We start from the raw sequence: 53,500 nt of genomic DNA, 5'->3' as shown, positions 1-53,500 counted from the left end.
GCCGTCGGCACAACGGAAGGGGCATGATATGGCTAAGCAGTCATCCAAAGCGCCGGCATCCAAGGCACCGGCAAAGAAAGCACCAGTAAAAGCAGCGGCGGCAAAGGCCGCAACTGCTGTGAAGAAAGCAGCACCCGCTGCCAAAGCGAAGGCCGCCGCGCCTAAGGCAAAAGCAGCGCCGGCGAAAAAGCCGGCCGCCAAGGCGGCAGCAAAACCAGCCGTGAAGAAAGCAGCACCTGCCAAGGCAAAAGCAGCACCGGCCAAGGCCAAGGCTGCACCGGCAAAGAAGGCGGCACCGGCCAAGAAGCCGGCTGCAAAGGCCGCTGCGAAACCCGCTGCGAAGAAGGCAGCACCGGCAAAGGCCGCCGCTGCAAAATCTTCCGCAGCAGTGAAGAAAGCAGCGCCCGCGGCCAAGCCGAAGGCAGCGCCCGCAAAGGCGAAGGCCAAGAAGTAGTCGCCGCTCTCCGATCGCCGGGGACAGTACTCAAGACAGCCAGGGCGGGATGCCGGACAGGCGCCTCGCTTGCTAGCTGACGGTCGGGCAGGACGAGAAAGAGGCGGGAGGAAGATGTCTTTTCGCAGCTCCCAGGACTTCGCCACGCGGCGAAGTCCGGTGGGATTTTCGTGGCTGCCAAAGACCAACCTTCGGTGCAAGGCCGAGTTGGTAGCTGATCGGATTTGGATTGTCCGACCTGCTCGCTTCTGCCGCCGCACCTCCGGCTCATCGCATCCAGATTGAAGTCGAGACAATGGCTGCGCGCTGGCGGCGCGGTTTTCCGCCTCTGGCCGTTGATGAAGCCAGCATGATCGGTCGTCAACAGTGCCCACGCACGAGCCCCAATCGGAATCGATTTTCGGTGAGGGTCATGCGCGAAGTCACAATGCTACCGCGTCCTCTTGCGCGTCCAACAGGACATATGGAGCTGTAGCCGGTAAACAGGAATCGACAATGCCCAGACTGCTCTACGCGTCTACTTCTCCCTACAGTTCCAAGGTGCGCATGGCAGCACTTCATGCCGGCATTGCGGTCGATCTCGTGCCGATAAAGACCGAGGAAAAGCCGGCCGCGCTGATCGGCGCCAATCCGCTCGGCAAGATCCCGGTGCTGGTGCTCGACGACGGCCGCTCGGTCCACGACAGCCGCGCCATCACCCAGCATCTCAACCGGATGTCCAAGAACGCATTGTTTCCGCGCAATCCCGACAAGCGCCTCGAGGCGGAGGTGCTGGAGGCGTTGGCCGACGGCATCTGCGACTGCGCGCTGTCGATGGTCTATGAGCGGCGCACGCGGCCCGAAGAGATGGTCTACCAGCCTTGGCTCGAGCGCCAGTGGAGCAAGATTTCGGCCGCGCTCGATCTGCTCAACGCCAACCCGCCGAAGCTGCCGAAGAAAATCACTGTCGGCCAGATCGCGCTGCGCGCTTGCCTCGGCTATCTCTCGCTGCGCTTCGCCGGAAAATGGGAAAAGGGCCGCGGCCGGCTGACGCGCTGGGCGGCACGCTTCGACGAGAAATTCCCGGAGCTGAAGCCCGGCATCCCGGCTTGAGGGCGGGGATGGCGAAGCTACCGATCTTCCCCTAATGCATGTCGCGCAAAAGTGTGCAGCGGTTTTGTGATAACGACATGCATAAAACAGGAACCTAAAGCGCGTCGCATGCCGCCGGTCGAACGCGACGCGCTTTAGCGGATTCCTGGCGGGAGGCGCAACGGCCAATTTCGACATGCTGGGAGTGAGCCGGGCCGGCGAGGCTGGAAGGTTGGTCTTGGGGGCATTTTGGTCGACAGACGTTCCGCCCAGTCTTATCGTCGCTTTCTCAAACGTAAGCCGGTGGGGGAGGGCGATTTGATACAGCGCTTGTTTGCCCTGATCATTTGTCTATCCGCGTGCACTGGCATTGGCCTTGAACTCAGCACCTTGATCAAGGGCGGTGCATCGATGCTTGGCTCGCTGTGGGTGTTGGTGGGATATTTCACGATCCTGACCAACGGTCTTGTCGCCATTGTATTCGCAGCCATAGCGCTCCTCGGGGAGCGTTTCGACCATCCAACGCTGGTGGCGTGGACGGCTGCCGTGATGGCCCTGGTCGGGGTGATTTTCGCGGTGTTGCTCCAAGGGCTGCGCACTTTGGCTGGCGCGACCGCCGAAGCAAACTTTCTGCTCCACCAACTCAATCCTGTCCTTGTCTTATTGTTCTGGCTTCTATTCACGCGAAAGGGGAGGCTCTCGTGGCGCGATCCGCTTCTATGGGCGCTCTATCCCCTGGCCTATCTCGCTTATGCCCTGGCTCGTGGTGTCGCTGAAGGGAAATACGCTTACCCGTTCATAGATGTGTCCGCCAATGGCTGGGTCGCAGTCATGTCGAATGGCGCCACTATCGCCCTCGGTTTCATCGCAGCAGCCGAAGTTCTGGTCCTGGTCGACCGGATGCTGGCTCAACGCTGACCTCGAGATCACGCGTGCCCATGCCGACAGGATGGGCACCGGGCACAAAAAAAGCCGGGCGCGAGGCCCGGCTTTTTCGTGTCGTGGCTTGGACGACTTAGAACTTCATACCGACGCCGAAAGTGACGCGATTGTCGGTCGACTTGACCTTGCCGATACCGTCGAAGTTCTTGTCGCCGAAATCGGTGTAGCGGTACTCGACACGGCCGAACACATTGTCGGTAATCTTGATGTCGGTGCCGACGCCGGCCGTCCAGCCGAGCATGGTGTTGGTGTCGCTGAAGCCGGCGGCTTCCACCTTCTGGTTCTTCAGCGCGCCACCGGCGGTGCCGTAGAGCAGGATTTCCGGGGTAACAGCGTAGCCGAGGCGAGCGCGCAGCGAGCCTTCGACGCCGCCCTTGGCCTCGATGCCGGCATCGTCGCCCTTGACGCCGTTATAGCCGATATCGGCTTCGGCACCGTAGACGAAGTTCTCCTGCTGCCAGTTGTAGCCGCCGAAGACGCCGCCGACGAAGCCCTTGGTATCGATGTCGACACCAACGGTTTTGGCATCGGCATGGCCGGCGAAGCCGTAGCCGACGCTCACACCGGCATAGGGGCCGGCCCAGGATGCGACCGGAAGTTCGGCGATCGGGGCAGGTGCCGGCGGCTCTTCCTGAACCACGTCCGCGGCATAGGCGGTTCCGCCGAGGGCGAACAGCCCAAACGCCACCGCGAGCGGTCGCGCAAATTTAAGATTGGCTTGCATTGTTCTTTACTCCTTAAGCCACAGGACACAGGCTTGTTTTTTCATGAGCGCCCTCAACCCGTCCGGGGGGTGAAACGGATCCGGCGTTCAACGGTTCCAAATGTCGTGTCGAAATGCGGCTGAAGCGAACCTGAACTTGGGTCATTCCCTGGCACGAATGAGGCAGAACCTTGACGTTGCATCTTCGCAACAGCGAGATGTCAGCAGGTTCGCCGTGCTGCACTGCACACGGCTTGGTGCAAGGGCTCCCGCGCCCTATATTGCGGTCGGGCTGGCCCGGATTCCGGTCGAGCCAGAATGCCGACCGGGCCACTTTGCCACAATCCTGCCCCAGGTGGAAATGGGATTTAACACTTGGCAGGCCATATTTTGCCGGCCCGGTCCCGGCAGGTCGGAATCGGCATCAGATTGAGGATTGACAGATGAGCAAGGTCGCCGCGACGGCACTGGTGACAGGCGGGGCGAAGCGGATCGGCAGGGCGATCGTCGAGGATCTTGCTGCGCACGGTTTTGCCGTCGCCATTCACTGTAATCGCTCGCTGGCCGAGGCGGAGGCACTGGCGGCCGGGATCAACAGTGGTCATTTTGGTCGAGACGGCAGGGCCGCTGTGGTTGCTGCCGACCTGACCGACATGGACGCCGTCGGCAACCTTGTCGGCCGCGCGGCGGCGGCGCTCGGACCGGTGTCGCTGCTGGTCAACAACGCCTCGCTGTTCGAGCACGACAGTGTTGACGATTTCGACTGGCCGGCCTGGGATCGCCATTTCGCCGTGCATGTCAAGGCGCCGGCTCTGTTGGCGCAGACTTTCGCCCGGGCCTTGCCGCAGAGCAGTGAGGGGTTGATCGTCAACATGATCGACCAGCGCGTCTGGCGGCCGACGCCGCGTTATTTCTCCTATGCGCTGTCGAAGTCGACCTTGTGGGCAGCGACCGAGATGATGGCGCAGGCGCTGGGTCCCCGCATCCGCGTCAACGCCATCGGTCCGGGCCCGACCTTGAAGAACACGCGCCAGCACGACAGCGATTTCGACGCGCAGATTGCCGGCCTGATCCTGAAGCGCGGCCCGGAATTGCCCGAATTCGGTGACACCATCCGTTACCTCTGGGCGGCACGCTCGGTCACCGGCCAGATGATCGCGCTTGACGGCGGCCAGCATCTTGCATGGCAGACGCCCGATGTGACAGGCATGACGGAATGAGCCCCATGGACCAGAAACAAAAAACGCGCGGCGGCGCCGACGACCTGCCGCCCGAAATCGACCTCGAGGACGAGGCAGCCGAGGAGGTCGTCGAGCCTGCAGCCGCTGGTCCGGACGTCACCTTCACCGCCATCGACTGGACGCCGCATGCCGGCGATGCCGACGGCATGGTCGGCGCCGAGGTGATCCAGACGCTGGTCAAGCGGCTGCCCAACGCGCCCGGCGTCTACCGCATGATGAATGCCGCCGGCGACGTGCTCTATGTCGGCAAGGCACGCAGCCTGAAGAAGCGGGTCACCAACTACGCGCAAGGTCGGTTCCACACCAGCCGCATCGGCCGCATGGTGCGCGAGACGTCGACGATGGAGTTCGTCGTCACCCGCACCGAGATCGAAGCGCTGCTGCTTGAAGCCAACCTCATCAAGCGCTTGCGGCCGCGCTTCAACGTGCTGATGCGCGACGACAAGTCGTTTCCCTATATCCTGTTGACCGGCGACCATGTCTCGCCCGGCATCTACAAGCATCGCGGCGCGCGCTCGCGCAAGGGCGACTATTTCGGCCCCTTTGCCTCAGCCGGCGCCGTCGGCCGCACCATCAATTCGCTGCAGCGCGCCTTCCTGCTCAGGAGCTGCACCAACTCCTTCTACGAGAACCGCACCCGGCCTTGCCTTTTGTTCCAGATCAAGCGCTGTGCCGGCCCGTGCACCGGCGAGATCTCGCATGGCGACTATGCAAGGCTTGTCGCCGAGGCGAAGGATTTTCTCTCCGGCCGCAGCCAGAAGGTGAAGACGGAGATCTCCGCCGCCATGCAGCAGGCTTCGGAGAACCTCGATTTCGAACGCGCCGCCATCTATCGCGACCGGCTGGCGGCGCTGTCGCATGTGCAGAGCCATCAAGGTATCAATCCGCAGACCGTCGACGAGGCCGATGTCTTCGCCATTCATCAGGAGGGCGGCCAGGTCTGCATCCAGGTGTTCTTCTTCCGCACCGGCCAGAACTGGGGCAACCGCGCCTATTTTCCCAAGGCCGATCCGGCGCTCGAAGCTGGCGAGGTGCTGGGTTCGTTCCTGGCGCAGTTCTACGACGACAAGCCGACGCCACGCACCATCCTGTTGTCGTATGGCGTCGAGGACCAGGAATTGCTGGCGGAGGCCCTCTCCACCCGCGCCGGCCGCAAGGTGTCGATCTCGGTGCCGCAGCGCGGCGAGAAGAAGGACCTGACCGACAACGCGCTGCAGAACGCGCGCGAAGCGCTCGGCCGGCGGCTCGCCGAGACCTCGACCCAGGCGCGGCTGCTCACCGGCTTTGCCGAGACCTTCGGCCTGGAAAAGCCGCCGGTGCGCATCGAGGTCTATGATAACTCGCACATCATGGGCACCAACGCCGTCGGCGCGATGGTCGTCGCCGGGCCGGAAGGGTTTGTGAAGAACCAGTATCGAAAGTTCAACATCCGCTCGACCGAGATCACGCCGGGCGACGATTTCGGCATGATGCGCGAGGTGATGCAGCGGCGCTTCTCGCGGCTGTTGAAGGAACATGGCGATGCCCCGCAAACCGAGAGCGCGGACGAGGCGGGCGCTACCGGACCGGGCGACGATGTCGAGGACGCCGGCGGCTTTCCGGCCTGGCCCGACGTCATCCTCATCGACGGCGGCCAAGGCCAGATGACGGCGGTGCGCAAGATCCTGTCCGATCTCGGCATCGAGAACCGCGTCGTGGCCATCGGCATCGCCAAGGGTCAGGACCGTGACGCCGGCCGCGAACGCTTCTTCGTCAAGGGCAGGGACTCATTCTCGCTGCCCGTTCGCGATCCGGTGCTCTATTTCGTCCAGCGGCTGCGCGACGAGGTCCATCGCTTCGCAATCGGTTCGCACCGCGCCCGCCGCAAGAAGGAGATGGTCAAGAGCACGCTCGACGAGATCAGCGGCATCGGACCCGGCCGCAAGCGCGCGCTGCTGATGCATTTTGGTACGGCCAAGGCCGTCAGCCGCGCCGCCGTCGAGGACCTGGTCAAGATCGACGGCATTTCCGAGCAGGTGGCGAAATTGGTCTACAATCATTTTCACGAGAAATGAAAATGCCTTGGCGCATTGATCGCCGGATGCTTTCATATCTGCCATAACTACCGGATATTTCTGGCAGATTCGTTTTGTAGGGGCGGTCAGCGCGCGTTTCATATCGGGGGTGATCATAGTGCGTCGAGGTCGCCAAACCCGTCACACCGCGCTGTGTGTCAGGGCAGGGGGTAGGTGATCGGTATGCGGTCGCGATCATTCGCCCGGTTCCTGGGGTTTGTGCCACCACCATTTGATGAAGCGAGCAATCGCGATCAGACCGGCGACGACGCCAAATAGGCTCGCGGTCAGGGTGAGCACCTGCCCGAGGTCGAGAGTAACTATCATGGGGGCGTTCCTTTCAAGACAGATCTCGCCATTGAGAAAAGTTCTAAAAGGAACTGCTAAGATAGACGCAGGCAGGCGGCGCGATGTCAACGGGCAAAATGCCGTGATACCCGAGACGTTTGGGGAACAAGTGGCACGAACAGGAATAGAGTGGAACCAACGTGCATTGAGTGGAACGAACTTACGCGAAACGGGGCGATCACATCTGCGTTACTTACACCATACCGAGATGACCGCGCGCCCTCGCGTACGCCGTTCATTTGTTCGCGAAATGATTCCGTCCCATGCGGCACCCGGGTTTGTAGCATTCGGATTGAGGGACATTGGCGCTTTATCCCTGCAACATTTGCCACAGGGTAGAAGGCGATCATTGAGACTGTCGATCGGTTGACGCGCGACTAGGTGACCGGCGATTAGTTGCCGATCATCTTCTTCCAGCCACTGGCTAGGCGCGCTTTGTCGTACGCGGCTGCTTCAACGGTGATTTTTTCATCCTCTAGCGCAACTTGTCGGAGAGCGTCCACGAGATCGTTGTAGTTTTTAAGGGCATTCTGGTCAGGAAATAGGATTTGGCCACTCTCATTTATGGAAATCTCTCCCATATCCAAGAGAAGCTTTGTCGCTGACGCGGCGATCTCAAACATGCGCTGGTAATTCGTAGCCCTACGCTCCACGAAATTGCGCTCTGCGGCCCGTTCTTGGGACAACCCTCCAAGAAATGGATCTCGTGACCCTTCAGGCAAACGGCTTGCTATAACGACAATTTTCGTGCGCTCGTCGGCCAGCAATGCATCGACCGCGGGCATAACAAGCCGGACTTGTACCAGCTTGGCGTTGGCCGCTTGATACGAGGCCAATAGTACACTGCGGTCCTTGACCTTCGCAGTTTCTAGAAACCCATCAAGGGTGTGGTCATCAAATTGAGTGAAAAGTTGTCCAACACTATTGTTCGTCTGGTCAGTTACCTCTCGGCTGTCGCGACCTACAGACCCTATCACAGTCTGCGATGTGCTTAACGCCTTCTCAAAGTTCTCCGCGCCCCCCGCCTGAATGTCGCGTTGGAAGCGCTTTACGTCGATATAGCCGCTTATCCTTGCTTGGTTTGATAGAACCAGAACTGCAGCAGTCATCAAAGAATATCGTGGCGAAAATTAGTGCGCGCGGACTTTATGAGGGCGTAGTAAACTAGGCTAAGCATCAGAAAGATACCGACTGCCTCGCCGGCGACATAGGCAAACCCGCCGGCGATAGACCCGGTCGTGAAATAACTTACTGCCGCTACGGTTGCGACAAGAACAGCAAGCCCCAGCAAATCAAAACGTTTCATCTCGCTCCCCCAACAGGACATCAGTCGTTGTTGGAGGCTCTCCTGTCAATCTTCATGCGCCATCATTGGTACTGGAACCACTATTCCTCGCGGATAGCTCGCAAGGTCGCATGGGGTAGCTTGTCTTCGCGTTTGAGGGTTTTGACCCGGCCGACAAGGTCCGGCTTGATCCATTCGGCCTCGTTCTTGTCGGCGCCCTTTGGTGGTGTGCCTTTGCCGGCTTGAACACGTTGCCAAAGGCGTTCGCGCATAGCCTTGGTCAGGGCGAAGTTTGCCGAACCGACATAGCGCCGTTCCGTATCGCGCGTGGCCATCAATGCTAAAGGTGCCGAACCGGGTTTACGTTTGAACGTCGCCTGGTGAGATGGTATTGCTCGCGATCGTGCAAGCTTGAGGACCGCAAAATGCTACATGTTGAGCGGTTGATTGCCGCAGGGTACGTTGAGAAGCGTCTTCCTGTCCCCATGTTTTAGGGGGTTGCGTCCTGCATTACGCGGTTCGCTGCGGGGACAGGCGATTCGCGACATCGGAGCATGTGGTTGCAACGTTGCGCGGTTTGTCCCGAATAATTATTTCACGAGAGCTAAGCCCCTATTGCCGATATTTCGGCTGGCTAATCGATTCTGGCCTGTTGACCCCCCACATTCGCTTCTGATTTGACTAAGCAGGCAGAAAGAGTTCCCAAAACATGTCCCAGCGCGCGTTCAACCTGCCCAACATGCTCACTTACGCCCGCATCCTGGCGGTGCCGCTGGTGGTGCTGTGCTTCTTCCTGGAAGGCCATCTGAAATCGAGCGACTTCGCGCGCTGGTCGGCGCTCATCATTTTCCTGCTCGCCTCGATCACCGATTACTTCGACGGCTATCTGGCGCGCGCCTGGCAGCAGACCTCCAACATCGGCAAGATGCTCGACCCGATCGCCGACAAGCTGCTGGTCGCCACTTGCCTGCTGCTGCTTGCCGCCGACACCGACCGCCATGCCGGCATCGCCGGCTGGTCGCTATGGGCGGCGATCATCATTCTGTGCCGCGAGATCCTGGTCTCGGGCCTGCGCGAATATCTGGCGGCCTTGAAGGTCTCGGTGCCGGTGACGCAGCTCGCCAAATGGAAGACCACCATCCAGATGATCGCCATCGCCTTCCTGCTTGCAGGTCCCGCCGGCGACAAGATCTTCCCGCTGACCACCCAGACCGGGCTGGTGCTGCTGTGGATCGCAGCCCTGGTGACGCTCTACACCGGCTACGACTATTTCCGCGCCGGCCTCAAGCACATCATGGATGAATAAAATGTCGACGAAGCTCATCTATTTCGCCTGGGTGCGCGAGCGGATCGGCAGACCGGAGGAAGAGGTCGAACTGCCGGCCGGCATCGAAACGGTCGCCGACCTGTTGCGCTGGCTGAAATCGCGCGGCGAGGAGTACGAGAACGCGCTGCAATATCCTGACGTGATCCGCGTCGCCATCAACCAGGAACATGTCGAGCACCACGAGAAGATTGCCGGCGCGCGCGAGATCGCGCTGTTCCCGCCGATGACCGGTGGCTGAACCATGTCCGCGGTGGTGCCTGTCGTGCGCATCCAGGCGGAGGATTTTGACGTCGCCGCCGAGATCGCCAGGCTGACCAGGGGTCGCAACGACATCGGCGCTGTGGTGACCTTCTCCGGCCTCTGCCGCGACGAGCAAGGCAGGCTCTCCGCGCTCGAGCTCGAACATTATCCCGGCATGGCGGAAGCCGAGATATCCCGCATCGCCTGCGAGGCAATCGAGCGCTGGCCGCTGCAGGGGCTCACCGTCATCCATCGCCACGGCAAGATCGCGCCGGGCGAAAACATCGTGCTGGTAGTGGCCGCTTCCGCCCACCGGCAGGCGGCGTTCGACGCCGCGAATTTCCTGATGGATTATTTGAAATCACGGGCGCCGTTCTGGAAAAAGGAACACCATAGCGACGGTTCCGAGGGCAACTGGGTCGACGCCAAGGATGCCGACGACAAGGCGGCGGACCGTTGGAAGCGCCCGCCGTCCAAATAAATCCCTGGGACAGCCATGCCCATACGCCGCCGGCCATTCATTGACCGCAATCCTGCGAAACCCTTTGCCGGAAGGGGAGCAGGATCATGCTGGACAGGATCGCCGAGTTCTTCATCTTCGGACTGGTGCCGCTAGCCGTCGGCATACTTGCCGTTCCGGATCGTTCCGTGGCTGCCGAAAGGTCCCTCAAGGGCGAGGTGATGTATCGCGAGCGCATCGCGCTGCCGCCCAATGCCGTGCTTTCCGTGCAGCTTGCCGACGTGTCGCTGGCCGATGCGCCGGCCGCAATCATCGGTGAGCGCAAGGTGGTGCCGGCCGGCCAGGTGCCGATCAAGTTCGAGATCAGCTTCGATCCGCAGGTGATCCGGCCTGATATGACCTACGCTCTGCAGGCGCGCATCACTGTCGACGACCGGCTGCTGTTCGTCACCGACACGCGCCACCAGGTCGATCCGCTCAGCGACGCGCTACAGACCATCACGCTGAAAATGGCGGCGCCGAGCGATGAGCCGGCGGCAGCCTCCGTGTTCGGCCAAAGCTGGCTGGTCGAATATATCGATGGCATCGGCGTGATTGCCGAGCCGCGGGCGACATTCCGGATCAGCGAAGCCGGCAAGGCCGGCGGCAGCGGCCCTTGCAACGTCTACTTCGCCACCGCCAGGGTAGACGGCTCGACGATCGCCATCAGCGACATCGGCTCGACCTTCAAGGCCTGCGCGCCTCAGGTCATGGCCGAGGAAAAGGCGCTGTTCGAGGCGCTAGCCAAGGCAGCGTCGTACCATATCGACGCCGGCAAGCTCATCATCGCCGACAAGGATGACCGCGTCATCCTGCGGTTCAATGCTGCGAGTTGAGACTTGTCGATATTCAGGTGAGGCCTGCACCGGCTCGGCCTGCCCTGATTCTCAACAGGCCTTGGACCGTTCCGAAACGATCACACCTGTGGTGGCGGCGCAGACGTCAGGCCGAAGCGGCGCATCAAAGGCTGGCTCGCCGGAAGAGATAGCGACGGTCGTGGCCTTCCTTGCTTCCGATGACGCCTCGTTCGTCTCCGGCCACGGCCTGCTCGCCGATGGCGGCTATTCGGTCGCCTGATCGGCCGCATGTCGATCACGTTGTGTTTCAGCCGGAATAAACCGGACAGAGCGCGCGTTACGTCCTCATACGATGGCGGGTAAGGCAAAAGGGATGTTTGTCCCTTCGTTGATGCCGCCAGAATGGCTGCGGCCCGTTCTGGCCTTAACTCAAAGGAGTCCAGACATGAAAACGCACGCGCTTATCCTTGCCGCCACCGGTGCATCGCTCCTTGCCTTCACCGGCCTTGCCAAGGCGGACGACCATCTGTTCGATGCCCTTCAACATGGTCTCAGTCCTGACAGCCAGCCTTTCCAGACCAACAAGGCTGGTCATAGCGGCGATCTCGCGCCCGGGCAGGGCAGCCCGTTCACCGGTCACGATACACAGACGCCGGCCACCGACACGGAAGCGGCGAACGAACATGCGAACGTGAAGGAACGCCAGGCGAAATAGACTGGCAGAACCCGCCGCTAGGGGGCGGCGGGCGAGATCTATCGGGCGACGACCGCATACACCAGGCATTCTCAATTTGTCGCGAGTTTGAATACCGCGCCATAGTGATAGGGCGGCACATCAACCAGCTCGGCGAGCTTGAACCCGCTTGCTTCCACAGCCGCGGTGGTCTGTTCGGGTGACAGCCTCAGCTCGGTCTTCGGTCCGCGCGGCTCGCCCAGAACCGTGGTCTGCTCGCGCGGCTTCTGGTGCCAGTTGACGATGGCAAAACGACCGGCCCTGCCAAGCGTCGCCCGCACGGCGCGGGCAAGGCGCGGCCGGTCCGGAACGCCATGGAAAGCGTTGGCCATGAAGACGAAGTCGACGGGCCGGGGCACCAGCCCGGCAAGCTCATAGGCGTCGCCCGCCACAAACTCGCAATTGCTCGCGCCTCCGTCGGCCAGCCGCCGCCGGGCGACTTCGAGCAGATCGGCATCGATGTCGATGGCGATGACCTGACGAACGACCCTGGCCATTGGCAGCGTGAACCAGCCGTCGCCGCAGCAGAGATCGACCACATCCATGCCGGGCTTCATTCCCACCGCCGTCAACACCCCGGCAGGGTCGGGCCACAACGCCTCCCACCAGCCGCCGGTCGGCATCTCGGTGCCCTGAAACAAGCCGGGAATGGTGCTGGTCATGGCCTGGTCGGCTCCGTTGTCGCGACCGCGTTTGATCCGTGCCCTCGAGCTTAACGCACCCATGACCCGTCGAGGAGCCTGAAGCTGAAAATGTCTGCTAACGAAAAAGGCCGGCGTTGCGCCGGCCTTTTTGATGGGGTTTAGGATGCCGGCTCAGCCGACGATTTCGGTGTCCGAGAACCAGTATTTGATCTCCTGCGCGGCGGTTTCCGGCGCATCGGAACCATGCACGGAATTCTCGCCGATCGACAGCGCATGCAGCTTGCGGATGGTGCCTTCGGCGGCGCTCGCCGGATTGGTGGCGCCCATCACTTCGCGGTTCTTGGCGATGGCATTCTCGCCTTCCAGCACCTGCACGATGGTCGGGCCCGACGACATCGACTCGACCAGCTCGCCGAAGAACGGACGCTCCTTGTGGACGGCATAGAAACCTTCCGCCTCGCGGCGGCTCATCCACACCCGGCGCGAAGCGACCACGCGCAGACCGGCATCTTCCAGTATCTTGGTAATGGCGCCGGTGAGATTGCGGCGGGTCGCGTCCGGCTTGATCATGGAAAAGGTGCGTTCGAGCGCCATGGGATCGTCCTTGTGATGGAGAGTGGAATTGAGGGTGGCGGGCTCTATACAAGCCGCCCGCCGGCTTGCCAAGGGGAGGTGGGCGCACAGCGCGTCGCCGTCAGCCAGACCCAATGTGTCATAGCTCTATCTCGATCGTCAGGTTGGCCGTGTCGCCAGCCCTAAGGCCTTCGCGGACCCGCACCGCCGTCTTGATCGGCAAGAGCAGGCTGCCGGATTTCTTGTCGGGAAACAGCGATGTCCGCCATCTGGTCTGGCCGATGACGGCTTCCACGCCAAGCGAGCCCCAGGGCCTTGCCATCCCCACCATCGCCGTCTTGATCCAGGCTCCAGGTTCCAGCGGCAGCGTCACGAAATGCCAGCCGCCCTTTCCCGGATAGACCCAGATCTCGGCCTGCACCTCGCAGCGAAACATTCTATGCCCTTCCTCAGGTCAAGGCCGTCACGACTGGCTTTGCCTTGGTCTCTCGTCGGCGATGCTGACGATCGGCGAAACCTCCATGACATCCATTCTGCCCTGCAGGGGAGGAGTCATTCTCCCCTGCAAAGAGAATGGCTTCCCTGCAAAGAGAATGGCTTTCCTGCAACGAGAATGGCAGCGGGCCGTTGCACTACCGTTTTATCACGATCGAAGCGCGCCGGACTTCCCAGCCTTGCCGTTCCAGTTCCGGCACGCTGTGTTCCTCGCTTGGATAGCCGACGCAGAAATAGCCGATCAGCGTCCACTCCGGCGGTGCGTCCAGGATCGTCACCATCTCGGCCGGATCGAGGATCGAGACCCAGCCCATGCCTATTCCTTCGGCGCGCGCCGCCAGCCACATCGTGTGAACCGCCATGACAGCGGAATAGTCTATGGTGGCTGGCATGGTCAGGCGGCCGAGCCCATGCCCTTGCTCGGTTGTGCGGTCGGCGAAAACCGCAAGCTGGCAGGGCGCCTCATTCAGGCCGGCAAGCTTCAGGCGCCCATAGAGCGCGGCGCGTTCACCGCAAAAATTTGCGAGTGCCTCCGCGTTGCAGCGCTCGAAGCATGCCCTAACGGCGGCGCGGCATGCTTCGCTCTCGACGATAACGAAGCGCCAGGGCTGGCTCAGCCCGACAGACGGCGCGGCGCTGGCAAGCTCGAGCAGCCGCTCCAGCGCCCCTTCGGGGAGCAGCGTCGGCTTGAACCGCCTGACGTCGCGTCGCCACAGGAAAAGATTGGCGAGCCCGGCGCGAAAGTCGGCCGGGAACTCTGGGCTTGCGGTCATGGCGCGCTGCCTCTGTTGTGATTGTCCGGTTCGCCGGACTTTCATCTTGTTTGCTTCGATCCGGGCAGTGATGAGGCGCTTCGAGCGACACGTCGTCTACCCGCATTGTCGCATTTCGCCGGGGCGGCAATTCTAATGCATGTCGCGCAAAAGTGTGCAGCGGTTTTGCGCTAACGACATGCATCAAAACAAGAACCTAAAGCGCATCGCATGAGGCCGGTCGAACGCGACGCGCTTTAGCCGAGGCCCGGCGACATTGCCGCCATCTGCGCCGTTGGACCTTGATCGGCAAACAAAACCCGCCTCGGCAAGCCGGGCGGGTCGTTGGAGCCAATTAGCACCATACCCAGATTAGTAGCATAGCTGCCGGCACAAAGCAAGAACAAAATGTGGCGCCGCTGTAAAACTGCCGATTTCAACTCTCAAGCGAGGCGAGCGCCGCCGGCGCGACGGTGCGGCCGAGGCCGCCATGCAGATCGAGGCATCGTTCGAACCATTGCGCCACGACGTCGCTATCGTCGAGCAGCCGGTAGGGCGTGGCGATGCGCGCCCATTGCAGCGCGCCGAAAACGATGTAGTCGGCAAATAGCGGCGACGGGCCGCCGATGAAGGGCTGATAGCCAAGCATCGAGCGGAGCGGCTCCAGCGAGGCCCGGAAGCTGGCGAGCCCAGCGTCGCGGGTGGTGTATACCGCCTCCAGGCGCTTGCCGAAGCGCTGCTCGCGGTTCTGCCGGAAATAGGCGGCGTTCGCCTCGTCCTGCATGGCGTGCAGGTCCAATATCGCAGCGGTGGTGACGTAGGGATGGATGGTCAGCTGCGACCAGCGTTCGATGAAGCGCGCCGTCGCCTTGCCGCCGTCGCCGGAAAACAATGTCGGCCGCTCGGGATAGGCCTCCTCGAGATAGAGCGCGATAGCGAAGGAATCGGCGACCACCGTCTCGCCGTCGCGGATCACCGGAACGAGCTTCGAGACGCCGCCTTCCACCTTCGGCACTTCGAGAAAACGGGTCGGCACGCTGGTGATGTCGAGCCCTTTGTGGGCCAGCGCAATCGCCGCCTTCCAGCAATGTGGGCTGAATGGGCGGGCGGCGTCGCGTCCGACAAGGTCGTAGAGCAGAATGGTCATTGGCGGCAGCGTCCTTGCAGTCTAACTATGCCCGAAACAGACCCACGCGAAACAGGGTCTCGCAGGTCGAGAGAAGAATGAAACAGCATTTCAGGATGTTTGCGGCCTACAATCAATGGGCCAATGGCCGCATCTACGATGCCGCCGCCGATCTCGACGAGGAAGAGTTCGACCGCAATATCGGCGTCTTCTTCGCATCGATGATGGGAACGCTCAACCACCTCCTGGCAGCCGACCGTATCTGGATGAAACGCTTCACCGGCGAGGGCGACGCGCCGGCAAGGCTCGACACGATCCTGCATCGCGCCTTGCCCGGCTTGCGGCTGGCGCGCGAGGCCGAGGACAAACGGATCATCGACTGGGTCGACGGCCTGAGCGACAAGGCGCTGTCGGGCCGCTTCTCCTACATGACCGTCTCGGATATGCGCACCGTCTCGCAGCGGCTGGCGCCGGCGCTCGACCACTTCTTCAACCACCAGACCCACCACCGCGGCCAGGCGCATGCGATCCTGACCATTCTGGGCAAGCCGAGCCTCGGACTGGACCTGACGATGTTCCAGCGCAGCGAGGAGGGCAGGGCATTCGCCTGAACCTGGGGCGGCTGGGGAAGCGGTGGATAGGGGACGATCTGCCGAGATTGCAAAACGCGCCAAAACATTTTATGGAGCGCACGGTCGTGAGGGCGGCCGCTTCAGCAGCATTCAGCAGCAACAGCGAGAATTGGCACGCATGCCCAATGAACCCTTGCGCCTTGTGGCGTTCTTCGCCGTGGTCCTGGCGCTTCTCAACTCCGGTTATTATTTCCACCAGGGCGACATTGTCGCGACCATCTATTTCATGATCGGCGCCATTCTTGTGACTGCGGTGACCCGGATGAGCATCAGAAGGCAGCTGATTTAGGATCTGCCGACCTAAAACCACCGACAACGGACCGCATCTCCGGCCGGCCATGATGACGAAGAGGTTGCGTCAGGCGGCGTAGCCGCCGAGGCCCCGGACGACCGGCTTGACCGAGACTGCCGGCTGGGCGGCCGGCCAGAGGATGCCGGCCGTCACGGCGAAGGTGATCAGGGCGTCGCGTGCCGCTTCGGCCGAGATCTCGCCGGCGCGTGCCGCCTCGCAGGCCTTTACCGCGGCGCCATAGCTCAGCCGCCGGCGCGAAGGCGGGAACTCGGTCAGGAACTCGTGCATCTCGGAGAACGAAGCGATCGTCCGCTTGTAGCCGGCGCCAACGGTTAGGGCGACCGGTGTGGAAAACGTCCTGTCGTGCATTCTGGCCTCTCGAATGGGCGGAGGTCACGGCGGACGCCGTTCTCCGGTCTGGGGGTCGGGCAGAAACGCGGATCACGGCGCGAGGTTCCATGTTGCCGTGATTTGTTTTTTTCGCTCGCCCGGGTGAGCAGCGCGCCGAGGCGGGTGCCTATTTCCACATGCCGCGCATGCGGGCGCCGAGGTCGACGCGCACCTGCGGCTGGCGGCGCGGATCGTCCCTGGCCTGGACGCTGGCCCACGCCACCTGCTCGAAGGCACCAAGGATCGGGCGCGGGATGAAGCGCGTGCGCGAGGCATAGACATGGCGGTCGCCGCGCGCCGCCTGGCCGTGGACGAAAAAACGCTGCGGCATCACCAAATGCAGGCTATCCTTGGCCCGCGTCATGGCCACGTAGAGCAGCCGCCGCTCCTCGTCGACGTCCTCCTTGCTGCCGACCCCTAGGTCGATCGGGATGCAGCCGTCGACGGTGTTGAGCACGAAGACGTTCTTCCACTCCTGGCCCTTGGCCGAATGGATGGTCGACAGGATCAGATAATCCTCGTCGCGGTGCGGAGGTCCGGCTTCGTCGCTGGTCGCGTCCGGCGGATCGAGCGTCAGCTCGGTGAGGAAGCGCTCGCGCGATCCATAGCCGGAGGCGATCTGCTCGAGCTGCAGGAGATCGGCCCGGCGCGTCGTCGCATCCTCGTGGATGCGTTCCAGATGCGGCTCGTACCAGAGCCTGACCTGCTCGATGTCGGCCGGCCATTTCTTTGCGCCGGCGCGCAGGCCGCAATAGAGCGCGACAAAGCCCGGCCAGTCGTCGGCGGCCCGCTGCGGCGGCCGGTAGCGCGCAAGCCCCATCGTCTCGTCGAGCGACGTCGCCATGGTCTCGACGATCGCATTGGCGGCCGAAGGGCCGATGCCGGGCAGAAGTTGCAGCACGCGAAAGCCGGCGACGCGGTCGCGCGGGTTTTCGGCAAAGCGCAGCACGGCCAGCACGTCCTTGACGTGGGCGGCATCGAGGAATTTCAGCCCGCCGAATTTGACGAAGGGGATGTTGCGGCGCGTCAGTTCGATCTCCAGCGGGCCGCTATGGTGCGAGGCGCGAAACAGCACGGCCTGCGCTTTGAGAACGGTACCGGCCTCGCGCTCGGTGAGTATCGCCTGGCAGACATAGCTCGCCTGCTCGATCTCGTCGCGCACGCTCACCAGCTTCGGCTTTTCCGCCGATTTGCGCTCCGACCAGAGATTTTTGGTGAAACGTTCCGACGCTTCGCCGATCACCGCATTGGCCGCCGCCAGGATCGTCTCGGTCGAGCGGTAGTTGCGCTCCAGCATGACGACCTCGGCCGGCTGCGCGAACTGCTTGGGAAAATCCAGGATATTGCGCACTTCCGCGGCGCGGAACGAATAGATCGACTGCGCGTCGTCGCCGACCACCGTCAGCCCCGATCCGTCGGGCTTGAGGGCCGTCAGGATCGAGGCCTGCAGCCGGTTGGTGTCCTGGTATTCATCGACCAGCACATGGTCGAAACGTGCACCCAGATGCGCGGCGATTTCCGGCTCGCCGGCCATCTGCGCCCAGTAGAGCAGCAGATCGTCGTAATCGAGCACGTTCTGCGCCTGCTTGGCCTCGACATATCTGGCGAATAATTGTTTCAGCTGTTCGGCCCAGCCGGCGCACCACGGGAACACCGAACCCAGCACCTCGCCGAGCGGCGCCTGTGCATTGACGGCACGCGAATAGATCGCAAGGCAGGTGCCCTTGGTCGGGAAGCGGGCTTCGGTCTTCGAAAACCCAAGCTCGTGGCGGGCGAGGTTCATCAGGTCGGCGGAATCCTCGCGGTCATGGATGGTGAAGGCGGGATCGAGACCGATCTCCAGCGCATAATCACGCAGCAGCCTGGCGCCGATACCGTGGAACGTGCCGGCCCAGCTCAGCGCATCGGTGATGACGGAAGCATCGCGGCCCAGCACCTCGCCGGCGATGCGCTCGACCCGCTTGGCCATTTCCGCCGCGGCACGGCGCGAAAATGTCATCAAAAGGATGCGGCGCGGATCGGCACCCCTAACGATCAGATGCGCGACCCGGTGCGCCAGCGTGTTGGTCTTGCCGGAGCCGGCGCCGGCAATCACCAGCAATGGCCCCGCGATCTTGCCGTCGCCGTGTTCGACGGCAAGCCGCTGCTCGGCGTTGAGCTTTGCCAGATAGGCCGGCTGGAAGGACGAATCACGGGCGGCGAGGTTCATCGCCCATCAAGCATCGTTTCCGCTTTGTTCGCAACGGTTTGCGGAGCCGGAATGGGGCTCGTGAACGAAGAAGCCTTGCGGGCAGGCCCGTTGACTAACGCCCGGGCTCGACGCCCATCCTTGCCGATTGCCGCCGCAGCGCCTCGCGATCGTCTTCTGGTGGCGGCAGCAGCAGCGGATCGAAATCGTCGGGCACCTCGTCGATCACTTTCTTGGCGACGCGATAGGCAACATAGACGATTGCCCCGGCGATAAGCAGACGGATCATGGCTTCCTCCATTGATTCTGGAGCAACCGGAGACGCGGCATTTTGTTCCCCGACTGCTCGGCGAATGCGGGAACGACACCGATCGCGCAACCAAATCGCCGACGCCTCGTTGTCGGGCGAGAGGAGACTGCGATGAAAAAGCGCTCAATCCTGCTGCTTGTGGCAGCGCTGACCGTTGCGGGTTGCGACAACAACATCCAGCCGACCAAGGCCCCTGGCGATACGGTCGAGCAGAATCCGCAGGTCGACAAGAATCCGGTGCCGAAGTCGACGACCGGCGGCGATCAGCCCGGCACGCCGCCGAAACAATGACCGCTTCAAATGGCGTCGGCGCCGGTCAAAAAAGGGTGGCCGGCGCCGCTTGGGAGGAAGCTGATGACGCCGGCCAGGCGGAGATCAGGCCCGCCGCACATCCAAGAATAGCCGAGTCTTTCCGCAGCGTCATGGTCCGATAGCGTACAAACGGCACGCCCTGTGGACAAACCTGCCGCCACGCCGGCGTTTGTTCATCACATGGTTTGTCTATCCCATGGAACAAACCCGGCTGCTGCGTGTTTGGGTGTCGATCGGACGCTCCCAAGGCCGCCGTTCACGAAAGAACCCGCTTTCCTTGTCCCCCCTCAGGATAGCGGGTTCTTTTTGCGTTTTGCGGGAAGTCGCGGTGCGCGGGGGTCGACGTCACCTGCTTGCCGGTTTTCGCGCCTTATGCGGCGAACCGGGGCTCAAGCCCTTGCGAAGCATGGTTGTCCCGTGCAAAAGCGCGGCCATGCTGATCATCAACGACCTTTCGCTCCGCATGGCCGGACGCCTGCTTCTCGACCATGCCTCGCTGACCTTGCCGGCCGGCAGCAAGGCTGGCCTTGTCGGCCGCAACGGCACCGGCAAGACGACCTTGTTCAAGGCGATCACCGGCGACCTCGCCTCCGAGACCGGCTCGATCAGTCTGCCCAAGAACACACGCATCGGCCAGGTCGCTCAGGAAGCGCCGGGCACCGAGGAGCCGCTGATCGAGATCGTGCTCAAGGCCGACCTTGAACGGAGTGCGCTGCTCGAAGAGGAAAAGACGGCGACCGATCCGCACCGCATCGCCGATATCCATATGCGGCTGGCCGATATCGATGCGCACTCGGCCGAGTCACGCGCCGCCACCATTCTCGCCGGCCTCGGCTTCGACGACGCCGCACAACGGCGCCCGGCCTCGTCCTTCTCCGGCGGCTGGCGCATGCGCGTCGCGCTGGCCGCGGTGCTGTTTGCCGAGCCCGATCTGCTGCTGCTCGACGAGCCGACCAATTATCTTGATCTCGAAGGCACGCTGTGGCTGGAAAACTACGTGTCGAAATACCCGCACACTGTGCTGCTGATTTCGCACGACCGCGACCTGCTCAACCGAGCCGTCAATTCGATCGTCCATCTCGACCAGAAGAAGCTGACGTTCTGGCGCGGCGGCTACGATCAGTTCGAGCGCCAATATACCGAGCAGCGCGAATTGCAGGAGAAGGGCCGCGTGAAGCAGGAAGCCGCGCGCAAGCACATGGAATCCTTCGTCGAGCGCTTCCGCGCCAAGGCGTCGAAGGCGAGGCAGGCGCAGTCGCGCATCAAGGCGCTGGAGAAGATGAAGCCGATCGCCGCGATTGTGAACGACACGGTTCGGCCGTTCTCCTTTCCGGAGCCGGTGAAGACGGTGGCCTCGCCGATCATCGCGCTGAACAACGTCAATGTCGGCTATACCGAGGGTGCGCCGATCCTGAAGAAGATGACGCTGCGCGTCGATGCCGACGACCGCATCGCGCTGCTCGGCGCCAACGGCAACGGCAAGTCGACCTTCGCCAAGCTGTTGGCCGGCCGGCTGAAGCCGGAGACCGGCGGCATGACCGTGGCGCCCGGGCTGAAGGTGGCAATCTTCGCCCAGCACCAGCTCGACGACCTCAGGCCCGACGAAAACGCCTATGAGCATGTCCGCCGGCTGATGCCGGACGCGCCGGAATCCAAGGTGCGCGGCCGCGTCGCGCAGTTCGGCCTGACCACCGAAAAGATGAACACCGCCGCCAAAGACCTGTCCGGCGGCGAAAAGGCGCGGCTCCTGATGGGCCTGTCGGCCTTCGAGGGGCCGAACCTGTTCATCCTCGACGAGCCGACCAACCATCTCGACATCGACAGCCGTGAATCGCTGATCCATGCGCTGAACGATTTTCCCGGCGCCGTCATCCTGATCTCGCACGACCGCCATCTGCTCGAGGCGACCGCCGACCGGCTGTGGCTGGTCAAGGAGGGCGCGGTTAACCCGTATGACGGCGACCTCGAGGACTACAAGACGCTGGTCACCGGCGTCTCCGGCGACCGCCGCGGCAAGCGCGAGGCGGACAAAGCCTCGAAGGCCGACCGCCGCCGCGATGCAGCCGCGCGCCGCGCCGCTTTCGAGCCGCTGGCCAAGGAAATCCGCGCCACCGAAGCGCTGATGGACCGCCTCCGCAAGCGCATCGACCTGATCGAGGACGAACTCGCCAATCCGGCCGTCTACGAAAAGGACCCCTCGACCGCGACAAGGCTGGCCAAGGAACGCTCACAACTCGCGCAACAGCTGGCCGGCCACGAGGAGAAATGGCTGTCGATGTCGGCGGAGTACGAGGAAGGCACGGCGGAGTAGGACGATGTCGGCAAAACTGTGGATCGAAGCTGCCAAGGTTTTGGCCGTCAATTCCGGAGCTGTCGTAAAATGTCCTGAGTGTGGAGACGGCAATCTGCTGGTCATCGACGCCGGAGCCGGATCATCGCATGTCGAGCGCCACATACATTGCCCGAAATGCGGTGCCTACAACGCCTTGTTCAAGCGCATTGATGGCGTGTAACTGGCCCTACACGCCGCTATCACAACCGGCTAGTTTGCTCCCATGAATCAGCACGCCAAGCTCAAAATCGGCCATTCGGCCTGTCCGCATGATTGTCCCTCAACCTGCGCGCTCGAGGTCGAGTTGCTTGACGCCAGGCGTATCGGCCGCGTCCATGGCGCCAAGGCCAACAGCTACACGGCCGGCGTCATCTGCGCCAAGGTCGCCCGCTACGCCGACCGCGTCCATCATCCCGACCGCCTGCTGAAACCGCTGGTCCGGGCGGGCGCCAAGGGCGAGGGCGCCTGGAAGGAAGCGAGCTGGGAGGCCGCACTCGACCTTGTCGCCGAAAAGTTCATCGCGGCGGAGGCAAAATTCGGCTCGGAGACGGTCTGGCCCTATTACTATGCCGGCACGATGGGTCTGGTGCAGCGCGACGGCATCGAGCGGCTCAGGCATGCCAAGAAATACTCCGGCTTCTTCAGTTCGATCTGCACCAATCTGGCCTGGACCGGCTGGATGATGGGGGCAGGCGCACTGCGCGGCCCCGATCCGCGCGAGATGGCGAAGTCCGATTGCGTGGTGATCTGGGGCACCAACGCCGTGGTCACGCAGGTCAACGTCATGACCCACGCCATCAAGGCGCGCAAGGAACGCGGCGCCAAGATCGTCGTCATCGATGTTTACGAGAACGCGACGATGAAGCAGGCCGATCTCGGCCTGGTGCTGAAGCCCGGCACCGACGGCGCGCTGGCCTGCGCGGTGATGCACGTGCTGTTCCGTGACGGCATGGCCGACCGCGCTTATTTGGAAAAATACACCGACGACCCGCATGGTCTGGAAGCGCATCTTCAAACGAGGACGCCGCAATGGGCCGCTGATATCACCGGGCTTTCTGTCGACGAAATCGAGACCTTCGCCCGTCTCGTCGGCACGACGAACAAGACCTACTTCCGCCTCGGCTACGGGTTTTCGCGCCAGCGCAACGGTTCGGTCAACATGCACGCCGCAGCCTCGATCGCCGCGGTCACCGGCTGCTGGCAATATGAAGGCGGCGGCGCCTTCCATACCAATTCGGGCATCTTCAAGCTCAATCAGGAACTGCTCGAAGGCACGCGGATGCGCGACCCCGCGATCCGTCATCTCGACCATTCGCGCATCGGCCCGGTGCTGACCGGGGCTGAGGATGCGCTCTATGGGGGCCCGCCGGTGACGGCGCTGCTGATCCAGAACACCAATCCGGTCAATGTCGCGCCGGAGCAGCGGCTGGTGAAGCAGGGTTTTTTGCGCGACGATCTGTTCTCCTGCGTGCACGAGCAGTTCATGACCGACACCGCCAAGCTCGCCGATGTGGTGCTGCCGGCGACGATGTTTCTTGAGCATGACGACGTCTACAAGGGCGGCGGCAACCAGCACATCACGCTCGGGCCGAAGCTGATCGACCCGCCGGAAGGTCCGCGCACCAACCATTTCGTCATCGAGGAACTCGGCAAAAGACTCGGTGTCGCCGATCGCCCGGGCTTCGGCATGACCGAGCAGCAGCATATCGACGTCATTCTGGGCAAGCGCGGGCTGGGCAGCTTTTCGAGCCTGAAAGAGCAGAAATGGGTCGATTTGCAGCCGGATTTCGATGCCGCGCATTACCTCGACGGCTTCGGCCATGCCGACAAGAAGTTTCATTTTCGCGCCGACTGGACGGGCCAGGCGTCGCCCAATCGGCCACCGAAAAGCATGGGCCTGTTCGGGCCGGTGGCGAGCCTGCCGGAATTCCCCGACCATGTCGATCTGATCGAGGTGGCGGACGAGGCGCACCCGTTCCGGCTGACCACCTCGCCGGCGCGCAATTTCCTCAATTCGACCTTCACCGAAACGCCGGTGTCGCAGGCAAAAGAGCGCCGGCCGGAGCTGCTCTTGCATCCCGATGATGCGGCGGCACTCGGCGTCGCCGACGGCGGCCGCATCGAAGTCGGCAACCAGCGTGGCGAAGTGGTGCTGCACGCAAAACTGTTCGACGGCATCAAGCGCGGCGTGGTCATCGCCGAAGGCATCTGGCCGAACAGCGCCCATGAGCGCGGCGAGGGCATCAACGTGCTGACTGGCGCCGATGCGCCGGCGCCCTATGGCGGCGCCGCCTTCCACGACAACAAGGTCTGGCTGCGCCCGGCAACTTGAAGCGTTCGGAACGATATGTTCCTCCGGCCGTTTCGCATGGCGGGTGGAGGCATGGTCATGGCAGAAGCGTTGGCGGCGCCGGACCCCATCGGGCGAACGCTTTCGTCCGGCGAACTCGTAACCACGATGTCCCACTTCCATCGCGCCGAGATTGCGCGCATGGCTGGGTGGCGCGACCGCCTGGACCGGACGAGCAATTGGGCGATAACGGTTGTCGCGGCGATGCTGTCCGTCTCGCTTTCGACAGCCAGCGCTCACCATGGCGTGCTGCTGTTTGCCATGCTGCTTGTTCTGCTGCTGCTGTGGATCGAGGCGCGGCGATACCGCTTCTTCGACTTCTATCGGGCTCGCGTGCGCCAGTTCGAACGGCACTATTTCGCACAGGTATTCTCGCCGCAGCCGGATTTCGCGTCCGATTGGCTGTTGATCGTCGGCGAGAGCCTGCGCGCACCAAAATTCCTGATTTCGCAACGCGTGGCTTTGGCGCGCCGTCTGCGTCGGAATTACATCTACATGCTGCTGATCCTGCTGCTGGCCTGGATCCTCAAACTGTCGACCCCCAGCCTCTTAAACGAAGGCGTCCGCATCGGCTTCGTCGGGTCGATGCGTGAGGCCGTCGCCAGTGCTGCGCTGGGTCCAGTTCCTGGTGGCGCCATCGTCGTGCTGGTCGCCGTCCTCTATGCCGGCCTGCTGATGGCAGCCTACCTGACGGAGAGCGACGACGGCGAACTCTCCTTCGGTGACGTCCACGTCTAGCAATGCCCTGTCTAGCAACGCAACGGCCTGTCGCGCGTTGTGGGGCAGGTGCATTGGGCGATGGGGGTTTCATGGCTTGGCAGGCTCCGACACGTTCCAGCCTGGCGCTGTTGGTTTGTGCATTCGTCCCCGCAGGAGCGGCCCGGGCGGCGGAGACGCTTGTTGCCGGAACCAAGGCTTCGGGAATGGGCGGTTCGGGCGAAGGCGCTTTCGTTGCCGAGATCGTCCTGCTGCTGCTTGTCGGGCGCGGCCTGGGCGAAGTGCTGCAGCGCTATGGCCAGCCGGCAATCATGGGCCAACTGATCGGCGGCATCCTGCTCGGTCCTTCGCTGTTCGGCTGGCTATGGCCATCGGCTCAGCACCTGATCTTTCCCAGCGATCCTGCGCAAAAGGGCATGATCGACGCCGTCTCACAGCTCGGCATCCTGATGCTGCTTTTGCTGACCGGCATGGAGACGGACCTGCGGCTGGTGCGCCGGGTTGGCGCGGCCTGTTTTTCCATTTCGGCGACCGGCGTCGTGGTGCCCTTCATCTGCGGTTTCGCGCTGGCGCAGTTCCTGCCGGACGCATTGCTGTCTGACGCCACGCAACGCACCGTCGCCGGGCTGTTCCTGGGCACCGCGCTGTCGATCTCGTCGGTCAAGATCGTCGCCATGGTGGTGCGCGAGATGAACTTCATGCGCCGCAACCTCGGACAGGTGATTATTTCCTCGGCGATCATCGAGGACACGATCGGCTGGCTTATCATCGCCGTAACCTTCGGCATCGCCACCAATGGCAGGCTGCAGTTCGCGCCGCTGGTGACCACCATCGCCGCGGTGGCACTGTTCATGGTGTTCTCCTTCACCATTGGCCGCCGTCTTGTCTTCACCTTGATCCGCTGGACCAACGATCAATTCCACAGCGAGTTCGCTGTGATCACCATGATCCTCATCATCATGGGCGTGATGGCGCTGATCACCAATATGATAGGCGTGCATACGGTGCTGGGTGCGTTCGTCGCCGGTATCCTTGTCGGGGAATCGCCCATCCTCTCCAGCCATATCGAAGGCCAGCTGCGCGGCGTCATCACCGCGCTGTTCATGCCGATCTTCTTCGGCATGGCGGGGCTTTCCGCCGATCTCACAGTGCTTGCCGATCCGACGCTTGCCATGCTGACGGGCGCTCTGGTGGTTATCGCCAGCATCGGCAAGTTTGGCGGCGCGTTCATCGGCGCTAGGCTCGCCGCCATGTCGTTCAAGGGAGCAATCGCCGTGGGCAGCGCCATGAACGCGCGCGGCTCGACCGAGGTGATCGTCGCCAGCATCGGCCTGTCGATGAACATCCTGTCGCACAATCTCTTCACCATGATCGTCACCATGGCCGTGATCACCACGCTGGCCATGCCGCCGATGCTGCGCTGGGCGCTCGGCCGGCTGCCGGTTGGGCACGACGAGCAGCAGCGTGTCGAGCGCGAGGCGTTGGACGAATACGGCTTCATTTCCAGGCTGGAGCGGCTGCTGGTGCTGGTCGACGACAGCAGGATTGGCAAGTTCACTGCCCATCTCGCCGGACTGGTCGGCGGAGGCAGCGGCATGCCCACTACCTTGCTTCGCCTGCCCACCACCTTGCTTCAGCCGAAAGACGGCCGAATTGACAGGCCGAGCGACAGCAAGGGACAGGAGCGCGCCCTGCAGGAAATCAAGAAGGGTGCAAAGAAAAGCGCCCAGGCGGTAAAACGGATCGAAGATACGCTTGTCGGCAAATTCCACCTGACGGCCCGCACCGAGTTGGAAGCCACCGGTGAGACGATCGCCGAAGAGGCCCGCAAGGGATACGGCCTGTTGCTGGTCGGCCTTGACAATGTGCTGACCGCCGATGGCGCCTTCGCGCCGGCCCTCAACGACATTGCCGCAGGATTTGACGGCCCGCTTTGCCTGGTCCTGAACGGCGGCAATGCTGCCGAAAAGATGCCAACGCTGAAGGCCGGCACCAGCATTCTCGTCCCCGTCAACGGTACCCAGGTGGCGCGCCGCGCCGCCGACTTGGCGCTGGCGCTGGCCCGTCCAAACCGGGCGCGGATCAAGGTTCTCTACGTCTCGCAAAAAGCAGCCAAGGGGCGCAGGTCGACATCCGTGTCGCATAGCCGCGAAGAGGCCATGCTGAAAGACATCGCCGACTTGGCGGGCCGCTACGGCCTGCATATCGACACCGCGTTCCATACCCGCGTCACACCCGACAAGGCGATCACTAGGGAGGCGGCCAAAGGCGCGGCGATCGTCGTGATGGGTGTCACCCAACGTCCGGGTGAGGACCTGTTCTTCGGCGAAACCGCCGGCGCTGTTTTAGCCGCCTGCAACTGCCCCGTCGTGCTTCTGGCCAGCGCGCGGCCCAAGCATGACACCGCTGGCGCTGAGCTGGCAGCGTGATTTTTACTGGGCATTGATCGGTCGGCAGGCATGTCGATCGAGGCTCTGAAGCGCTGATCCAGCCAAACGTAAAATAGTTCGAACCGAACGGTTCGGTTCTGTTGACAGAGGATACAGGAATGGGTGAACGCCGGCTCACAGAATGTTCGTGCTGAAAATCACCAATAACCGCATAACCAATTGAAAAGAAATAAGAACATTGTGGCGAAAGGAGCCGCATGTCGAATTTCAAGCGGCCAATTTGGCGCACCCGTACAAAATTTTTGTGATTGGAAACGACAAGCTTGCGGACCCATCTCGGGGCGGTCCGAGCGACGCGAATTCTTCCCAAGGCACGCCACTTGACGGACAGACCAAAGAACTACCGGAGTACCTGAAATGACCAAGATCGCTCTTACCGCCGCCGCCATCCTCGTTGCCACCGGCACCGCTTTTGCGGGCAGCGACCATTATGGCTCGGACAACGTCAACCAGCCGGCCGCTCCTGCTGCCAACGTTGACAACACGTTCACCGGCTCGATCCGCAAGCCGGTTACTTCCGAGCATACCGGTGCCAAGACGACTTCCGAGTCGGTGGCGCCTGAATCCGGCCCAGGCATCTGGGGCCGCTGATTATCACAGCCCCGGAACACAAAGAGCGGCGGGCTCGGCCCGCTACTCTTGCTTTCGCGTATCAGCCGGGACGAGCGCTGGATCGAATCCTGCGCCAATCGAATACTTTGAATTGCAGGTTTCATCTGTAGCCACAATCTCGGTTGCTGAAATCGTCCAGCAACGTGCACGTCGGAAAAAGCCGATGCGTATTCGTCGGCGCGGGCAGCGCTCTCATCTCGAATGCGTCGAAAGCAACGACAACTCACGAATGACCAGCACACTGGAGTACCCGAAATGACCAAGATTGCTCTTACCATCGCCGCTATCGTCCTCACCGCCACGGGCAGCGCCTTTGCCGGCAGCGACCACTATGGTTCGGACGGTGCCAACCAGCCGGCCGCGCCTGTTGGCAATGCGCCTGTCGGCGCTATCGACAGCGGGTTTACCGGTTCCATCCGCAAGCCGCTGGCGGCTGAGCACAACGCCGTCGACACCGGGGCGACGACCCGATTCGGCACGGATCAGCCCGTAGTGCCCCAATCTGGCCGGGGCAACTGGGGCCGCTAGTTCCTCAAACCCCGGGAGCACAAAGAACGGCGGGCTTGGCCCGCCGCTCTTGTTTGTGCGAAGCTCGGTCGGTCGAGGGATCGGCGGTTTTTCCCCCGGCCTGTTGGTAAATCCCTAACGCAGATCCTTCGGCCAAATGCAGTGCGTCAGTCGGGCGCTGCCGAAGGTGAGACCGGCCCAATCGCCATCGACGTCGAACCGAGCCAGGGCCGCGGTCGGGAATTTTTCCGCCAGCTTTTTCAGCGCCGCTTCATCCGATCCAGCCCCGGCAAGCCCGCGCGCGAACTCCTCCAACCCGGGATTGTGGCCAAGCACCAGCAGCGTTCCGGTCTCCGCCTTTACTTGCCGCACCTTGGCGAGGATGTCCGCCGCCGCTGCCTCGTAGAGCGCCTGGGCAAATTTGGCCTGCACCTTCGCCGGCAATTCCGCCGAAACCAGCCGCCATGTGTCGCGGGTGCGCAGCGCCGGCGACACCAGCGCCAGCTCCGGCAGCCAGCCGCGCCGGGTCAGTTCGCGCCCGACCAGCGGCGCTGCTTTCCGCCCGCGCCCGGACAGCGGCCGGTCGAAATCGATGAGGCCAGGATCGTCCCAGCTCGACTTAGCGTGACGCAGGAGCAGCAATTGCATCATGGTTTCAAAATAAGGCCGAAACATCGCGTGCGCCATGCACGACGCGGACAATCTCGACGCATTGTTCGGCCAGTCAATAAAGCACGAGATAATTTGCCGTCAACGATCCGGATGTCAGCCATTCCGCTGGTTTTTGATGGCGTTGCCGAACCTGCTGCGGGCTTTTTTTTTATATCCTCGATGTCGAACGGGGCGGACGGACCACTCTCCAGCCCCTCCGCCCAGGCTTTCCGTAATCGCTCCGCTTCGGCTATGCGCAAGGGCTGGCCAAGCCCGCATTCGGGTAGCACCTCGCTGACTTTTTCGACGGTCGCCATCAAGCTGTCTACTATGACTTACCTGTGCTGTCGGCGACGTCGCATCGTCTATGAGCTGCCCTTCCGGGCGCGCACGAAAATGAACGCCGGGAGGCGGCAAAGTCGATCATATCCCTTTGGGTCCTTCAGTCTCAGTTCCTCACTTGGCGTCGGCTCGCACATCCGCTCAATGACAAATCCAGCATCCGCAAGAGGGTCAGTCAGATCGCGTAGCGGCCTTCGATAGTAGCGCATTTTCTGCCCGAGCCATCCCCATTCCTCCTCGATCAGTTCGGCATTCAAATATCCAGGATCGAGAATGCTGACTTGATCGTGAACTGGGTGATGCGTCGAAAATACCAGCGTGCCAGTTGGTCGAAGCAGCCGCGCATATTCAGAAAAAACGGCTGGTAGGTCCGCTAGGTAATGGAGGACGAGCGAAGATAGCACGAGGTCAAAAGTCTCGTCGCCGAGGATACCTTGCAGATTGCTCACGTCGCCCTGGATCACGCGGGCGCGACCTGCGACGCGCTTTTGCGCGAGAGCAACCATTGCGGCGCTACGGTCGACAGCAACCACGCGAGCACCGTGGCACATCAGCCAATCGGCGTACCAGCCGTGACCGCAACCGGCATCAAGAACATCGATATTGTCGACCGGTGGCAGGAGATGCAAGGTCGTCGGGCGCTCGTAGAGAGCATTCCAGGGCCGCTCATCGATCATCGCCGAGTAACGCCCGGCGATGGTGTCATAGTCTGTCGTTTCGGGCACGGACGTCATACCTCGTTATACCCGAAATCAATATCACTGGCGTCTGCCTTTGGCACATCGCGTCCTTGCGCTGTGCTGCCGAAAATCTGGCCGCTATCGAGACACAGCAGGCTTTCGCAGCCCACCGCACGGCTAATTTGTGGGGTTCACGACCCAGCCGATTGAAAAGCAATCACGGCGTTATCCGCGCCAGGTGCTCAAGATCGGTCTCTTCACGCAGCGGGTCGGGCGCGATCACCACCGACGTGGCGTTGTCGGCATCGTCGGCGAAGCGCGAAAACACCGTGCGGCCGCCTTCCATCCGCGCCTTGCCTTCGGCGACCAGGCCCAGCGCCAGCGGATAGAGCTGGTGCTCGGCCTTGAGCACGCGCGCGGCCAGCGTGTCCTCATTGTCGCCGACCATCACCGGCACTGCGGCCTGGGCGATGATCGGCCCGTCATCCATGTCGAGCGTGACGAAATGCACTGTGCAGCCATGGATGCGCATGCCTGCGCGGATGGCTCGCGCGTGCGTATCCAGCCCCTTGAAGGCAGGCAGCAGGGCAGGGTGGATATTGACCATCCGGCCCTGCCACTTCTCGACGAAACGCGCGCCGAGGATGCGCATATAGCCGGCCAGCGCGACGATTTCGGCGCCGAACGACAAGAGGGCCGCATCGATCGCCCCGTCATGCGCTTCCTTGCTGGCATAATCGGAGCGCGAAATCACCTTGGTGGCGATGCCGCGAGCCGCGGCGATGCCGAGGCCGGCGGCATTGGCGCGATCGGAGATGACGCCGACGATCTCGGCCGGATAGGCCGGGCTGCCGGCGGCCGCGATCAGCGCCGTCATGTTGGAGCCGCGCCCCGAAATAAGCACTACGGTGCGTTTTCTGGTCATAGGCCGATCGAGCCCCGATAGATGACGCCGGCATCGCGGCGCGGCACGATCTGGCCGATCGGCGTCACCGTCTCGCCGGCCTCCTGCAGAACGGCGGCGACCTGCGCCGCCTGACCGGAGGCGACGACCAGGATCATGCCGATGCCGCAATTGAAGGTGCGCATCATCTCTTCCGGCGCGACGCCGCCGGTCTTGGCCAGCCACGAAAACACCGGTGGCACCTCGATGGCGCCGAGATCGAGCTCGGCCGAAAAATCCTTGGGCAGAACGCGCGGGATGTTTTCGGGAAAGCCGCCGCCGGTGATATGGGCCAGCGCCTTGATGCCATGCGTGTTGCGGATCGCCTTGAGGATCGACTTGACGTAGATGCGCGTCGGCTCGAGCAGCGCCTCGGCCAGTGTCGCCTCGTCATTGAACGGCGCCGGATCGCCCCAGCCAAGGCCGCTTATCGCGACGATGCGGCGGACCAGCGAAAAGCCGTTCGAATGCAGGCCCGACGAGGCAAGGCCGAGCAGCACGTCGCCCTCGACGATGTCGTCGGTCGGCAACAGCTGGCCGCGTTCGGCGGCACCAACTGCAAAGCCGGCAAGGTCGTAGTCCTTGTCGTGATACATGCCCGGCATTTCCGCCGTCTCGCCACCGATCAGCGCGCAGCCGGCCTGCCGGCAGCCGGCGGCGATACCACCGACGATCGAAGCACCCTGGTCGGGATCGAGCTTGCCGGTGGCGAAATAGTCGAGGAAGAACAGCGGCTCGGCGCCTTGCACGACGATGTCGTTGACGCACATGGCGACGAGGTCGATGCCGATCGTATCGTGCTTGCCGGCGTCGATGGCGATCTTCAGCTTGGTGCCGACGCCGTCATTGGCGGCGACCAGCACCGGATCGGTGAAGCCGGCGGCCTTTAGGTCGAACAGGCCGCCGAAGCCGCCGATCTCGCCATCGGCGCCCGGCCGGCGGGTCGCACGCACCAGCGGCTTGATCTTCTCGACCATGAGATTGCCGGCATCGATGTCGACGCCCGCTTCGGCATAGGTGAGCCCGTTCTTGCGCTTGCTCATTTCCGGCGCCTGCTCATCTGTTGCGCTTGCCTGTCGCTGGTTTCATTCGCTTGCGGGCTCTTCGCATGAACGGTTTTGCCCCGCAAGGCAAGCGCGCGATGATGGTGTTTTCAGTTGGATACCGGCGGAACCGGGCGCGATATACTCCAACAGTAAAAAGAAATCCCCGCCAGAATTGCGGCGAGGCCACCGACGGTGGCAAGAGACCTGATTTCACCGTCGAAGGGCAGGATTCCATACGAGAAGCCGGCGGCGACCAAAGCCGCCGCGGCAGCCCACAGACCTGGATTTGCAACGACCGACCTCGCGAACAGAAACGCCACGACCGCAGCCGTCAGCCAGAGGGGCCAAGAGACGACCACGCCCACGGCCAGCTCAAGAGCGAAGGCCCACAGAAGATCTTGCGTCGCTATGTTGCGGTGCGGGGCTCCGAAAGATGCGAAAGCCAGCAGACTTTCTGTCAGTCCGGCCAGATAGCAAAGCGTTACTCGCCAAGCGATTGTGATTCTCTGCGCCATCGTCATTCAGCAGTAGGGAAAATAAGCTATTGCTTTCCCGGGCTCTTCGCATGAACGGCCGCACCTCGCAAGGATGACGGCGGGATCAGACTGTCTTGGCTCGACAAAAGAGTGGACAGTCGCCCAAGCTGCCGCCCTTATGGACGTCCCTCTCGTTCCGCCAGAACCATGTCGACGCGGTCGAGTTGTGCCTTGGCGTAGCCGCTCAGCGCTATTCCGCTATTGTTCGTTCGAATCCAGTGCACAGCCTGCCTCACCCGCTCGTAGTGCCCAAGTTCGATTTCGCAGGCAATCAGCGCGAGGATCCGAACGGCGAAGGGCTGTGTGAATTCGTAAGGTTTGTCGAGCAGCTCGCTATGTCCGGCGACGTAACTGGCGAGGTCCGGATTCTGAGCCCTGATCCGTCGCGCCAGCTCGACATATTTCCCCAGCAACCTATCTATGCTCGTCTGGTCAAGGTTCTCGAAGTAACGACCATAAGCTTTCAGCTCATTGTTAAATATCGTTTCGGGATGAAACTGCGACAGTCCGGGCCAGATCCATTTTTTGCCGTACAGCCTTTCAAGCAACGGCCTGACGGTAAGAAAGTCCAGGTAAACGAGCATGTTCACATGAACATCGCCAGAGCTTGCAGTAAAGGCTTCTTCGAGAATCAGGCTAATATCGTCGCTCCGGTCGACTTCGAAGACGCCTTTCCGGATGCGGCGAAAGCCATGTCCCATCATGAACGTATCGAGATACTTACGCGCTTCGCCAACGGCCAAAGACAAGGTTCCACTCCCTCTTTGTTGCGCCATGGTGCCTTGATGGTTGCCGAAGAGTCCAGCCACTGCGCCGCTTGTTCCAAAATAGCTTCGCGGCCAGTGCGCTCTCGACAAACCCGTGCACGGCCCAACTTTTGTCGCTTCTCACTTGCCGTGACCCTCCATCTCCATCATGTATCGACAAACAAGAGCGACGGGATAATGCGTTTGACCATCCCCAACATGATCACGATCATGCGCTTCGTGCTGGTGCCGGCCGTGGTGCTGGCCATGCTGCAGGAACGCTGGGACTGGGCCTTTGCCGGCTTCCTCATTGCCGGCATTTCCGACGGCGTCGACGGCTTCATCGCCCGCCATTTCAATCAGTTTTCCAGGCTCGGCGCCTATCTCGACCCGATGGCCGACAAGCTGCTGCTGGTCTCCGTCTTCGTGGTCATGGGCATCAGCGGCGAGTTGCCGCTATGGCTGGTCATCACCATGGTGTCGCGCGACGCGCTGATCGTCTGCGCCGTGCTTTTGTCCACCGTCATGGCGCATCCGGTTGAGATGAAGCCGCTCCTGGTGTCGAAGGCCAACACCGCGATCCAGATCGTGCTGGCGGCAGTGGTGTTGGGCGAACTCGCCTTTGACATCCGTCTCGATCCGCTGAGGCCGGCCCTCATATTGCTGTCCGGGGTCTTGACCGTGGCTTCGGCCGCGGCCTATCTCGTGGCTTGGCTGAGGCATATGAGCGGCTATGGCGAAGGCTCCACACCCGGCACCTGAACGCGGGGCACCTGAACACCAGGGACCCGACGAACGGTCGATCGACGCCGAGGCCGAAGCCGCGGCAGCGGAGGCTGCGGCATCGGCGTCGTTTCGCCGCCAGATCCGCTTCTGGCTGGTCAGCGCCATCATCCTCGCCGTCTTCCTCTATGTCTTCAGCGGCATCCTTCTGCCCTTCGTCGCCGGCATGGTGCTCGCCTATTTCCTCGACCCTGTCGCCGACCGGCTGGAGCGTCTCGGCCTGTCCAGGCTGATGGCGACGGTGGTCATCCTCATCGCCTTTATCGTCGTCCTGGTGCTGGCCGTCGTCATCCTGGTTCCGGTGCTCGCCTCGCAGATGGCTGATTTCGCCAGCAAGCTGCCGGACTATCTGACCCGGCTGCAGAGCCTGATCACCAGTTTCGACCCGAAATGGCTGGAAGAGAAATTCGGCGTCGACGCCAATGGCCTGCGCGAAGGGCTGAACTCGCTGCTGACCTCCGGCTTCGGTCTCCTGACTACGGTCTTCACCTCGATCTGGAGCTCCGGCGTGGCGCTGGTCTCGGTTGTCAGCCTGTTCGTGGTGACGCCGGTCGTCGCCTTCTACATGCTGCTCGACTGGGACCGCATGGTGGCAATCGTCGACGGCTGGGTGCCGCGCGACTATGTCAAGACGGTCCGGGCGATCGCCAGGGACATCAACACCGCGACCGCCGGCTTCGTGCGCGGCCAGGGTACGCTCTGCCTGGTGCTCGGCGCCATGTATGCCACCGGCCTGACGCTGACGGGCCTGAATTTCGGCATCCTCATCGGCCTGTTCGCCGGGCTGATCTCGTTCATCCCCTATGTCGGCTCGCTGACCGGGCTGGTGCTGGCTGTCGGCGTTGCCTTCGTCCAGTTCTGGCCGGACTGGACCATGATCGCGGCAGTGGCAGGCGTGTTCTTCGTCGGCCAGTTCATCGAGGGCAACATCCTGCAGCCGCGGTTAGTCGGCAAAAGCGTCGGCCTGCATCCGGTATGGCTGATGTTTGCGCTGTTTGCCTTCGGCGCGCTGTTCGGCTTCGTCGGCCTGCTGATCGCCGTTCCGGCTTCCGCCGCCGTTGCCGTTCTGGTGCGTTTCGCCATCGCGCGCTATCTCGAATCGCCGCTCTACAAGGGCCATGCCGACGAGCCGGTGCCGCCGCTGCCGGTTCGGCGCCGCGGGGGCGCGCGCGGTTGAGCCAGATGCCGGACAACAAGATCGATCCGCCGCGCCAATTGCCGCTCGATCTAGGCCACGGCACCGGCTATTCGCGTGACGAGCTCGTCGTCTCCGCCACCAACAGCCAGGCCGCGGCGCTTGTCGACCGCTGGCCGGACTGGCCGTCGCCGGTTGTCGTGCTGGCTGGGCCGGCCGGCTCGGGAAAAACCCATCTGGCCTCGATCTGGCGGACCCGCGCCGACGCGGTGAAAGTGGAGGCCGCCCGCATCGGCGACTGTATCGAAAATCTCGGCGCGCATCCGGCCCTGATCGACGATGTCGACGCCGGCCCGGTCGACGAGCACGGCCTGTTCCACCTGATCAATGCGGTGCGCGGCGCCGGCTCGACCTTACTGTTGACGGCGCGCCGCTTTCCCTCCGCCTGGGGCGTCAGGCTGCCCGACCTGGCCTCGCGGCTCAAGGCGGCGGCTACCGTCGAGATCCACGAGCCCGACGATCTCTTGCTGGCCGGCGTCATCACAAAACTGTTCGCCGACCGCCAGGTCGAGGTCGAGCCGCATGTCGTGCAATACCTGGTGCGCCGCATCGAACGCTCGCTGGCCACCGCCATGCGGGTGGTCGAACGGCTCGACCGCACCGCGCTCGAGCGCAAGACGCCGATAACGCGAGCGCTCGCAGCCGAGACGGTCAGCGCCATGGATGAAGGGCAGGGCGAGTTCGAGATTTGACGATTCCAGTTCAGCCACTGTCCCATTTCGGGAACAAAAGCTGGCATCCGTCTTGCAGCAAGGAGCTTGCCGGCTGATCCCGGTCCTGATTGCGTATCAATCAGGTAAGTAGGCTCGCCGGGAGATGGGGTGGTTGGGGTTCTCTTCCCGGCGAGCTTGCCTTTGGCAGCATCGAATCGATAGCGCCATTGCGCGGCGGCCGGGCCTCAGCTCTCTCCACCCACAATCACAGCTCGTTCCGTGCCAAAGCGCTTGCGATAGTCGCCGGGCACCAATCCGGTTATCCTGGCGAATACTTTGCGGAACGAGCCGGGATCGTCATAGCCGACCTCCCAGGCGATCTGGTCGATCGATCGCATCGTGGTTTCCAGCATCTCGCGCGCCTTGCCGACCCGCAGGTGCTGACAATATTCGGTCGGCTTGAGGCCGGTGGCGTTGCGGAACCTGCGTAGGAAAGTCCGCTCCTCCAGTCCGGCATGCTCGGCCATGGCGCCAAGCGTCACGTCACGCGCGCCGTTCGCCTGCAGCCAGTGCTGCACCTTGAGGATCGCTTCGTCGCCATGGGTCAGTCGCGGCGCAAACGGGCTGTAAAAACGTTGCTCGCGGCCCGGCGGATCGACCAGCATGAAACGGGCCGTGTCCATCATGACGGCTGACCCGAGCACCCTGTCCACCAGCTTGAGGCCAAGGTCGGTCCAGGCCATGTAGCCGCCGGCGGTGATGATATCGCCATCGTCGATGACCAGCCTGTCGGCGTCGAGCAGGATGTCTGGAAAGCGTAGCGCCAGCGCGTCGCGATAGGCCCAGTGCGTCGTCGCCGCACGGCCGGACAACAGGCCGGTCTCGGCAAGCACGAAGGCGCCGGCGCAGACCGAACCGAGCGTCGCCCCTGCCATGTGGCGGTCCCTGAGCCACCCGGCATAGGGTGCTGCCGCCTCGCGCGGAATCGGATCACCTAGGGTCGGGGGCAAGATGACCATGGCAGGTCCATGGCCAGCACCGGACCCGCTGTCGAAGGTGCGGATAACCGTTGGGCTCGCCTCCTGCAGCCGCCAATGGCTGACGCGAAGCGTCGCCGCCTCCGGCGACCGCTCGACAGCCAGCCGGTTTGCCAGCATGAAAAGATCGGTCAGGCCGAGCACGGCTGCTTCCTGCACGCCGGGATACAAGACAAGGCCGATTTCGATCAGATCACGCGCAGCCGTCATTTGTCAGTTTTGCCACGTTGAATGTCCGTTTTGCCAATGCTCACCCTGACCGCACTGTTATAATTTGTCCAGCTGAAGGGGGCTAAAAGCTTCCCTGTTACCCGCCAACTTTTCCATCAAGGAGTAGGACGATGAGCACATTCACCACCCATGACGGCACCGAGGTTTTCTACAAGGATTGGGGCAAGGGCCAGCCGATCGTGTTCCATCACGGCTGGCCGCTGAGCTCAGACGACTGGGACAACCAGATGCTGTTCTTCCTCGAAAAGGGCTACCGCGTCATCGCCCATGACCGCCGCGGGCACGGCCGCTCGTCGCAGACCGCGACCGGCAACGACATGGATACCTACGCTGCCGACGTCGCGGCGCTGGCGGCGCATCTCGATCTCAGGGATGCGATCCACATCGGCCACTCGACAGGTGGCGGCGAGGTGGCGCGTTACGTCGCGCTTTATGGCGGCGGCGGCCGTGTTGCCAAGGCGGTGCTGATTGGCGCCGTGCCGCCGATTATGGTCAAGACCGACAGCAACCCCGGCGGCTTGCCGATCGAAGTCTTCGACGGCTTTCGCGCGGCTCTGGCCGCTAACCGCGCCCAGTTCTACAGGGATGTGCCGGCCGGCCCGTTCTATGGCTTCAACCGCGAGGGCGCCAAGATCTCGCAAGGCGCCGTCGACAATTGGTGGCGCCAGGGCATGATGGGCGGAGCCAAGGCCCATTACGACTGCATCAAGGCATTCTCGGAGACCGATTTCACCGACGACCTCAAAAAGATCGAGGTTCCCGTCCTGATCATGCATGGCGACGACGACCAGATCGTGCCGATCGCCGATTCCGCGCTGCTTGCGGCCAAGCTGGTGAAGCATGGCACGCTCAAGGTCTACAAGGGCCTGCCGCACGGCATGTGCACCACCCATCCGGAGATCATCAATCCGGATCTGCTGGCCTTCATCCAGGGCTGACGGCTCGCATATCGGACGGGCAGCGCAGGCTCGTGCTGTCCGTCCGTCGCTTAAGCATGACCGGCGACAGGAGACACGCTCGAGCGTGATCCGCTTGCCCTGCCGACGAGATTTGCTTGATGAATGGTCGGAGTGGAGAGATTCGAACTCCCGACCCTCTGGTCCCAAACCAGATGCGCTACCAGGCTGCGCTACACTCCGAACGGTCTGTTGCCTAGTGATTTCGGCCCGCCAAAGCAAGCTAAAAAGCCATCGGCCTTGCTGCCGGCGGCATTGCGCAGTAATGACGAGCTAGTGCATGGCCAGAGAACAGTAATCTGGTCTCGGGTCATGTGCTTGCAACCAGCAATGAGGTGGTCATGTCAGCCCGCATTTTCAGCCCAGCCAAAACCGCGATGCAGTCCGGCAAGGCCAAGACCGGCTACTGGGTGCTGGAATTCGATCCGGAGCAGCGCAAGAAGATCGATCCGCTGATGGGCTACACCACGTCCGGCGACATGCGAAGCCAGATCAGGCTGACCTTCGACACCAGGGAAGAGGCGGTCGCCTATGCCGAGAAGGAAGGGCTGGCTTTCCGCGTCGAGGAGCCGAAGGAAATCAAACGCCGCCAGATTTCCTATGCGGAGAATTTCCGCTATGACCGCAGGACGCCCTGGACGCATTGATCCTATGCCGGCCCTGCCGGCGCCCAACAATCAGCCGGTCATGCGGCCGGCCAGCGGTCCCGTAGCTCAGCTGGATAGAGCACCGGCCTTCTAAGCCGATGGTCACAGGTTCGAATCCTGTCGGGATCGCCAAACAATTCAGGTCCATTCCGGACAGGTTCACTCGCCAGTCGCGAACAGGATTTCCGAAACATGACAGCGATGGGCGCGGCGGCACTGCTGATCCTTGTCCTGACCTATGCCGGCGTCGCAATCGGCAGGATACCAGGGCTGCGCCTCGACCGGGCAGGCATCGCGCTGCTCGGCGGTGCGGCGATGATCGCCATCGGCGCGCTCAGCATGGAGGACGCCTACCGCGCCATCAGCTTCGACACCATCACGCTTTTGCTCGGCATGATGATCGTCGTGGCGCATCTGAAAGTGTCCGGCGCTTTTCGCGCGCTCGGCGGGTTCGCCATTGAGCATGCGCATGCGCCATTCATGCTGCTGGTGATGGTGACGCTGTTGACCGGCGTCCTGTCGGCATTCCTGGTCAACGACGCCATCTGCCTGGTCATGGCGCCGATCGTCGTCCATGTCACCCGCGTCATCAACCGCAACCCGGTTCCCTATCTGATCGCCACCGCCACTGCATCTAATTGCGGCAGTGTCGCCACCATCACCGGCAATCCGCAGAACATGGTCATCGGCGCCCTGTCGGGGATTTCCTATCCGGCCTTCTCGGCGGCGCTTGCGCCGGTGGCCCTGTTCGGCCTCGTCGCCGTCATCGTCATCATCCGCATCGTCTACCGCGCCGAATTTTCGCGCAAGGCCGAGCTTAGCCCCGAAGTCTATCGCGGTCGCATGCTGCCGGGGCAAGTGCTGAAGGCGGTGGTGGTCTGTATCGGTTTGGCGGTCGCTTTCTTTGCCGGCGTTCCCGTTGCCAAAGCTGCGCTGATCGGCGGCGCGATCCTGTTGCTGACCCGCGCCATCAAGCCTGAGCGCATCTATCGCGAGATCGATGGGCCGCTGCTGTTCATGTTCGCCGGGCTTTTCATCGTCGTCGCCGGGGCGGAGAAGACGCTGCTTACGCCCGACATCGTCGCTTCGGCAAAGGACCTTGGGCTGAATGATGTCTGGCGGCTGTCCGGCTTCACCGCAGTGCTGTCCAACATCATGAGCAACGTCCCGGCCGTGCTGGCGCTGCGGCCGTTCATACCCGGCCTGGAGAATCCAGAGCGTGCCTGGCTGGTCGTCGCCATGAGCTCGACCCTGGCCGGCAATTTCACGCTGCTCGGCTCGGTCGCCAATCTGATCGTTGCCGAGCACGCGCGGGTCTCCGGCAAGCCGCTGGGCTTCATCGCCTTCTTCAAGGTTGGCCTGCCATTGACGCTGGTCACGCTTCTTGTCGGGACGGCATGGCTGGCGGCCTAAAAGCGCGTCGCGTTCGACCGGCCTCATGCGACGCGCTTTAGGCTCTTGTTTAATGCATGGCGTTATCGCAAAACCGCTGCACACTTTTGCGCGACATGCATTAGCCAGTCAGGGCGATGTGACCGTCACATGGCCCTTCATATTGGGATGGAAGCGGCAGAAATAATCGACCGATTCGGCCTTCTTCACCATCAGGCTTGCTGCCTGCTTCGGCGGGATCATCACTTCCCAGCCGCCGTTGACGGTTGCCGTGTGGGCGAACACGTCCTTGTTCACCCACTTGATCGTGTCGCCGACCTTCGCCTCGATCTTTGCCGGCGAAAACACAACCTTGTCGATCGTCACCTCAATGGTTTCGGCCTTGGCAGGTGCGGCGCCGATGGTCAGCGCCAGCGCAACCCACAGATGCCGCCTCGACACCATTGGCCCGATCCTCACTTCAGCATACCGGCGACGTGTTCGGCGTGCTGTTCGTGGCCCTGGAATATTTTCAGGCCGGTTTCCAGCAGGCTCTTCAGCTCGGCATTGCCGGCCGACGGGATCAGCAGAGTTTCGAGCGCGCCATTGACCTGCTTGTGGTAGGCCACCTCGCTGGCGACATAGGCCTTGTCGAACGCCGCGCCCTTGAGCTTGGCAAGCTTGGCACGTTCCTCGGCCGCCGCCTTGGTCAGCGCTTTGCTGGTCGGATTGTCCTCAGGCGTGACCTTGAGCTTCTTGACCAGGTCGAGAGCCTGTTTGTTGACGGCCTCGTGATCCCGCACCATGTCCTTGGCGAAATCTACGACCTCTTTGTTTTTCGATTTCTGCAGCGCCTGCTTGGCCGCCTCGACGTCAAGCACGCCCGCTGTGTAGGCGATATGTGCGATCTGCGGATCGGTCGGCTTGTCGGCAGCTTGCGACAAGGGCGCTGCGCTAAGCAGGAAAAATGCGGCCAGTGCCGTGGTCGATCGAATAAACATGATGCTCTCCTTCGCCCCGACGCCGAGCTGCATCGGGCTTCGTTTTCAGTGATGCTCATTGGATGCAGGTCGCCGGAAAACGTTCCCGCGAAAATCGACGCGACCTATCCGGAAAGACCAAGCCGCTGCATCACGGCATTGGTCAGCCGTTCACAGCGCCGGCCCGCGAACGGAAACGCGTCGAGCAGCACCGGGCCGATCTGGTCGTCCAGCGCCTTGCGTACCAGCGCACGAGCGCGGTGCAGCCGGGTCTTGATGGTTTCTGGTCGCACGCCAAGCAGTTCGCCGGTCTCCTCGATGCTCAGCCCCTCGATGACTCGCGCCACGAACACCAGCCGGTAGACATCGGGAAGACTGTCGGTTGCCCGTTCGACAAGCTCAAGGATCTGCCGTTGCGCCATCGTCCGCTCCGGATCGTCGCTCGGGTTGAGGGGAAACCGGATGATTTCGGCTTGCGGATTTTCAGGTATCGCCACCATTCGCCGCCTTTTGCGCAAGCGGCCGAGCGCTTCGTTGATGACGATACGCGACAGCCACGTGGCGAGCGAGGCATCGCCACGAAAGGCCTCGAGGTGGGCAAACGCCCTGACATAGGCCTCCTGGACGATGTCCTCGGCCTCGCTGTCGTTGCGCACAACGCCGCGGGCGATGCGGTAGAGCCTCTGGTTGTGCGTCTTGATGATGGTGCGGAATGCATCGCCATCGCGTGCCAGCGCGCGGCCGACAAGCTGCATGTCGCCGGAAGCGGCGGACGTTGCCGTCAACACAGCCGGCATTGGCGATCTCCTGATAGGCTTCTCATCGGGATATTGGATGCATCGGCCGACAAAAGGTTCCCGACCGATCCGCCGGCCAGCCTCGATCCGCATCAAGCGCCGGCAGAAGCTATTCTATCGCTTCCGCCACGCCGGCGTCTCTATTTTGTAGACGCCGCTTCATCGGCTGATCGGTCGCCATGACACCGCTCAGGATCGCAGTGTTTCCAGGCTGTTACGCCGATTCCTGACTCAGTCTGGCAAGGTGCTGGCTCAGGCCTCTGCGGCCGCCGCCAGCCCGCGCGCCAGGTCGGCCTTCAAATCCTCGACATCCTCGAGCCCGATCTGCAGGCGCACCAGCGGTCCGTCATACGGGCCCTTGGCGACGGTACGGTCGCCCAGGAGTACCGGCACGGCAAGGCTCTCATAGCCGCCCCAGGAATAGCCGAGGCCAAAAAACTTCAACGCGTCGAGGAAGGCGTGCTGCTGCTTCTGTCCGCCGCCTGCAAGGACGATAGAGAAGATGCCGCTCGATCCGCAAAAATCGCGCTTCCACAAAACGTGGTCGGGATGGCTGGGCAGCCCCGGATGCAGCACCTGCGCCACGCCCGGCTGGCCCTCCAGCCAGCCGGCGAGGGCAAGCGCGCTCTTTTGATGGTGCTCCAGCCGCACGCCCATTGTGCGCAGGCCGCGCAGCACCTGGTAGACGTCATCCGGCCCGGCGCAGCATCCCATCGTGTTGAACGTCTCGCAAAGCTGCTTCCAGCAGGCTGCGTTGGCCGAGACCGTGCCGAGCAGCACGTCGGAATGGCCGGCCGGGTATTTCGTCGCCGCATGGATCGAGATGTCGACGCCATGGTCGAGCGGGCGGAAGTAGAGCGGCGTCGCCCATGTGTTGTCCATCATGACGATGGCGCCGGCGGCATGCGCTGCCTTGGCGATGGCCGGTATGTCCTGCACCTCGAAAGTGTTGGAGGCCGGCGATTCGGTGAACACCACCCTGGTGTTGGGCTTGATCAGCGCCGCGATGCCGGCGCCGATGCGCGGTTCGTAATACTCGACCTCGATGCCCAGCCGCTTCAGCATCGTGTCGGCGAAATTGCGGGTCGGGTGATAGACGGAATCGACGATCAGCAGATGATCGCCGGCCGACAGGAAGGCGAGCAGCGGCAGCGTCACCGCCGCCAGGCCCGATGGAACCGCGACCGTGCCCGCAGAGCCTTCCAGCGCATCGATCGCGCTGTTCAGCGCATCGGTGGTCGGCGTGCCCCGCGTTCCGTAGGTGTATTTCTGGCTGCGTGAAGCCATCGCCGCCGCGTTGGGATAAAGCACGGTCGAGGCATGCACCACCGGCGGGTTGACGAAGCCGAAATAGTCATGCGGGTTGTTGCCGGAATGGGCGAGCCGCGTGTTGATGCCCATCTCGCTGCCGTCTTTTGCCATTGCATTTCGTCCCGTGAGTAGGTCGTTAGCCATAGTGCGGCGGCATTGGCCGCGCAACCGCACCGCACTCGCCAGGCAAAGGTCTTGAATATGCCAATTCAGCAATGCGCCGTAGATCCGCAGGGCGCCCGGCGCGGTCGGGAAGTCGCGGTCGGGAAGGCGCGATCGGATTTTGCCGGCTTTATCGGCGCGTTGACCGATTTGCGGGCGCGTTTGTCTGCGATTCAGGCATTTCAGCCAGTTGGTTTTCAAAGTCTTTCGGATTTGGTCATTTCCCTTGACCTCACAGGAATAATCGCCTTCGATGTTGTTCGTGAATGGGAGACAGCGCGTCGGTTACGATGCGGGATTCCGGTAATGGGCCGGGATACGAAGCTGCGTTCACACGGGAAAAAGTCAGGTTCGCCTGGAAAAAACAGAAAAGGGTCTGTGGGTCATGAAACACATTGCAATCGGCGTTTTGGGCGCCGCCGCGTTTGGATTCGCGGCTTCGGCCGCATCCGCGAGCACGCTCGACGACGTCAAGGCGAAAGGCTTCATCCAGTGCGGCACCAACACAGGTCTTGCTGGCTTCGCGGCGCCGGACGACAAGGGTGAATGGAAAGGCATCGATGTGGATTTCTGCCGCGCCGTGGCGGCCGCCGTCTTCGGCGATGGCACCAAAGTCAAATTCACGCCGCTCAGCGCCAAGGAGCGGTTCACCGCGCTGCAGTCGGGCGAGGTCGACATCCTGTCGCGCAACACCACCTGGACCATCAACCGCGATACGGCACTTGGCCTGAACTTCGTCGGCGTCACCTATTATGACGGTCAGGGCTTCATGATCAACGCCAAGAAACTGCCGGGCGTCAATTCGGCGCTGCAGCTTTCGGGCGCGGCGGTCTGCGTGCAGAGCGGCACCACGACCGAGCTCAATCTCGCCGACTACTTCAAGGCGAACAAGATGGAATACAACCCCGTCGTCTTCGAAAAGCTGGATGAGGTCAACGCCGCCTATGACGCCGGCCGCTGCGACGTCTACACCACCGACCAGTCGGGTCTCTACGGCATCCGCCTGACGCTCAGCGCGCCGGCCGACCATGTCGTGCTGCCCGAGATCATCTCCAAGGAACCGCTCGGCCCGGCCGTGCGCCAGGGTGACGACCAGTGGTACCACATCGTCAAGTGGACCTACTTTGCGCTGTTGCAGGCCGAGGAACTGGGCATCACCCAGGCTAATGTCGACGAGATGAAGAACTCGGACAATCCTGAGATCAAGCGCGTGCTCGGCCAGGAAGCCGACACCAAGATCGGCACCGATCTCGGCGTCTCCAACGACTGGGTCGTCAACATCGTCAAAGCAGTTGGCAACTACGGCGAAATGTTCGAACGCAATGTCGGTTCGGGCAGCCCGCTGAAGATCGCGCGCGGCATCAACGCGTTGTGGACCAAGGGTGGCCTGCAATACGCTCCGCCGATCCGCTGATCGAAATGTGATCCGGAAGGCAGCTTCCTGCCTTCCGGTTTCTCTTTCCAGGGGATGGTCGCCAGAAGGGTGGTGGTTTAATGGCATCGCAGGAAATTCTTCGCGAGGAGCCAAGCCGCGGTTCCTTCATCAATGATCCTCGCGTCCGCGGCATATTCTTTCAAGCACTGGTCCTCGTCCTGCTGGTAGCGGGTGTCTGGTGGGTCACCCACAACGTCATCGCCAATTTGACGCGGCTGCACATCGCTTCCGGCTTCGGCTTTCTCAAGGGCCGCGCCGGCTTCGACATCAGCGAAAGCGCCATCGCTTATTCATCGGATTCGACCTATTTCCGTGCCATCCTGGTTGGCTTTATCAACACCGTGATCGTTGCTGTCGTCGGCATCATCACCGCCACCATCATCGGTTTCATCGTCGGCATAGGCCGGCTGTCGCATAACTGGCTGATCAGGAAGATCTGCACCGTTTATGTCGAGGTGTTCCGCAACATCCCACCGCTGCTGGTCATCTTCTTCTGGTATTCCGGCGTGCTCGCCGTGCTGCCGCCGCCGCGCGACAGCATCAATTTGCCGTTCGGCTCCTTTCTCAACCAGCGCGGCTTCTATTTTCCCCGCGCTATGTGGGGCGAGGGATCCTGGCTGATCCTGGTCGCACTGCTCCTCGGCATCGCCATGGCCTGGTTCGTCGCCCGCAAGGCGCGACAGCGGCAGATGGCGACGGGGCAGCCATTCCCGGTGTTCTGGACATCCATAGCGTTGATCGTCGGCCTGCCGCTGCTGGCCTACGCGCTGAGCGGCTTTCCGCTGAGCTTTGAATTTCCAAAGCAGTCGACCTTCAATCTCGTCGGTGGCTTTCAGGTCAGGCCCGAGTTCCTGTCACTCTATCTGGCGTTGTCCTGCTATACGGCCGCCTTTATCGCCGAGATCGTGCGCGCCGGCATCAGGGGCGTCAGCGCAGGCCAGACCGAGGCGGCCGCTGCACTCGGGCTGCGTTCGGGATCGATCCTCAGGCTTGTCGTCGTGCCGCAGGCGATGCGCATCGTTATTCCGCCGCTGACCAGCCAGTACCTCAACCTGACCAAGAATTCCTCGCTCGCCATCGCCATCGGCTATCCGGACCTGACGGCGACGGCTGGCACGGTCTTGAACCAGACCGGGCAGGCAGTCGAAGGCGTGGTGATCATGATGGCGGTGTACCTGGCGCTCAGCCTGATCACGTCGGCGGTCATGAACGTGGTGAACGCCAGGATGGCGCTGGTGGAGAGATAAGGCCATGCAAGAGCACGATATGTCCTGGGTGCGGACGGAGATGGCGCTGGCGCAGGCGGCGCCGTCGAGCGAGCGCGGCCTCGGCGCCTGGGTCCGCAAGAATCTGATCGCGTCGACCGGCGACACCATCCTGACCATCATCGGCATCGTGCTGGTTGCCATGATCCTGCCGCAGATCGTCAATTGGGCTTTCATCAACGCCCAGTGGACGGGACCGGATCGCACGGTCTGCGCCACCGTGGCGCAGGGCGGCATCCAGCCGGACGGCTGGACCGGCGCCTGCTGGGCCTTCGTCAACGCCAAGTTCGGCCAGTTCATGTTCGGCCGCTATCCCCTGGAAGAGCGTTGGCGCCCGATCCTGGTCGCCATCCTGTTCGTGGCGCTGCTGGTGCCGCTGCTCATTCCGCGCGTACCGCGCAAGGGGCTGAATGCCATTCTTCTCTTTTTTGCGCTGCCGGTCGTCGCCTTCGTTCTGCTGCTCGGCGGCATGTTCGGCCTGCCCTATGTCGAAACCCCGCTTTGGGGTGGACTGCTGGTGACACTCAGCCTGTCCTTCGTGGGCATCGCTGTGTCGCTGCCGGTCGGCATCGTGCTGGCGCTCGGCCGGCGCTCGAACATGCCGATCGTCAAGCTGCTGTGCGTGATCTTCATCGAGACGGTACGCGGCATCCCGCTGATTACGGTGCTGTTCTTTGCCAGCGTGATGCTACCGCTGTTCCTGCCGGCCGGCGTCAGCTTCGACAAGTTCCTGCGCGCGCTGATCGGCGTGTCGCTGTTTGCCGCCGCCTACATGGCCGAAGTGGTGCGCGGCGGCCTGCAGGCGATCCCCAAAGGCCAGTATGAGGGCGCCGATTCGCTCGGCCTCAGCTACTGGCAGAAGATGGGTCTGGTCGTCATGCCGCAGGCGCTGAAGCTGGTCATTCCCGGCATCGTCAACACCTTCATCGGCATGTTCAAGGACACCAGCCTGGTCATCGTCATCTCGATGTTCGACCTCCTCGGCATCGTCAAGCAGAACTTCTCCGACGCCAGCTGGGCAACGCCGCAGACGGCCAGGTCCGGCCTGGTGTTCGCGGCCTTCATCTTCTGGCTGTTCTGCTTCGGCATGTCGCGCTATTCAATGTACACGGAACGCCGTCTCGACACCGGCCACAAACGCTAAAAAGGGGACCTTGTCATGGTCATAGAAAACGCCGTCAGCGCGGAAGAGATCAAGGTCAATGCCGCCAAGATGCATATTTCCACCACCGATGTCGCCATCGACATCATCGCCATGCACAAATGGTACGGCGAATTCCATGTCCTGAAGGACATCAATCTAAAGGTGATGCGCGGCGAGCGGATCGTCATCTGCGGCCCGTCGGGCTCCGGCAAATCGACGATGATCCGCTGCATCAACCGGCTGGAGGAACACCAGAAGGGCAAGATCATAGTCGACGGCAAGGAACTGACCAACGATCTGAAGAAGATCGACGAGGTGCGCCGCGAAGTCGGCATGGTGTTCCAGCACTTCAACCTGTTTCCGCATCTGACCATCCTCGAGAATTGCACGCTGGCGCCGATCTGGGTGCGCAAGATGCCGCGGAAGCAGGCCGAGGAAATCGCCATGCATTTCCTCACGCGCGTCAAGATCCCGGAACAGGCCAACAAATATCCCGGCCAGCTTTCCGGCGGCCAGCAACAGCGCGTGGCGATCGCCCGCTCGCTGTGCATGAACCCGCGTATCATGCTGTTCGACGAGCCGACCTCGGCGCTCGACCCGGAAATGATCAAGGAAGTGCTGGAGACGATGGTCGGGCTGGCCGAGGAAGGCATGACCATGCTCTGCGTCACCCATGAAATGGGCTTTGCGCGCAAAGTCGCCAACCGGGTGATCTTCATGGACCAAGGCCAGATCGTCGAGCAGAACACGCCGGCCGAGTTCTTCGACCACCCGCGCCACGAACGCACGAAACTGTTCCTGTCGCAGATCCTGCACTGATCCTGTACGCCGGTTCGGAACAAGACCGGCGGACCGGGCTCGCTGCGTTGCTCAGGGCCTTACGCGTATTCGACGAGCGCTGACCGTGCGCGGCGCGAGAAGATAGCAAGCGTGCTTCAGGCCGCTCGAGTGGTCACCTTGCAACCTGGTAGCTAAGGCCGGCACGGATCATAAGCGCGCCGGCTGCGTTCATTGCCATTGGGAGTTGTATAACGAGCCGCGTTGGCGCGTGCGGCGGCAGGTCAAGGTTCATCCCGATGCTCATCCAACCGATCGATTATTTTCTCGTCGTCTGGTTCGCACTGGCGCTGGCTTCGACGCTTTATGTCGGCTTCGATCAATATCGCAACAATCCCGAGCCGGTGGTGATGAAATGGGGATTCATCCTGGTTACCCTCTATATGGGTCCGCTCGGCTTGCTGCTCTACGTGCTAGCCGACAAGGAGCCCCGGCCGGGCGAGCATGAACTCTTTACCCGGCCGCTCTGGAAGCAGGGCGTCGGCTCCACCATCCACTGCGTCGCCGGCGATGCCACCGGCATCATTCTTGCCGCCGCCGTCACGGCGGCGCTCGGCCTGCCGATGTGGATCGACCTGATCGTCGAATATCTCGCCGGCTTTGCCTTCGGCCTGTTCATCTTCCAGTCGCTGTTCATGAAATCGATGATGGGCGGCACCTATTGGGAGAATGTGCGCAAGAGCTTTCTGCCCGAGTTCATCTCCATGAACTTCATGATGGCCGGCATGGCGCCGGTCATGAGTTTTCTGATGATGGGCCGCGACATGCGCGCGATGGAACCGACGGAGCTTTTGTTCTGGGGCGTGATGTCGATCGGCGTCATCGCCGGCTTTGCGCTTGCCTACCCGGCCAATGTCTGGCTGGTCGCCCGCGGCTTGAAACATGGGCTGATGACACAGCGCCAACAGGCGGCCGGCACCGACGGTCGGGAGCAGCCCCACCAAGGGCAACACGCGCAGATGCAAATGCAGCAGGCCGACGCCAGCGGCCATCACGGGCAGCACCACGATATGGCTTCCCACAAAGGCAAAGGCGGCGCCGGTCATCACATGGAGACGGATGCCACGACCCCGCAAGTCGCCGCCCTCAGCATGGTCTCCCTGCTGGCCCTCGCCATCGGCATGATCGCGCCGGCGAACTGGCTGAACCTAACCTTGTCGGCGCGCGATGTCGGCGGGGTGATCATGCCGCAAGGCATGATCATGGATCGCGACACGCCCGCCGACGCAATGCGCGACATGGCCGCCACCGATCCGCGCCTCGTGACCGCCTCTTATGGTCTGCCGGCAAAGGGCGACCAGGACCTGCCGTTTCGAATGGAGAACGGCGTCAAAGTGTTCGAGCTCAGGCCTTCGGTGGTCCGCTGGCAGATCCTGCCGGACGTTGCGGTCGACGCTTATGCCTATAATGGCCAGATTCCCGGCCCGCGAATTCACATTCGCCAGGGCGACCGGATCAGGATCAACGTCACCAACGGCCTGCCTGAGGAAACGACGGTGCATTGGCATGGCCTGATCCTGCCGAACCAGATGGATGGGCCAGCCGAAATCACCCAGGCGCCGATCGAGCCCGGGCAATCCTATTCATACGAGTTCACCGCAACCCAGCACGGAACCTATTTCTACCACCCCCATGCCAAGCCGGACCGGACCCAGGCGCTCGGCCTCTACGGTGCGCTGATCATCGATCCCGCCAATCCCGCCGATGAGGTCGCGGCCGACCATGATTACGTCATCGAGCTTCAGGAATGGCTGGTGCGGGAAGGGCTGACCTACCCGTCGATGCCGATGGACGGCGGCATGCCGAATTTCTTCACCATCAACGGCAAGGCCTATCCCTCGACCGAGACGATTCCGATGAAGGTCGGCGAGACGCTCAAGGTGCGGTTCATCGGCACCAACAACGGCTTCATCCATCCGATGCACATCCATGGCGGACCGTTCGAGGTCGTTGCCCGCGACGGCGAGACGATCCCTGCCTCGGGTCGTTTCCTTGCCGATACAGTCAACGTCGGGCCAGGTCAGCGCTATGACGTGATCTGGAAGGCACAGCGTCCGGGCAAATGGCTGATCCATTGCCACATCCCGCATCACACCACGAACAACAATGTCGAGGAGAAGGGCGGCGGCGGGCTGATGGTCGTGATCGATGTGACATGACCGGCGTCGGCTTGGCTCGTTCCAACCGCTGCACCGGCCCGGACGCCATGCAGTGGCTGAAACCATGTTTTCTCTTAAGCTGATGTGATCTGCCAGACAGCGACGCCGGCAAGGGCGAGACCGGCAGCGCCCTCGATGGCCCGGGAGATGGTTTCGAACAGCCGTGGCTGGCGCGCGAAAAACTGTACAAGCCGTTCCCGAAACACGATCGACAATACCGCGACGCAGGACAGCGTCAGCGCCACGCCGACCATCATGGTGATGGCAAACAGGACGCCCGCTGCCGGAACACCCCTGGAGATCGCGAAAGTCATCGCGAAAAGCGTCAGCGGGCAGGGGATCAGGCCTGCCATCACGCCGACAGCCTCGCCTTCGTGCCTGTGGTGATGGCTGTGGCTCAAAGCGCGCCAGAGCATCCAGACGCCAATGAGGCCGAGCAGCCCACGACTGATATGCTCCAGAAGCGGAGCGCGGCCAACGCTGCCCAATGCTATGGAGACCAGTGGCAGCGAGAGAGCCGCAATCAGAACGGCAATCGTCACATGCGTGAACGATAGCGTGATAGACACGAGCAGGCCGCGCGAGACCTTCGCATCCGAACCGGCAAGATAGGTCGCCAGGACCGCCTTGCTATGACCCGGCGTCAGCGCATGGGCAGCCCCGAACACGACGCCCATCGGCAGGAAGGCCATGAATGCCAGCCAATTGCCTCCGGCCGCAAGCAGCTTGATCTGCTCGCCGAGCGTCAGATAGATCGTGCGCTGAAATTCGACGAGCGTCTGGAACATCGGACGAGACTAGCAGAAAATCGGCGAGCGTCAGTGCATGTGGCCGTGGTCATGCGTGTGCTCGTGAGGGTGCGGATGGTCGTTCTCTCCACGTTCCGTTGAAAACCGGACATTCGCCTCAGCCAGGGCTGGCATATGCTGGGACAGTTCGTCTTTCAGCGCTGCCGCGATCTTGTTCGCCGCCGACAGCGGTAAGGTTTCGTCCGCGGCAATTGCGATGTCGGCGTGCAATCTATGACCGACCCAGCGCGCCTTAGCATCGACAATATGGGCGCCCGCAACATGCTCGGCGGCATGTCGGATTTCATCCATCACACCGGGTTCGATTCCGTCCAGCATGCGGGTCAGCACCGAACGGGCCGATTGCCACACGATACCGAAGATCGCAATCGTGATCAGCAGGCCGACGATCGGGTCGGCCAAGGAAAAGCCGAGCCAGACGCCGATGGCTCCGATGACCACGGCAAGGCTGGTAAGTCCGTCGGTGCGGGCGTGGTAGCCGTCGGCAATGAGTGCCGCGCTGTTGATTTCGCGGCCGACGCGGATACGGAACACGGCAACCGCCTCGTTGCCGAGGAAGCCGACAATGCCCGCCGCCGTCAGCCAGCCGAGGTGTGTCACAATTTGTGGATTGATCAGCCTGTCGATGGCTTGATCGGCGGCGACAACAGCGCTGAACAGGATGATGAGCACGATGATGATGCCGGCCAGATCCTCGACCCGGCCCAAGCCATAGGTAAAGGTTCGCGACGGCTTGCGCCGCGCCAGCACGAACGCAATCCATAGCGGGATCGCCGTTGTCGCATCGCCGATGTTATGGATCGTGTCGGCCAGCAATGCCACGCTTCCCGACAGCACAACCACGACCATCTGCAACGCCGCGGTGATGGCCAGGATTACGAACGACCATTTGATTGCCCAGATGCCCCGGTCGGTGGTAGCAATTGTCGCATCGATGACGCCGTGGGTGTGACCGTGCGAACCGTGATCGCCGTGATGATGTGCGGCGTGCGAGCCGAACCCGAGCCAGTCCAGAATGCGGGCTACGATGGCATTCATAGATACTTCGCCAGCTGCTTGAGTTCCGCCAGCGAGTTGCCGCCGGTTTCCACGCTGTCCGTGAGGCAATGCTCGATGTGATCGTTGATCAGCTCGCGCTTGGCGCTGCTGATGGCCCTTTCGACGGCATGAAGCTGCTGCGCCAGATCAACGCAAGGGCGATGCGCCTCGATCATGGCCAGCACCGCCGCAAGGTGACCTTGCGCGCGCTTCAGGCGCTTTATGATGGAAGGATGCGAGGCGTGGAGGTGATCTGACATGCTTGAGCATATCCTCCCGGGGAGGATACGCGTCAAGCGCTTTGTCAGCCGTGCAACTCCAGAGACGCTTCACCTTGAGCATGGCTTGCTCTAAGCCTTTCCCATGAAGAAGCTTGCCCGTTTTCTTGGCCTGCTGGTCGTTGCAACAGTGCTTGCCGCAGCGCTGGGCACGCTGCTGCCGCGCCCGCTCTGGCCGGCGGCAGTTGCCGATCCGATCGGCGCAAGCCACCGCATCTTGGTGCTGCAAAATCCGATCCACACCGACATCGCCATCCCGGTCGACGACGATATGCGCCGGCGCTTCCATTTCCTGGTCGATGCCGGCATTCCTGCCGACATGGCGGAGGTCCGCTACATCGTCTTCGGCTGGGGCGGCCGCGCCTTCTATCTGGAGACGCCGACCTTGTCGGAGCTGAAGCCGATGCCAGTGATGAAGGCGCTGACCGTCGATGCCTCGGTGATGCATGTCGACATTTCCGGCGACATCGCCGAGCCGCATCCCGACGTCGCCGGCTTCGACATCGGCGACGAACGCTTTGCGGCGCTGCTCGATTACATTGCGGCAAGCTTCCAGCGTGGGCCGAACGGGGCCATTCCGATCGAGAATGCGGCCTATTCCCGCTTCGATCGTTTCTTCGAAGCCAATGGCCATTTCAACGCGCTGATCGGCTGCAACACCTGGACGGCGGCGGCACTGCGCACGGCCGGGCTGCGCACCGGCTGGTGGAACCCGCTGCCAGCCTCGCTCGGCCTGTCGATGCGGCTTCACAATTGAAGAGGGTTCCGGCTGATCAACGCCGCGATCCTTCGAGCCCTCCTTTCGCCAATCTCTAACGTTGCAGGACCTAGCAAGGCGCCGAAACTGCCAATCTCCCTCCTTGTGGGGAGATGTCCGGCAGGACAGAGGGGGGCGCTGTCCCGCCGGCCTATCGAGCTTTTTATCGCCGATCCCCAGACTCGCGCGCCCGCTAGCCATAAAGCCAATCAAGATCGGCGGCGAGCTTTTCGGGTGAGCGCATCGCCAGGAACAGGTTGCGGGCCATCGCCACCGGCCCGGCCGCGTGCCAGGCGAGGCGGTTGACCGCGCCGCGGCGGGCGACCTGGGCGACG

Annotated in this window: 60 protein-coding genes, 2 tRNA genes and 2 pseudogenes (1 of these 64 cut by a window edge); 34 read left to right on the top strand and 30 right to left on the bottom strand. The window is 62.4% G+C overall.

Features of this window, described 5'->3' with window-relative positions:
• Nucleotides 1–414 carry the 5' portion of a hypothetical protein gene (locus tag X760_RS77250; protein ID WP_210164499.1) on the bottom strand. The gene continues 9 nt to the left of window position 1, outside the view, so the window shows 414 of its 423 coding nt (coding positions 1–414); it begins with the start codon at nt 412–414; its stop codon lies off the left edge, out of view.
• Between the two features lie 535 nt (nt 415–949).
• On the opposite strand from X760_RS77250, the gene X760_RS57655 reads away from it, so the two are divergent.
• Nucleotides 950–1,546 carry a glutathione S-transferase family protein gene (locus tag X760_RS57655; RefSeq protein WP_023719799.1) on the top strand — a complete coding sequence of 199 codons (597 nt, stop codon included), beginning with the start codon at nt 950–952 and terminating at the stop codon, nt 1,544–1,546.
• A gap of 228 nt (nt 1,547–1,774) precedes the next feature.
• Nucleotides 1,775–2,443, top strand: a complete 669-nt coding sequence (locus X760_RS57650) for a Pr6Pr family membrane protein (protein ID WP_156948090.1) — start codon at nt 1,775–1,777, stop codon at nt 2,441–2,443.
• A gap of 97 nt (nt 2,444–2,540) precedes the next feature.
• Here X760_RS57650 and X760_RS57645 read toward each other — a convergent pair whose 3' ends face one another.
• Nucleotides 2,541–3,191, bottom strand: a complete 651-nt coding sequence (locus X760_RS57645; RefSeq protein ID WP_023719797.1) for an outer membrane protein — start codon at nt 3,189–3,191, stop codon at nt 2,541–2,543.
• Nucleotides 3,192–3,613: 422 nt separating this feature from the next.
• Between X760_RS57645 and X760_RS57640 the strand changes: the two genes are divergently transcribed.
• On the top strand, nt 3,614–4,390 hold the full coding sequence (locus X760_RS57640) for an SDR family oxidoreductase (RefSeq protein WP_023719796.1): 777 nt from the start codon (nt 3,614–3,616) through the stop codon (nt 4,388–4,390).
• Nucleotides 4,387–6,465 (top strand): excinuclease ABC subunit UvrC, encoded by a 2,079-nt coding sequence (gene uvrC / locus X760_RS57635; protein ID WP_023719795.1) that lies wholly within the window; start codon nt 4,387–4,389, stop codon nt 6,463–6,465. The genes X760_RS57640 and uvrC overlap by 4 nt, the downstream gene beginning before the upstream one ends.
• A 195-nt stretch (nt 6,466–6,660) precedes the next feature.
• Here the strand turns inward: uvrC and X760_RS78880 are convergent, their stop codons facing one another.
• The 4 genes from X760_RS78880 to X760_RS57620 form a co-directional block, all read right to left on the bottom strand.
• Nucleotides 6,661–6,792 carry a hypothetical protein gene (locus X760_RS78880; RefSeq protein WP_023719794.1) on the bottom strand — a complete coding sequence of 44 codons (132 nt, stop codon included), beginning with the start codon at nt 6,790–6,792 and terminating at the stop codon, nt 6,661–6,663.
• A gap of 413 nt (nt 6,793–7,205) precedes the next feature.
• A complete protein-coding gene (locus X760_RS57630; protein ID WP_023719793.1) occupies nt 7,206–7,922 on the bottom strand; it encodes a hypothetical protein in 717 nt (238 codons plus the stop codon).
• Nucleotides 7,922–8,119, bottom strand: a complete 198-nt coding sequence (locus tag X760_RS57625; protein ID WP_156948089.1) for a hypothetical protein — start codon at nt 8,117–8,119, stop codon at nt 7,922–7,924. Before X760_RS57625 ends, X760_RS57630 begins: the two co-directional genes overlap by 1 nt.
• Nucleotides 8,120–8,199: 80 nt before the next feature.
• Entirely contained in the window at nt 8,200–8,433 is a 234-nt protein-coding gene (locus X760_RS57620) for an ATP-dependent DNA ligase (protein ID WP_023719791.1), read from the bottom strand.
• Between the two features lie 374 nt (nt 8,434–8,807).
• Between X760_RS57620 and pgsA the strand changes: the two genes are divergently transcribed.
• The 6 genes from pgsA (at nt 8,808) to X760_RS57590 (ending at nt 11,676) form a co-directional block, all read left to right on the top strand.
• A complete protein-coding gene (gene pgsA / locus X760_RS57615; protein WP_023719790.1) occupies nt 8,808–9,404 on the top strand; it encodes a CDP-diacylglycerol--glycerol-3-phosphate 3-phosphatidyltransferase in 597 nt (198 codons plus the stop codon).
• Nucleotide 9,405: 1 nt separating this feature from the next.
• On the top strand, nt 9,406–9,663 hold the full coding sequence (gene moaD, locus X760_RS57610) for a molybdopterin converting factor subunit 1 (RefSeq protein WP_023719789.1): 258 nt from the start codon (nt 9,406–9,408) through the stop codon (nt 9,661–9,663).
• A gap of 3 nt (nt 9,664–9,666) precedes the next feature.
• Nucleotides 9,667–10,146, top strand: a complete 480-nt coding sequence (locus X760_RS57605; protein ID WP_023719788.1) for a molybdenum cofactor biosynthesis protein MoaE — start codon at nt 9,667–9,669, stop codon at nt 10,144–10,146.
• 86 nt (nt 10,147–10,232) lie between these two features.
• On the top strand, nt 10,233–11,000 hold the full coding sequence (locus tag X760_RS57600) for a YbaY family lipoprotein (RefSeq protein ID WP_023719787.1): 768 nt from the start codon (nt 10,233–10,235) through the stop codon (nt 10,998–11,000).
• Complete coding sequence (locus X760_RS79120; protein WP_348633226.1) at nt 10,963–11,241, top strand: SDR family oxidoreductase; 279 nt, start codon at nt 10,963–10,965, stop codon at nt 11,239–11,241. Before X760_RS57600 ends, X760_RS79120 begins: the two co-directional genes overlap by 38 nt.
• A gap of 165 nt (nt 11,242–11,406) precedes the next feature.
• Nucleotides 11,407–11,676 (top strand): hypothetical protein, encoded by a 270-nt coding sequence (locus X760_RS57590; protein ID WP_023719785.1) that lies wholly within the window; start codon nt 11,407–11,409, stop codon nt 11,674–11,676.
• A gap of 71 nt (nt 11,677–11,747) precedes the next feature.
• Here X760_RS57590 and X760_RS57585 read toward each other — a convergent pair whose 3' ends face one another.
• The 5 genes from X760_RS57585 to X760_RS57565 form a co-directional block, all read right to left on the bottom strand.
• Nucleotides 11,748–12,356, bottom strand: coding sequence for a class I SAM-dependent methyltransferase (locus tag X760_RS57585; protein WP_031194223.1), 609 nt, complete (start codon nt 12,354–12,356; stop codon nt 11,748–11,750).
• 153 nt (nt 12,357–12,509) lie between these two features.
• Nucleotides 12,510–12,932: a nucleoside-diphosphate kinase gene (ndk, locus tag X760_RS57580; protein WP_023719783.1), complete on the bottom strand. Its 423-nt coding sequence runs from the start codon at nt 12,930–12,932 to the stop codon at nt 12,510–12,512.
• A gap of 118 nt (nt 12,933–13,050) precedes the next feature.
• Nucleotides 13,051–13,347, bottom strand: coding sequence for a DUF1905 domain-containing protein (locus tag X760_RS57575; RefSeq protein WP_023719782.1), 297 nt, complete (start codon nt 13,345–13,347; stop codon nt 13,051–13,053).
• A 196-nt stretch (nt 13,348–13,543) separates the two neighbouring features.
• Entirely contained in the window at nt 13,544–14,179 is a 636-nt protein-coding gene (gene bluB, locus X760_RS57570; RefSeq protein WP_023719781.1) for a 5,6-dimethylbenzimidazole synthase, read from the bottom strand.
• Nucleotides 14,180–14,594: 415 nt separating this feature from the next.
• Complete coding sequence (locus X760_RS57565; RefSeq protein WP_023719780.1) at nt 14,595–15,305, bottom strand: glutathione S-transferase family protein; 711 nt, start codon at nt 15,303–15,305, stop codon at nt 14,595–14,597.
• Between the two features lie 77 nt (nt 15,306–15,382).
• On the opposite strand from X760_RS57565, the gene X760_RS57560 reads away from it, so the two are divergent.
• Together X760_RS57560 and X760_RS77245 are read left to right on the top strand one after the other, a co-directional pair.
• Entirely contained in the window at nt 15,383–15,895 is a 513-nt protein-coding gene (locus X760_RS57560; protein ID WP_023719779.1) for a DinB family protein, read from the top strand.
• Nucleotides 15,896–16,034: 139 nt separating this feature from the next.
• Nucleotides 16,035–16,205, top strand: a complete 171-nt coding sequence (locus X760_RS77245) for a hypothetical protein (RefSeq protein WP_023677663.1) — start codon at nt 16,035–16,037, stop codon at nt 16,203–16,205.
• Nucleotides 16,206–16,274: 69 nt separating this feature from the next.
• On the opposite strand, the gene X760_RS57555 is transcribed toward X760_RS77245, so the two are convergent.
• The 3 genes from X760_RS57555 to X760_RS77240 all read right to left on the bottom strand — a co-directional run bounded on the left by X760_RS57555 (nt 16,275) and on the right by X760_RS77240 (nt 19,075).
• Nucleotides 16,275–16,577: a DUF982 domain-containing protein gene (locus X760_RS57555; RefSeq protein WP_023719778.1), complete on the bottom strand. Its 303-nt coding sequence runs from the start codon at nt 16,575–16,577 to the stop codon at nt 16,275–16,277.
• 148 nt (nt 16,578–16,725) lie between these two features.
• Complete coding sequence (locus X760_RS57550) at nt 16,726–18,807, bottom strand: ATP-dependent helicase (protein WP_023719777.1); 2,082 nt, start codon at nt 18,805–18,807, stop codon at nt 16,726–16,728.
• Between the two features lie 94 nt (nt 18,808–18,901).
• Nucleotides 18,902–19,075 (bottom strand): hypothetical protein, encoded by a 174-nt coding sequence (locus tag X760_RS77240; RefSeq protein WP_023719776.1) that lies wholly within the window; start codon nt 19,073–19,075, stop codon nt 18,902–18,904.
• A 132-nt stretch (nt 19,076–19,207) separates the two neighbouring features.
• Between X760_RS77240 and X760_RS57540 the strand changes: the two genes are divergently transcribed.
• The 8 genes from X760_RS57540 (at nt 19,208) to X760_RS57505 (ending at nt 28,397) form a co-directional block, all read left to right on the top strand.
• The gene (locus X760_RS57540; protein ID WP_023719775.1) at nt 19,208–19,387 is read left to right on the top strand and encodes a membrane lipoprotein lipid attachment site-containing protein; all 180 of its coding nucleotides are present in this window, start codon (nt 19,208–19,210) and stop codon (nt 19,385–19,387) included.
• 454 nt (nt 19,388–19,841) lie between these two features.
• Nucleotides 19,842–21,719: an ABC-F family ATP-binding cassette domain-containing protein gene (locus X760_RS57535; RefSeq protein ID WP_023719773.1), complete on the top strand. Its 1,878-nt coding sequence runs from the start codon at nt 19,842–19,844 to the stop codon at nt 21,717–21,719.
• 4 nt (nt 21,720–21,723) lie between these two features.
• The gene (locus tag X760_RS57530; protein ID WP_023719772.1) at nt 21,724–21,921 is read left to right on the top strand and encodes a hypothetical protein; all 198 of its coding nucleotides are present in this window, start codon (nt 21,724–21,726) and stop codon (nt 21,919–21,921) included.
• A 42-nt stretch (nt 21,922–21,963) separates the two neighbouring features.
• Nucleotides 21,964–24,072, top strand: coding sequence for a molybdopterin oxidoreductase family protein (locus tag X760_RS57525; RefSeq protein WP_023719771.1), 2,109 nt, complete (start codon nt 21,964–21,966; stop codon nt 24,070–24,072).
• Nucleotides 24,073–24,129: 57 nt separating this feature from the next.
• A complete protein-coding gene (locus X760_RS57520; protein ID WP_023719770.1) occupies nt 24,130–24,828 on the top strand; it encodes a DUF2270 domain-containing protein in 699 nt (232 codons plus the stop codon).
• Nucleotides 24,829–24,899: 71 nt separating this feature from the next.
• Nucleotides 24,900–27,236, top strand: a complete 2,337-nt coding sequence (locus X760_RS57515; protein WP_023719769.1) for a cation:proton antiporter — start codon at nt 24,900–24,902, stop codon at nt 27,234–27,236.
• Between the two features lie 378 nt (nt 27,237–27,614).
• Nucleotides 27,615–27,848 (top strand): DUF680 domain-containing protein, encoded by a 234-nt coding sequence (locus X760_RS57510; protein ID WP_023719768.1) that lies wholly within the window; start codon nt 27,615–27,617, stop codon nt 27,846–27,848.
• 276 nt (nt 27,849–28,124) lie between these two features.
• On the top strand, nt 28,125–28,397 hold the full coding sequence (locus tag X760_RS57505; RefSeq protein WP_023719767.1) for a DUF680 domain-containing protein: 273 nt from the start codon (nt 28,125–28,127) through the stop codon (nt 28,395–28,397).
• 114 nt (nt 28,398–28,511) lie between these two features.
• Here X760_RS57505 and X760_RS57500 read toward each other — a convergent pair whose 3' ends face one another.
• From X760_RS57500 to purM, 5 genes are all read right to left on the bottom strand, one after another.
• Nucleotides 28,512–29,027, bottom strand: coding sequence for a histidine phosphatase family protein (locus X760_RS57500; protein ID WP_023719766.1), 516 nt, complete (start codon nt 29,025–29,027; stop codon nt 28,512–28,514).
• The gene (locus X760_RS77235; protein ID WP_198030505.1) at nt 29,024–29,344 is read right to left on the bottom strand and encodes a hypothetical protein; all 321 of its coding nucleotides are present in this window, start codon (nt 29,342–29,344) and stop codon (nt 29,024–29,026) included. Before X760_RS77235 ends, X760_RS57500 begins: the two co-directional genes overlap by 4 nt.
• Before the next feature lie 48 nt (nt 29,345–29,392).
• Nucleotides 29,393–30,094, bottom strand: coding sequence for a class I SAM-dependent methyltransferase (locus X760_RS57495; RefSeq protein WP_198030504.1), 702 nt, complete (start codon nt 30,092–30,094; stop codon nt 29,393–29,395).
• A 172-nt stretch (nt 30,095–30,266) separates the two neighbouring features.
• Nucleotides 30,267–30,974 carry a phosphoribosylglycinamide formyltransferase gene (gene purN, locus X760_RS57490; protein ID WP_023719764.1) on the bottom strand — a complete coding sequence of 236 codons (708 nt, stop codon included), beginning with the start codon at nt 30,972–30,974 and terminating at the stop codon, nt 30,267–30,269.
• Complete coding sequence (purM, locus tag X760_RS57485) at nt 30,971–32,035, bottom strand: phosphoribosylformylglycinamidine cyclo-ligase (protein WP_023719763.1); 1,065 nt, start codon at nt 32,033–32,035, stop codon at nt 30,971–30,973. Before purM ends, purN begins: the two co-directional genes overlap by 4 nt.
• Nucleotides 32,036–32,100: 65 nt before the next feature.
• Between purM and X760_RS76405 the strand changes: the two genes are divergently transcribed.
• Nucleotides 32,101–32,607 carry a hypothetical protein gene (locus X760_RS76405; protein ID WP_156948088.1) on the top strand — a complete coding sequence of 169 codons (507 nt, stop codon included), beginning with the start codon at nt 32,101–32,103 and terminating at the stop codon, nt 32,605–32,607.
• 83 nt (nt 32,608–32,690) lie between these two features.
• Here the strand turns inward: X760_RS76405 and X760_RS57475 are convergent, their stop codons facing one another.
• Entirely contained in the window at nt 32,691–33,383 is a 693-nt protein-coding gene (locus X760_RS57475; protein ID WP_023719761.1) for a hypothetical protein, read from the bottom strand.
• A gap of 141 nt (nt 33,384–33,524) precedes the next feature.
• On the opposite strand from X760_RS57475, the gene X760_RS57470 reads away from it, so the two are divergent.
• From X760_RS57470 to hdaA, 3 genes are read left to right on the top strand one after another with little or no spacing between them, the layout of a single operon-like run.
• Complete coding sequence (locus X760_RS57470; protein ID WP_023719760.1) at nt 33,525–34,082, top strand: CDP-alcohol phosphatidyltransferase family protein; 558 nt, start codon at nt 33,525–33,527, stop codon at nt 34,080–34,082.
• Nucleotides 34,054–35,280 (top strand): AI-2E family transporter, encoded by a 1,227-nt coding sequence (locus X760_RS57465; RefSeq protein ID WP_023719759.1) that lies wholly within the window; start codon nt 34,054–34,056, stop codon nt 35,278–35,280. Before X760_RS57470 ends, X760_RS57465 begins: the two co-directional genes overlap by 29 nt.
• A 5-nt stretch (nt 35,281–35,285) precedes the next feature.
• Nucleotides 35,286–35,990, top strand: coding sequence for a DnaA regulatory inactivator HdaA (gene hdaA / locus X760_RS57460; protein WP_023719758.1), 705 nt, complete (start codon nt 35,286–35,288; stop codon nt 35,988–35,990).
• Nucleotides 35,991–36,196: 206 nt separating this feature from the next.
• Here hdaA and X760_RS57455 read toward each other — a convergent pair whose 3' ends face one another.
• Nucleotides 36,197–37,198 (bottom strand): GlxA family transcriptional regulator, encoded by a 1,002-nt coding sequence (locus tag X760_RS57455; protein ID WP_023719757.1) that lies wholly within the window; start codon nt 37,196–37,198, stop codon nt 36,197–36,199.
• A 131-nt stretch (nt 37,199–37,329) separates the two neighbouring features.
• Between X760_RS57455 and X760_RS57450 the strand changes: the two genes are divergently transcribed.
• A complete protein-coding gene (locus tag X760_RS57450) occupies nt 37,330–38,157 on the top strand; it encodes an alpha/beta hydrolase (protein ID WP_023719756.1) in 828 nt (275 codons plus the stop codon).
• Between the two features lie 124 nt (nt 38,158–38,281).
• Here the strand turns inward: X760_RS57450 and X760_RS57445 are convergent.
• Nucleotides 38,282–38,358 (bottom strand) — tRNA-Pro (locus X760_RS57445).
• Between the two features lie 158 nt (nt 38,359–38,516).
• On the opposite strand from X760_RS57445, the gene X760_RS57440 reads away from it, so the two are divergent.
• The 3 genes from X760_RS57440 to X760_RS57430 all read left to right on the top strand — a co-directional run bounded on the left by X760_RS57440 (nt 38,517) and on the right by X760_RS57430 (nt 40,235).
• The gene (locus X760_RS57440) at nt 38,517–38,822 is read left to right on the top strand and encodes an ETC complex I subunit (protein WP_023677641.1); all 306 of its coding nucleotides are present in this window, start codon (nt 38,517–38,519) and stop codon (nt 38,820–38,822) included.
• Between the two features lie 55 nt (nt 38,823–38,877).
• Nucleotides 38,878–38,954: transfer RNA gene (locus X760_RS57435), tRNA-Arg, on the top strand.
• 60 nt (nt 38,955–39,014) lie between these two features.
• On the top strand, nt 39,015–40,235 hold the full coding sequence (locus tag X760_RS57430) for an anion transporter (protein WP_023719755.1): 1,221 nt from the start codon (nt 39,015–39,017) through the stop codon (nt 40,233–40,235).
• Nucleotides 40,236–40,343: 108 nt separating this feature from the next.
• On the opposite strand, the gene X760_RS57425 is transcribed toward X760_RS57430, so the two are convergent.
• The 4 genes from X760_RS57425 to X760_RS57405 all read right to left on the bottom strand — a co-directional run bounded on the left by X760_RS57425 (nt 40,344) and on the right by X760_RS57405 (nt 43,392).
• Nucleotides 40,344–40,658 (bottom strand): cupredoxin family copper-binding protein, encoded by a 315-nt coding sequence (locus X760_RS57425; RefSeq protein ID WP_031194217.1) that lies wholly within the window; start codon nt 40,656–40,658, stop codon nt 40,344–40,346.
• An 11-nt stretch (nt 40,659–40,669) separates the two neighbouring features.
• Nucleotides 40,670–41,194 carry a DUF4142 domain-containing protein gene (locus X760_RS57420; RefSeq protein WP_023719753.1) on the bottom strand — a complete coding sequence of 175 codons (525 nt, stop codon included), beginning with the start codon at nt 41,192–41,194 and terminating at the stop codon, nt 40,670–40,672.
• Between the two features lie 104 nt (nt 41,195–41,298).
• Nucleotides 41,299–41,970, bottom strand: a complete 672-nt coding sequence (locus X760_RS57415; protein WP_023719752.1) for an RNA polymerase sigma factor — start codon at nt 41,968–41,970, stop codon at nt 41,299–41,301.
• A 252-nt stretch (nt 41,971–42,222) separates the two neighbouring features.
• The gene (locus X760_RS57405) at nt 42,223–43,392 is read right to left on the bottom strand and encodes a cystathionine beta-lyase (RefSeq protein WP_023719750.1); all 1,170 of its coding nucleotides are present in this window, start codon (nt 43,390–43,392) and stop codon (nt 42,223–42,225) included.
• A 436-nt stretch (nt 43,393–43,828) separates the two neighbouring features.
• Here X760_RS57405 and X760_RS57400 point away from each other — a divergent pair, with 436 nt between their 5' ends.
• The 5 genes from X760_RS57400 (at nt 43,829) to X760_RS57380 (ending at nt 50,283) form a co-directional block, all read left to right on the top strand.
• Nucleotides 43,829–44,857 carry an amino acid ABC transporter substrate-binding protein gene (locus X760_RS57400; protein WP_023719749.1) on the top strand — a complete coding sequence of 343 codons (1,029 nt, stop codon included), beginning with the start codon at nt 43,829–43,831 and terminating at the stop codon, nt 44,855–44,857.
• 80 nt (nt 44,858–44,937) lie between these two features.
• On the top strand, nt 44,938–46,125 hold the full coding sequence (locus X760_RS57395; RefSeq protein ID WP_023719748.1) for an amino acid ABC transporter permease: 1,188 nt from the start codon (nt 44,938–44,940) through the stop codon (nt 46,123–46,125).
• Nucleotides 46,126–46,129: 4 nt separating this feature from the next.
• Entirely contained in the window at nt 46,130–47,287 is a 1,158-nt protein-coding gene (locus tag X760_RS57390; protein WP_023719747.1) for an amino acid ABC transporter permease, read from the top strand.
• Nucleotides 47,288–47,302: 15 nt separating this feature from the next.
• Nucleotides 47,303–48,106 carry an amino acid ABC transporter ATP-binding protein gene (locus X760_RS57385; protein ID WP_023719746.1) on the top strand — a complete coding sequence of 268 codons (804 nt, stop codon included), beginning with the start codon at nt 47,303–47,305 and terminating at the stop codon, nt 48,104–48,106.
• A gap of 257 nt (nt 48,107–48,363) precedes the next feature.
• Nucleotides 48,364–50,283, top strand: a complete 1,920-nt coding sequence (locus tag X760_RS57380) for a DUF4396 domain-containing protein (protein WP_023719745.1) — start codon at nt 48,364–48,366, stop codon at nt 50,281–50,283.
• A gap of 74 nt (nt 50,284–50,357) precedes the next feature.
• Here X760_RS57380 and X760_RS57375 read toward each other — a convergent pair whose 3' ends face one another.
• The 3 genes and pseudogenes from X760_RS57375 to X760_RS57365 form a co-directional block, all read right to left on the bottom strand.
• Nucleotides 50,358–51,071 carry a sulfite exporter TauE/SafE family protein gene (locus tag X760_RS57375; RefSeq protein ID WP_023719744.1) on the bottom strand — a complete coding sequence of 238 codons (714 nt, stop codon included), beginning with the start codon at nt 51,069–51,071 and terminating at the stop codon, nt 50,358–50,360.
• Between the two features lie 96 nt (nt 51,072–51,167).
• Nucleotides 51,168–52,130: pseudogene (locus X760_RS57370) on the bottom strand (cation diffusion facilitator family transporter); the annotation flags it as partial.
• On the bottom strand, nt 52,127–52,390 hold the full coding sequence (locus X760_RS57365) for a metal-sensing transcriptional repressor (RefSeq protein ID WP_023719742.1): 264 nt from the start codon (nt 52,388–52,390) through the stop codon (nt 52,127–52,129). The pseudogene X760_RS57370 and the gene X760_RS57365, both read right to left, overlap by 4 nt.
• A 103-nt stretch (nt 52,391–52,493) precedes the next feature.
• Between X760_RS57365 and X760_RS57360 the strand changes: the two genes are divergently transcribed.
• A complete protein-coding gene (locus X760_RS57360; RefSeq protein ID WP_023719741.1) occupies nt 52,494–53,165 on the top strand; it encodes a TIGR02117 family protein in 672 nt (223 codons plus the stop codon).
• 193 nt (nt 53,166–53,358) lie between these two features.
• On the opposite strand, the pseudogene X760_RS77995 reads toward X760_RS57360, so the two are convergent.
• Nucleotides 53,359–53,500 (bottom strand): annotated as a pseudogene (locus X760_RS77995) (salicylate hydroxylase); the annotation flags it as partial.

Origin of the sequence: Mesorhizobium sp. LSHC420B00 (genome assembly GCF_000503055.1) — a bacterium.
In the GTDB taxonomy this organism is placed as follows: domain Bacteria; phylum Pseudomonadota; class Alphaproteobacteria; order Rhizobiales; family Rhizobiaceae; genus Mesorhizobium.
This window is presented reverse-complemented; position numbering and strand designations above follow the sequence as displayed.

Excerpts from the sequence above, each read along its gene's own strand:
- X760_RS57560 (WP_023719779.1), top strand. The coding sequence starts at position 15,383 with ATGAAACAGCATTTCAGGATGTTTGCGGCCTACAATCAATGGGCCAAT.
- X760_RS78880 (WP_023719794.1), bottom strand. The coding sequence starts at position 6,792 with ATGATAGTTACTCTCGACCTCGGGCAGGTGCTCACCCTGACCGCGAGC.
- X760_RS57620 (WP_023719791.1), bottom strand. The coding sequence starts at position 8,433 with ATGGCCACGCGCGATACGGAACGGCGCTATGTCGGTTCGGCAAACTTC.
- X760_RS79120 (WP_348633226.1), top strand. The coding sequence starts at position 10,963 with ATGACCGCGTCATCCTGCGGTTCAATGCTGCGAGTTGAGACTTGTCGA.
- X760_RS57380 (WP_023719745.1), top strand. The coding sequence starts at position 48,364 with ATGCTCATCCAACCGATCGATTATTTTCTCGTCGTCTGGTTCGCACTG.
- X760_RS57625 (WP_156948089.1), bottom strand. The coding sequence starts at position 8,119 with ATGAAACGTTTTGATTTGCTGGGGCTTGCTGTTCTTGTCGCAACCGTA.
- X760_RS77245 (WP_023677663.1), top strand. The coding sequence starts at position 16,035 with ATGCCCAATGAACCCTTGCGCCTTGTGGCGTTCTTCGCCGTGGTCCTG.
- X760_RS57535 (WP_023719773.1), top strand. The coding sequence starts at position 19,842 with ATGCTGATCATCAACGACCTTTCGCTCCGCATGGCCGGACGCCTGCTT.
- X760_RS57565 (WP_023719780.1), bottom strand. The coding sequence starts at position 15,305 with ATGACCATTCTGCTCTACGACCTTGTCGGACGCGACGCCGCCCGCCCA.
- moaD (WP_023719789.1), top strand. The coding sequence starts at position 9,406 with ATGTCGACGAAGCTCATCTATTTCGCCTGGGTGCGCGAGCGGATCGGC.
- X760_RS57405 (WP_023719750.1), bottom strand. The coding sequence starts at position 43,392 with ATGGCAAAAGACGGCAGCGAGATGGGCATCAACACGCGGCTCGCCCAT.
- X760_RS57540 (WP_023719775.1), top strand. The coding sequence starts at position 19,208 with ATGAAAAAGCGCTCAATCCTGCTGCTTGTGGCAGCGCTGACCGTTGCG.
- uvrC (WP_023719795.1), top strand. The coding sequence starts at position 4,387 with ATGAGCCCCATGGACCAGAAACAAAAAACGCGCGGCGGCGCCGACGAC.
- X760_RS57530 (WP_023719772.1), top strand. The coding sequence starts at position 21,724 with ATGTCGGCAAAACTGTGGATCGAAGCTGCCAAGGTTTTGGCCGTCAAT.
- X760_RS57415 (WP_023719752.1), bottom strand. The coding sequence starts at position 41,970 with ATGCCGGCTGTGTTGACGGCAACGTCCGCCGCTTCCGGCGACATGCAG.
- X760_RS77240 (WP_023719776.1), bottom strand. The coding sequence starts at position 19,075 with ATGATCCGTCTGCTTATCGCCGGGGCAATCGTCTATGTTGCCTATCGC.
- X760_RS77235 (WP_198030505.1), bottom strand. The coding sequence starts at position 29,344 with ATGGCGACCGTCGAAAAAGTCAGCGAGGTGCTACCCGAATGCGGGCTT.
- X760_RS76405 (WP_156948088.1), top strand. The coding sequence starts at position 32,101 with ATGAACGGTTTTGCCCCGCAAGGCAAGCGCGCGATGATGGTGTTTTCA.
- X760_RS57440 (WP_023677641.1), top strand. The coding sequence starts at position 38,517 with ATGTCAGCCCGCATTTTCAGCCCAGCCAAAACCGCGATGCAGTCCGGC.
- X760_RS57465 (WP_023719759.1), top strand. The coding sequence starts at position 34,054 with ATGGCGAAGGCTCCACACCCGGCACCTGAACGCGGGGCACCTGAACAC.
- X760_RS57525 (WP_023719771.1), top strand. The coding sequence starts at position 21,964 with ATGAATCAGCACGCCAAGCTCAAAATCGGCCATTCGGCCTGTCCGCAT.
- X760_RS57550 (WP_023719777.1), bottom strand. The coding sequence starts at position 18,807 with ATGAACCTCGCCGCCCGTGATTCGTCCTTCCAGCCGGCCTATCTGGCA.
- X760_RS57505 (WP_023719767.1), top strand. The coding sequence starts at position 28,125 with ATGACCAAGATTGCTCTTACCATCGCCGCTATCGTCCTCACCGCCACG.
- X760_RS57390 (WP_023719747.1), top strand. The coding sequence starts at position 46,130 with ATGCAAGAGCACGATATGTCCTGGGTGCGGACGGAGATGGCGCTGGCG.
- X760_RS57395 (WP_023719748.1), top strand. The coding sequence starts at position 44,938 with ATGGCATCGCAGGAAATTCTTCGCGAGGAGCCAAGCCGCGGTTCCTTC.
- X760_RS57425 (WP_031194217.1), bottom strand. The coding sequence starts at position 40,658 with ATGGTGTCGAGGCGGCATCTGTGGGTTGCGCTGGCGCTGACCATCGGC.
- X760_RS57500 (WP_023719766.1), bottom strand. The coding sequence starts at position 29,027 with ATGATGCAATTGCTGCTCCTGCGTCACGCTAAGTCGAGCTGGGACGAT.
- X760_RS57420 (WP_023719753.1), bottom strand. The coding sequence starts at position 41,194 with ATGTTTATTCGATCGACCACGGCACTGGCCGCATTTTTCCTGCTTAGC.
- X760_RS57600 (WP_023719787.1), top strand. The coding sequence starts at position 10,233 with ATGCTGGACAGGATCGCCGAGTTCTTCATCTTCGGACTGGTGCCGCTA.
- X760_RS57630 (WP_023719793.1), bottom strand. The coding sequence starts at position 7,922 with ATGACTGCTGCAGTTCTGGTTCTATCAAACCAAGCAAGGATAAGCGGC.
- X760_RS57450 (WP_023719756.1), top strand. The coding sequence starts at position 37,330 with ATGAGCACATTCACCACCCATGACGGCACCGAGGTTTTCTACAAGGAT.
- X760_RS57515 (WP_023719769.1), top strand. The coding sequence starts at position 24,900 with ATGGCTTGGCAGGCTCCGACACGTTCCAGCCTGGCGCTGTTGGTTTGT.
- X760_RS57520 (WP_023719770.1), top strand. The coding sequence starts at position 24,130 with ATGGCAGAAGCGTTGGCGGCGCCGGACCCCATCGGGCGAACGCTTTCG.
- X760_RS57555 (WP_023719778.1), bottom strand. The coding sequence starts at position 16,577 with ATGCACGACAGGACGTTTTCCACACCGGTCGCCCTAACCGTTGGCGCC.
- X760_RS57645 (WP_023719797.1), bottom strand. The coding sequence starts at position 3,191 with ATGCAAGCCAATCTTAAATTTGCGCGACCGCTCGCGGTGGCGTTTGGG.
- X760_RS57655 (WP_023719799.1), top strand. The coding sequence starts at position 950 with ATGCCCAGACTGCTCTACGCGTCTACTTCTCCCTACAGTTCCAAGGTG.
- X760_RS57640 (WP_023719796.1), top strand. The coding sequence starts at position 3,614 with ATGAGCAAGGTCGCCGCGACGGCACTGGTGACAGGCGGGGCGAAGCGG.
- X760_RS57375 (WP_023719744.1), bottom strand. The coding sequence starts at position 51,071 with ATGTTCCAGACGCTCGTCGAATTTCAGCGCACGATCTATCTGACGCTC.
- X760_RS57605 (WP_023719788.1), top strand. The coding sequence starts at position 9,667 with ATGTCCGCGGTGGTGCCTGTCGTGCGCATCCAGGCGGAGGATTTTGAC.
- X760_RS57365 (WP_023719742.1), bottom strand. The coding sequence starts at position 52,390 with ATGTCAGATCACCTCCACGCCTCGCATCCTTCCATCATAAAGCGCCTG.
- X760_RS57455 (WP_023719757.1), bottom strand. The coding sequence starts at position 37,198 with ATGACGGCTGCGCGTGATCTGATCGAAATCGGCCTTGTCTTGTATCCC.
- X760_RS57400 (WP_023719749.1), top strand. The coding sequence starts at position 43,829 with ATGAAACACATTGCAATCGGCGTTTTGGGCGCCGCCGCGTTTGGATTC.
- bluB (WP_023719781.1), bottom strand. The coding sequence starts at position 14,179 with ATGACCGCAAGCCCAGAGTTCCCGGCCGACTTTCGCGCCGGGCTCGCC.
- X760_RS57360 (WP_023719741.1), top strand. The coding sequence starts at position 52,494 with ATGAAGAAGCTTGCCCGTTTTCTTGGCCTGCTGGTCGTTGCAACAGTG.
- X760_RS57575 (WP_023719782.1), bottom strand. The coding sequence starts at position 13,347 with ATGTTTCGCTGCGAGGTGCAGGCCGAGATCTGGGTCTATCCGGGAAAG.
- purN (WP_023719764.1), bottom strand. The coding sequence starts at position 30,974 with ATGACCAGAAAACGCACCGTAGTGCTTATTTCGGGGCGCGGCTCCAAC.
- X760_RS57510 (WP_023719768.1), top strand. The coding sequence starts at position 27,615 with ATGACCAAGATCGCTCTTACCGCCGCCGCCATCCTCGTTGCCACCGGC.
- X760_RS57385 (WP_023719746.1), top strand. The coding sequence starts at position 47,303 with ATGGTCATAGAAAACGCCGTCAGCGCGGAAGAGATCAAGGTCAATGCC.
- purM (WP_023719763.1), bottom strand. The coding sequence starts at position 32,035 with ATGAGCAAGCGCAAGAACGGGCTCACCTATGCCGAAGCGGGCGTCGAC.
- ndk (WP_023719783.1), bottom strand. The coding sequence starts at position 12,932 with ATGGCGCTCGAACGCACCTTTTCCATGATCAAGCCGGACGCGACCCGC.
- hdaA (WP_023719758.1), top strand. The coding sequence starts at position 35,286 with ATGCCGGACAACAAGATCGATCCGCCGCGCCAATTGCCGCTCGATCTA.
- X760_RS57590 (WP_023719785.1), top strand. The coding sequence starts at position 11,407 with ATGAAAACGCACGCGCTTATCCTTGCCGCCACCGGTGCATCGCTCCTT.
- X760_RS57585 (WP_031194223.1), bottom strand. The coding sequence starts at position 12,356 with ATGACCAGCACCATTCCCGGCTTGTTTCAGGGCACCGAGATGCCGACC.
- pgsA (WP_023719790.1), top strand. The coding sequence starts at position 8,808 with ATGTCCCAGCGCGCGTTCAACCTGCCCAACATGCTCACTTACGCCCGC.
- X760_RS57430 (WP_023719755.1), top strand. The coding sequence starts at position 39,015 with ATGACAGCGATGGGCGCGGCGGCACTGCTGATCCTTGTCCTGACCTAT.